Origin of the sequence: uncultured Helicobacter sp., assembly GCF_937906905.1 — a bacterium.
Lineage (GTDB): Bacteria > Campylobacterota > Campylobacteria > Campylobacterales > Helicobacteraceae > Helicobacter_B.
Window position 1 is genome coordinate 1 of record NZ_CALERY010000012.1, and the last position, 57207, is coordinate 57207.

Here is a 57207-nt window from a genome sequence, read left to right on the forward strand (position 1 = left end):
GGCTTACCCACTTGCTTATAGCAAAGCTTTTATTCTCAAAATTTACAATACATTTGCTAGGCAGGTTATTGATATTATCAAAATCATATCGCTCTAAATCCTCTCCCCAAGATTTTGTGCAAGATTTTATATAAGAAAAATTCTTTATCTTTGCGTGTAGCATATAAGTCCCTTATGCGTTTAGATTCACTCCCCAAACACCCTTTTGAAAATAGAATCCACATTTTTTGTGTAGTAGCTAAACTCAAAACATTCTCTAATTGCCGCTTCACCGATAAGTCCCACAAGCTCACTATCTGCTAAAAGATATTGCAAATATAAGCTCTCACCCTTATCGTTTAATGCACTCTTTCCATTTTGCAAATCACCCCAAACTTTCATCGCATTTCTTTGCACGATTTTATAGGCATCTTCGCGAGATACGCCTTTTTTAGGCAGTTCTAGCAAGATTCGCTGTGAAAACACAAGCCCACCTGTAAGGTTTAGATTTTTCATCATATTTTTAGGATACACCACTAGCTTTTCAAGCAGCCCCTTTAAACGCATTAGCATAAAATCTGTGGTGATAAAGCTATCGGGCAAAATAAATCGCTCCACGCTACTATGGCTAATATCTCTTTCGTGCCACAAAGCGACATTTTCCATTGCAGGCATTGCATAAGAGCGGATAATCCTGCAAAGCCCTGTGATGTTTTCACTTAAAATAGGATTTCTTTTGTGTGGCATAGCAGAGCTTCCCTTCTGCCCAGATTCAAAATACTCTTCTGCTTCATAGACTTCTGTGCGTTGCAGGTGTCGCACTTCTACGGCAATTTTCTCACAGCTACTAGCAAGCAGGGCAAAATCGCTCATAAGCCTAGCGTATCTATCCCTTTGTATCACTTGATTACTCACAGGGGCGGGTTTAAGTCCAAGCTCTTTGCACACTAGCGTTTCAAGCTCCATAGGCGTATGGGCGAGATTTCCCATCGCCCCACTTAGCTGCCCCACAGAGATGACTTCTAAAGTGGATTCTAACGCCTTTAAATGTCGCCCTAGCTCATCATACCAAATCGCTAAAACGAGTCCAAAGGTGATAGGCTCTCCGTGGATTCCGTGGCTTCGCCCCACCATTAGCGTGTCTTTATGCTGATATGCACGCACCTTTATCGCTTCTCTCACTTGTCTTATATCATCTAAAATAATCTTTAAGCTATCTCGCATTTGCAACGCTACTGCGGTATCTATGCAATCGCTAGAAGTGATCCCATAATGCACCCAGCGGCTCTCTTCACCCAAGCTCTCCGCCACAGAAGTGGTAAAAGCGATTAAGTCGTGCTTAGTAACCGCTTCAATCTCATCAATCCTAGCGATGTCAAATTTCGCGTTTTTGCATATCTTTTCACAATCACTATCGGGGATTAGCCCTAGCTTATTCCACCCTCTAACTAACGCCTTTTCTACTTCTAGCCAAGCAGAATACTTTGCATTCATATCCCATAGCTTTTTCATCTGCTCTCTTGCGTATCGCTCTACCATAAATGCTCCTTTTTGATTAGATTCTAATACCCTGCATTTTTTAGTTGTTTATATGCTTCGCAGCCATCTTGATAGCCCAAATCACAGGCTTTGCCATAAAGCTCAAGAGCTTTTGCTCCATTTTGCTTCACACCCTGTCCATTTTGGTAGAGAAACCCCAAATTACTACAAGCCACCATACTCCCACCATCACAGGCTTTGGTAAACAACTTAAAAGCTTGAGTATAGTTTTCTATGAGATAGTAATAGCTTGCACAACTAAGCAAATTATCTATATCACAACCCTTTTTATACCAAAGTGTCGCTTGCTTTACATCATTTTTTTTATAATAATAATCGCCAGCAGCATCACAAGCCAAGCCCACCTGCCTTTCACAAGCAGACTTAAGCCACTCTATATCCCCTTTTTCAAAAAGTGCCCTACACGCCTTTTCATCATCATTTTTACACTGCTCCCTTAGGGCTAAGAGCTTCTTATCCACACTTTGTCGCTCCATTTCACTAGAGACATTAGAATCTGTAACCTTAGAGATAATCTCCTCGTGATCCCACAGCACCTTGCCACTTTTTATATCACTCAAAGTGAGTAAAAATATATAATCAACCCTCACAACTTCGCCTATCTTTTTGCTCCTTTGGGCGATTTTGCCGCTAAGTGATAGCTCTGGGGCTTGGAGCGTGTCCTGCTCGTGGGTGGTGTATTGGTTGTAGTTTGGGTCTTTTGTGAGCTTCCTAGAGTCTTTGATAAATCTATCAGCTTTCGCGCCACTGCCAGCGATGGCATTTGTGAGCGTAAATTTACCGCTTTTTCTTAAAGCCCTAGCAAGCTTCCTAGCCATAAGCTCGACATCTATATCTTCGCTTGTCTCATTGGCAATATCCGCGATTGCAAGCAGTCTTTTGCCCTGAAGCGTGCGGACATACTGCGAGTCAAGGAGTGAAGCGGCATTGCTCTCTATCACTTTATCTATATCGTGTATATCAATCCCAAAGGAGACATACGCGCTAGAGTCTTGCACATAGCTCGCACTTTTCACCCCAGCCAAGCCACACACCACGCACACACAAAGCCCTAGCCCAATCCCTAGAATCCACTTTTTCATCTTAGCCCTTAGCTCCCTTTAACAAGCCCAAATTAGAGCACGCATTATAATCAACCTAAGCTTAATAAGCTGCGTGGTATGTGACTAGCCACCCTGGGGGCTAGTCACTTCTTTGCTGGTTTTGGGATACTAGATTCTGGTAAGCAGAATCTTTGTGGCTTTTAGAGGGCGAGTAGATTTTCTATAGCTGTTTGTATGGGTAGTATGCTATCTGGCTCGACAAGTCGCTCGAGCACCTCTTGACCATTTTTGTAGAAAATGAGAGTCGGGATTCTGCGCACGCCTAGTTCATCTTTGAGTGCTTGATTCTCATCAAAATCCAGCAGGATAAATTTCACTTGCGGATACTGCGCTTGTAGCTTTTGTAGGATTGGCTCGATCCGTCGGCAGTCTGGACACCATGGCGCACTCATCTCTACGAGACATAGGCTAGATTCTAGGAGTTTGGGGAGGGTTTGCTGATTGGCAGTTTGCATAGGCTCTCCTTGTATGTGATTGTATAAAAGTGTTCAAATATAGCGCCCAAAGGTAAATTTATACGCAATGTTGTTTTAGTAAATGCAGATACTCTAGTGCAAAGTCGATAAAGCTTATTGCACGATAGTTCCCACGCGCATGCTTGGTGGGCGGGAGTGTTGTATCGATACTGATGAAGAGGATTTCATCAAATGTGCGCGTAAGCTTAGCGAGCTTGCTCTCAATGAGCATAGGCGTAGGAAATGCTAGCGCGAAAATCGCCACTCCACCTATCGTGTCGTTTCTTGCGCGATTTTGTGCATTGCTTGTTATAGCATTTGCCACATCTCCTGCTACGCCACTCATAGCCTCACACATACTAGATTCTAGCGCAGAGTCTAGTGCGCAATCCACAATAAAATCACAGCTTTCATCATAATATGCACGGATACCTGCATGCACTAGCTCGCAGAAAATCATATTCTCAAAGATACTTTGAAAATTTGGCGCACTTGAGAGTGCATAGGGCAGGGCAAAATTATAAAAATACAGCTTGGATTCTCGTTGTGTGGCGTGGGGGAGAGTGAAAATAACTTGCTCATCTTGGAGAGTTTGGATAAGTGCGTAAATCTTGTCTTTGGAGATTTTTTGTTGCTGCTTGAGTAGGCAGTAGGCATTATGTGTGCTAAATGGCTTGCCTTGATAGCGTAGTAGGAAAGTAAAAATATCTGTGTTTTCTCTAGCATAAAGCATGATGATTTCTTGGATTCTCTGGGGGCGTTTGGATTCTGGGATATAGGGCAGTTCAGGGAGATTGCCTTCTTTGAGAAAGCTAGCAAATATAGATTCTAGTTTGTTGCTTTTGCTGCATGAGACATATTCCTCGAAATTCAGCGGTCGCACGCAGTGGGTCGTGAAGCTTGTGCGGATAGATTCTGGGATATGCCTAGGACTTGGAGCGACTATGATAATGTCTTGGTGGGTTGGGATTGTGAGCTCTGGGCGGTAGTTATCGATAATGAGCGCATCAAAGCGTTTTTCCAGCACCTGCTTCAATAGCTCTGCTTGTGCTTCCTCCACCTCCAGCCGCAAATCCGCGCAATCAACTAGGATTGCTCGCTTGTAGTGGCGCACAAGATCGAGTGCGAGCGATGTTTTGCCACATTTAGGTGCGCCATGGAGTAGGATTTTGCGTGCTTTTGGGGTGTTTGCCCGCGGAAAGATTACAAGCCCCCTTACTCTCTCTTCATACGCCCGAGCAAAATCTAGCATAATAATGTGAGCTTGATTTTATGGGTTAGCAGAATCTATGGATTCTGTGAGATTGCTAATGATGGCGCGTAGTCGCTCAAACTGCGCATGTAGCCCTGGGTCTGTGGCGTGATTGACAAAGCTGCCTGAAGCTCGCTCGATGAAGCGCGAGGGCGCTCGTGGTGTGAGAATTGTCTGGAGATCTTGTGCTGGATTTTTCGTCATGGGGGCTTGTGTCAATCGAGCTTGCATGGCGGATTTTGGGATATAGGCGATGATTTGTGTGTGTGCCAGAAATTTCTCCATACTCTGTGCGCCAATACTCTCTAGAAATGGCGCAAACTCGCTGGCATAGTGTCTTAAACAATACATAATGTCTTTTTTTTTATAATGATTGAAGTTATACACATGGCTTGGGTGATTGAAGCCAAAGAGTAGCTTGGGTGATCGGTAGCAGATATGCACGATTCCTGTGCGCATATCTGCTGGTAGAGCGAGTTTAAGGCGCGAGAGATTCTGCCTAGCTCGCAGTTCTCCAGCAAGGGGACGATTATCAGCAAGAAAGGAATCAATAACTTGGCGCATATTCTTCATGGACTGATTGTAGCATACTTTTTGTGTGTTTGCCTGCAAGGCTGCGGATTCCAGGGGAATCCATATTATGGCGATCCTAGCACAGCAAGAAGCTTTAATGATCTTATGATGCTAGAGAGCAAGATTGAGTAAAATCTTTTTGGAGATTCTGGGGATTGGGGCTTTTTCTCGCGGGTTGTTGTTTGGTAGGCTTGCATAGAATCTAGAGAAATCTAATTGTGGCTAATCGCTTGGCTTGTGGGTATCCCTAGTCGCTGATTTTAGCAAACTCATCGCGCAGACGCGCCGCCTCTTCAAACTCCAGATTTTTCGCTGCTTCTAGCATTTTTGCTTTGAGCTCTTTTTTGATTGCGGCACGCTCGGATTTGGGGAGTTTTTGGATTTTGTTTGCTTTGTCATAGAGATTGCTTAGTCCGCTACTTTCGATCTTTAGCTCCTGCTCGACATTGCGTGCGACACTTCTTGGCGTGATATTACGCGCCTTGTTAAACGCTTCTTGTTTGGCGCGGCGATAGTCTGTGATGTCAAACGCCCTTTGCATAGAGTTTGTAACTTTTTTCGCATATAAAATCACCTTGCCATTGACATTCCTAGCCGCTCTCCCCATTGTTTGAATAAGGCTTGTCTCACTGCGTAAGAATCCTTCCTTATCTGCATCCATTATCGCTATTAGGCTCACTTCTGGCAAGTCTAGCCCCTCGCGCAAAAGGTTAATGCCAATCAGCACATCAAATTCCCCTAATCGCAGTGAGCGGATAAGATGATTTCGCTCAATGGCGTCAATATCACTATGCATATAGCGCACCTTTATCCCAAGCTCCCCATAATATTTGCTTAACTCTTCTGCCATTTTTTTCGTCAGCGTGGTGATAAGCACTCGTTCATTATTTTCCATCCTTAGCTTTATCTCATCGTATAAATCAAGCACTTGATTATCACTATCTCGCACTTCATAGAGTGGGTCTAAAAGCCCTGTGGGGCGGATAATCTGCTCGGCAATATGGCTTTGACTAAGCTCTAGCTCTAGCTTTGCAGGCGTAGCAGAGACAAAGAGAAAATGCGGTGCTTTGTTAATAAACTCATCAAAGCGCAAGGGGCGATTATCTAGCGCGCTAGGCAGGCGGAAGCCGTATTCCACAAGCACTTCCTTGCGGCTTCTATCCCCTGCATACATTCCCCCAAATTGCGGCAAACTCACATGCGATTCATCAACGATTAGCAAATATGGCTTGCCCTTTTGCGCAAAATAATCTAGCAAGGAGTAAGGCGTCTCCCCCGGGGCTTTGCCTGTAAGATGTCTAGCATAGTTTTCAATGCCCTTGCAAATGCCTGATTCTCTAATCATCTCTAAATCAAACTCCGTGCGCCCCTTTAGTCGCTGGTATTCTACCTGCTTGTCTTGAGCGGCAAACTCTGCTAGGCGGACTTCTAGCTCGGATTCGATATTACTTAGTGCAGTTTTGAGTCGCTCTTGGCTTACGATAAATTGGTTTGCTGCATACAGCACAAAGGATTCTAGCTTGATAATAAAGCTTCGCTCTAGCGCATTAAACACACTAATACACTCAATCTCATCGCCAAAAAACTCTATGCGGATAAACTCATTTTCATTATACGCTGGGAAAATATCTATCACCTCGCCTCGCACAGCAAAATTTCCCCGCTCTAAGGTTGTGTCATTGCGCGTATAGCCCATATCGACAAGCTTAGTTAGTAGTGCCTTTTGACTATATTCCTGCCCCACTTCTAGCTTTTCTATCATTGTTAAATACTCTTGCGGATTGCCTAGCCCATAGTTTGCCGATACTGAAGCTATCACAATCACATCATCATAGGCTAGCAGTGAAGTCGTGGCTGAAAGCCGCAGCCGCTCTAATTCATCGTTAATGCTAGAATCCTTTTCTATAAACAAATCGCGGCGTGGGATATAGGCTTCTGGCTGGTAGTAGTCAAAGTGGCTGATGAAATACTCCACCTTATTGTTTGGGAAAAAGCCCTTAAACTCGCTATATAGCTGGGCGGCTAGGGTTTTGTTGTGCGTCATTATGAGTGTTGGCATTTGCGCTTTAGCGATGATATTTGCCATCGTGTAGGTTTTGCCACTGCCTGTAACGCCCACAAGTGTGGAGTATTTCGCACCTTGTGCGATAGAGTCTGTGATTTTTTCAATCGCTTGGGGCTGATCGCCTGCTGGAGAGTAGGGGGAATGTAGGAGAAATTGCGCCATTTGCGGTAGCCTTTGTGGAAAATTTGGCTACAATTATAGCCAATGTGGCTTGCGACACATACTTCCTAAGGAATATCAATGACATCAATCACTCAACTTGAAGAAAAGATCACAACCCTACTTAGCGCGTATGAAAGCCTAGCAAGTGAGCTAGAATCCGCACGCAAGGAGCTAGCGACCCTACGCGCAGAGTCTAGTCAAAAAGACTTGCAAATCTCAGCACTTTATGAAGAGATAGGCAGTCGCGACCGCGCCGTAGAATCTCTCTATAACAAAATCTCCACCACGCTTGATGGCAAGCAGGAATCTAGCGGGGGCAATAATGAGTGAGCAGCTAGAGGTGCGGATTTCTGGGAGAGATTTTGGCATATCGCTTAAGGGCTACAATCCAGAGGCTAACCGCGAGATCCGCGCCCAGCTTGCTGGTGAGACGGATTTGCTAGTGCTCCTACGCGCCTATCTCGATGTCGTCCATCAAAAATGCGAGCTAGAATCCAGGATTGCCCAGCTACATGAGAAGCTAGAATCAATACATGCTGCAAAGGTCGTAGATTTTGTCAAGCCCCCACAAGATTCCACAGAGACGAGTGAATCCCAAAGGTTCATCACAAATCCTGCGGATTCTGTGCTAGATTCTCGAGGGTCTAGCACCCTAGATTCTGCTGCTACAAATCCAGCTTCACTAGAGCTCACTATCCCAGAATCTACTGCGCCCATAAGTGCCCCCGTGCATGATTTGTTTAGCGCATTTGACACAGGGCAAGAATCCCCCAAGCAAGAATCCCCCGCACTCTAAGCCACTATGAGCGCCGCATTTTACTACCAGATAGCGCCCGTGGGTGTGCGCTCGCCCATGCTAACTTACGCTAGCCCAAAGCCCCTGCGCGCTGGCACACTACTTACCATAGAGCTGCGCAACAAATCTTGCCAAGGCGTTGTCATCGCGCCAAGTGAAAAGCCAAAATTTGCCTGCAAAGAGATTGTAGAAATTTTGGGTGAGTTTGGCGATGTGCAGCGATTTCTCGCGCATTTCATGGCGCAGTATTATCATGCGAGCCTGCAGGAAAGCTATAAGCTATTTGTCGCATTTAAGAGTGATGAGCATGCGCTGCTGCGCCCGCTAGCCACACCCCAGAATCTAGCTTTGCATGTTGGATTCCATGCTGCCCCATTGCGCTCTCCGCTCTCAAGCAATCGTAAGCGCGAGATTCTCGCCTCCCTCCAAGCCTTAAGCTCCGCACAGCAAGCAGCCTATGAGTTTATAGAATCTAAGCGCGCAGAATCTAATCTAAGCCTGCTTTTTGGCGATACTGGCAGTGGGAAAACAGAAATCTACTTCCATCTCATCGCTCAAGCACTTTTACGGGACAAAAGTGCGTTATTTCTCATGCCAGAAATCTCGCTTACTCCGCAGATTCTCGCGCGTTTGCAAAATGTATTTGGGGATTGTGTGGCACTATGGCATAGCAAAATTAGCCAAGCCAAAAAGCGCAAAATCCTACATGATCTCCATACACAGCGCGTGAAAATCATCGCAGGGGCGCGTAGCGCGCTATTTCTCCCGCTGGCAAATATAGGCACAATCATCGTCGATGAAGAGCATGATGATGCGTATAAATCCCAAAGCACCCCACACTATAATGCCCGTGATATGGCGATTTTGCTTAGTAAATACGCTAGAATTCAAGTTGTGCTAGGCTCTGCCACCCCAAGCCTTACAAGCTACAAACGCGCACTTGATGGTAAGTATCTCTTCCGCTTACGAGGCGGATTCTACCGCGCCAAGAAGCATTATCGCCTAGAATCCAGCGCGACAGCCTTAAGCGATCAGGTGCTTGGCGAGATAGGGCGGGTGCTGGAGCAGGGCAAGCAAGCGATTGTGTTTGTCCCCACTCGCGCGAATTTTAAGGCGCTACTCTGCCTAGAATGCGGCTATGGCTTTGTGTGTCCATTTTGTAGTGTGAATATGAGTGTGCATATTGGGGATAATGCCTTACGCTGCCACTATTGCGGGTATGCACAGATTCTAGCGACTACCTGCCCAGAGTGTGCGAGCCAGAATCTATCTAGCAAGCGTATCGGCACTGCACAAATCGCGCGCGAGCTGCAGGAGGCATTTTTATCCGCACGCATAGGGATATTTGACAAAGATCACACCAGCACGCAAAACAAGCTCACTGCCTTGCTGGGTGATTTTAAGCATGGACGGCTTGATGTGCTTGTAGGCACACAAATGCTTAGCAAAGGGCATGATTATCACAATGTCGCATTAGTATGTGTGCTTGGGATTGATCATGTGCTACAAGGTGGAGATTTCCGCAGCTTTGAAAAGGGGGTGGCATTATTGCACCAAATCGCTGGGAGAACGGGGCGCAAAGAGCATGGCAGGGTGTTTATCCAAAGTTTGCAAAGTGAGTGGATCGCAGGGTTTTTGGAAGATTATGAAGTGTTTTTGCGCTGGGAGCTGGCACATCGATCGCATCTCTATCCGCCGCACACACGCTTAGCGATGATCCACTGCGATCATGTAGATAAGTCTAAAGCCCAAGAGCATATGCACGCCTTGCTGCGTGTGCTAAAGCCACTTGAGCGCGTAGAATCCCGCGCGGTGCTTGGGTTTGGAGCAAATGCCATTGAACGCATTGCAAATAAATGGCGATATCATATTCTGCTGTGGGCAAAGAAGCACATAGACCTTGTGCGAATGATTGAGAGTGCGGAGCAAGCAGTGGGTGGAAAAATTGATGTGGATATGGATTGTATAGATACATTATAATCGATAGACTAGGGGGCAGGGGCGGATCTCTGGCTAGGATAGAGTGGGGCAAACTAGATTCTGGTAAGCAGAATCTAGTTTGATATGAAGCTTAGAATTTATAGGCATAAGAGAGCTGGATTGTGTGATTAGCGAAGCTTGAAGCGCTCCCCTTTAGTATTTTATTTATCGCTACGCGATCTTGGAGTTTATCTGTATAGCCACGATAGATATAAGAGAGCAGAATCTGGTGGTGGGATTTATAGAAATAGTGCAAACCCACTCCACTAGTCCAAGTGAATTTCGTATAGTTAGGGTAGGCAACATCTTCAGTTTGGTGCAACATTGGGTCGCCATATGGGGCGACAATCGTATTAAAAAAGCTCACCCCCTCTACTCCAAAGCCAATATTTGCCCCAAATGTATGCTCTCCGCCATAGATGAAATCATAAAGATAGCGAGCGTCTAGCCCATAAGTTAGAGCGTGGGAGATGAGCGAGAAAGTAGTAGGGCTAACAGCACCATTAAAGATCGCAGAAGCTGTCATGTCTTTAGCACTAAAATTTTCATACCCCAAATAGGCTTTAAAGCGAAATCCTGCATTCTGCGCGTAATACCACTGATAGCCAATATCTAGGGAGATAGGAAATGTGAAGCCATCTTTTTTGGGTTGTTGAGTGATAATGGCATTGGAATTAACTAGATCAAGCCTTGAAGTAGCAGGAGATAGCCCCACACTCACCCCCACAAAGCAGCCTGTATTGCTATGTGCTCCAGCGCAAAAGCCTTTAGATTCTGCGGAGTTAGATTCTATGCTTGTGCTAGATTCTGGGCTAGATTCTGCAGAATCTACTTCCGCATGCAATGCACTAAATGCAATCAGGCTGGTGATTGAGATGACTTGGATAAGCTTTTTCATTGTTGCTCCTGTTTGAAAATAGAGCGCGCATTGTAAATCAAAAAAAAAAAAAAAAACAAGTCAAGGGAGCAGAGCTGATTCTGGCTCGCATCTGCTTGAAAATGACCACAAAGATAAAAGCAAAATTTAAGGCTAGAGCAGGGAAAAATAAGCTAGAATAATCCCAATTTCTACAATAAGGAGAGAAAATGCAGAGCAATGCGGTCTTAGAATATGACTATTCTATAGCAAAATTGTTTTTATACTCCACATTGGCATTTGGGTTTATTGGAATGCTAATTGGTGTAGTTCTTGCGTTTCAGCTGGCGTTCTCAGATCTTAACTACATCGCTAGTGAGTATGGGATTTTTGGGCGATTGCGTCCGCTGCATACAAATGGGATTATTTATGGTTTCACACTCAGTGGGATTTGGGCAGCTTGGTATTACTTGGGGCAAAGAGTGCTTAAAATCACCTATCATCAGCATCCGTTTTTGAAGTTTGTAGGCTTGGCGCATTTTTGGATTTATATTGTGCTTATGCTTTTGGCAGTGGTTACGCTGTTTGCCGGGCTTACGCAGTCTAAAGAATACGCCGAGCTTATTTGGCCTCTTGACTTGCTAGTCGTTGTCGTGTGGGTGCTCTGGGGTGTGAGTATGTTTGGCTCTATGGGGGTTCGTAGAGAAAATGTGATTTATATTTCTTTATGGTATTTCATTGCTACTTTCACGGCGATTGCTGTGCTTTTTATATTTAACAACCTTGCTATCCCGACCTATCTTGTCGCTGGCACAGGAAGCATCTGGCACTCTATCTCACTCTATGCAGGTGGTAACGACGCGCTGATCCAGTGGTGGTGGGGACACAATGCGGTAGCATTTGTTTTCACATCTGGAATTATCGGGGTGATTTACTACTTCTTGCCAAAAGAATCTGGACAGAGTATTTTCTCCTATAAGCTGACACTTTTCTCTTTCTGGAGTTTGATGTTTATCTATATCTGGGCTGGCGGACACCATGTTATTTACTCCACTGTTCCTGATTGGGTGCAAACGCTTGGCTCTGTATTTTCTGTGATTTTGATTCTGCCTTCTTGGGGGACGGCGATCAATATGCTACTTACAATGCGTGGGCAGTGGCATCAGCTTAAAGAATCTCCGCTTATCAAGTTTCTTATGCTTGCAGCGACATTCTATATGCTCTCCACTCTTGAGGGTCCAATCCAATCTATCAAATCCGTCAATGCCCTAGCGCACTTCACTGACTGGATTGTAGGACATGTGCATGATGGTGTGCTTGGCTGGGTAGGATTTACAATCATCGCTGCTTCTTATCATATGCTCCCTAGAATGTATAAGCGAGAAATCTACTCACGCAAGATCATGGATATACAATTTTGGATTATGACAATAGGTATCGTGTTCTACTTCTCTAGTATGTGGATCGCAGGTATCACACAGGGAATGATGTGGCGCGATGTGGATCAAAACGGCTACCTTGCGTATCAGTTTATCGACACAGTAAGTGTGCTATTCCCATACTATTTGATAAGAGCGATTGGCGGAACAATGTATCTTGTAGGCTTTATTATGTTTATCTACAATGTTGCGATGACAATTACAGCAGCAAGACAGCTAGAGAGTGAGCCTAAATCAGCCTCACCTATGGCTGCGTAAGGAGAGATCATGTTTAGTTGGTTAGAAAAAAATCCTTTCTTTTTTACGGTGGCTTTTTTAGTGGTATTTGCTATCGCTGGGCTGGTGGAGATTCTGCCAGACTTCTCGAAGTCTTCTCGCCCGCTTGATGGGCTTAAGCCTTACTCCCTACTAGAAACAGCAGGGCGTCAAGTATATATCAAAGAGGGCTGCTATAACTGCCACTCGCAGCTTATTCGCCCATTTGAAGCAGAAGTCGATCGCTATGGCATGGCAAGTATCAATGGTGAGTATGCGTATGATAGACCATTTCTATGGGGCTCTAAGCGCACGGGACCAGATCTCCACAGAATCGGGGATAGTCGCACGACTGATTGGCATGAAAAGCACATGCTTGACCCAAAAAGCGTAGTCCCAGCTTCTATAATGCCAGCTTATGAACATCTCTATAATAAAAATGTCGATTTCAATACGGCGTATGCTGAGGCATATACGCAGATGAAAGTGTTTGCTGTGCCATATAATACTGAGGGTGGTGTTGCTATTGGGGCAGATATTGAGGAAGCAAAAAAAATCTACCTGCAAGAAGCTCAAGCAATCGTTGATGATATGAAATCTCAAGAAATCAAAGAGGCTCTAGAAAAAGGCGAGGTGAAAGAGATTGTCGCGTTGATCGCCTACCTAAATAGTCTAGGGCAACAAAGAAGAGCGAAGTAGGCTATATGACAGCAGAAAATATAGAGTATCTGCGAGTTGGCGTTTATTTTGTCGTAACGATTTTGCTCATCATCTTTCTATATTCCTATGCAGTGTCTATGTGGCGCAGGCAGAAAAATGGGATATATGACTATGAAAAGTGTGGCAATTTGGCTGTGAATGATGATTTAAACGATGAGCTTGTAGAGCCTAGAATAAAATCAAAGGAGCAGAAATGAATTGGTTGAGTGATAGTGTCAATCTTATTGGGTTGCTTGGGGCACTGGTAATTTTGGTGATTACTATTTATGTTATCGGCTTTTATGTCAAAAAAATGAAGCATGCTTCAAATGATGGAGAGCTAGCCGAGCATGACTGGGACGGGATCAAAGAGTTTAAAAATGATATTCCTATGGGTTGGCTCGTGATTTTTATCTTGGTGATTCTATGGGGATTTTGGTATATGTTTTTTGGCTATCCTCTCAAAAGCTTCTCACAAATCGGGCAGTATAATGAAGAAGTCAAAGCAAGCCATGCGAAGTTTGAAGAGCGCTGGAAAACACTTTCCCAAGAAGATAAAATCTCCATGGGTGAGGGGATTTTTCTTGTGCAGTGCTCGCAGTGCCATGGATTAAATGCAGAGGGGATTGATGGTCAAGCCCAGAATCTCCGTGCATGGGGGAAAGAAGAGGGTATTATCCATACCATAGATACAGGAAGCAAGGGGCTTAACTATATCGCTGGAGAAATGCCTCCGGGATTGCTTGCTAGCGATGATGAAAAGCGACAAGTTGCAGCCTATATCATGAAGACTTTTGCTCCTGGCAAATCGACAAAATACTCCCAGGCTGATGTAGAAGCAGGCAAAGTTGTGTATCAAAATGTCTGTGCTACTTGCCATGCTAATGATGGAAGTGGCAATGCTAATGGTATAGAAGGTTTTGCTTCAGATCTTCGCACCTACGGGGACCATGTGCTTGTCGAGCAAGTGCTAAAAAATGGCAAAAAGGGCTTCATAGGTAAAATGCCTTCGTTTGGCTATGCGAATTTCAGCGAGAAACAAGTTGAGGCATTAGCAGCGTATATTAACTCTCTAAAAGTTCAAGATTAAGGAGCGGAGCATGAATGGCTTGTTTGGTGTTAATGGTCTTTTGGGATTTTTGGTAGCAGTTGTTCTTGTTGTGGGACTTGCGATAGGCTTTGGGACTTTGGCTGTGAGTGTCCAGAGCAATAATGCGCAAAACTACTACAAAATCGAAAACTACAAAGAAATCAAAGCACAGAGCGTAGAAAATAAAGATTTCTTCCAAGATGTGCGATAAGGAGTTGATATGTTTACTGGTGCAGAAAAAATTCTAGGTGCTTTGATTGTCGTGCTCGCAGTGGTGTCTATAGTGATTGCTTTTATTCCTGATGGGCTTTTGCATCTTGTTTAACAATTATTCAATGCCAAGACTCATTTTTTGGGCTTTGGCATTTTTTTTGAGCTTTAGTTTTTCTTATGCGCAAAATCCTGTTTCTACCCAGAATCTAACTTCTGGCTTTGTCATAGGCAATACAAATCAAACCATAGTTCCTAAAACCAACGAATTTATCCAAACACTTTCGGCAGAAATTTTTCATAAAACTGGCGTAAAAGTTTATATTGATGTTATTGATACCATTACGCTTCCCTCCGCTTATCCCACAAAACAGGCTCGCAAGGAATACCAAGAACAGCTTGCGCAAAGCTTGCAGTCCCCCTATGTCGTAGTGTTTTTGTTTGTGCAGGAGAGAAAGTTTGACTTCCTAAGCAGCGAGGATTTGCATGAGTTTCTTGATAGCAAAAAGCTAGATTCTATCTATTTTGATTATATGGCGCCGTTGCTGCCAGAGAAAGAGCAAGAGCTCACACCGCAGAGATATTCTAGTATTATCCTCAATGGATATGCTGAGATTGCCGATGTGATTGCAGAGCATTATGAAGTAAAGCTTGAGAATAATATTGAGACAAACGGACAGGGCGTGCGCACTTTTGTTCGGTTTGTTATGTATGGTATGATACTTGTCTTGCTCGGGCTCTTTATCGTAGCGCATTTTTTCAGCAGAAAACCAACCAAATAAGGACACACATGGCGACCAACACCCAGGAATCCTCTACCCAGCACCATTCAAATGCTCCCAAAAATCCGCGTAACCTCTGGCCATATGGGATTTTGGCAGTTATTTTTATTGGTATTATTTTGATCTGTGTATCTGTGTATATCTCTGTAAAACACCCAGTAAATGATAATAAACCATTTTTCCAAAAGCATAGCGACACAGAGGAGCATATCAACGATCTTTTGGCAGATACTATGTTGCTTGGCGAGTATTATGATTTCTATATCCAAGCCAATGCCAAGCCCACGAGGGATAGCGTGTTTAGACCGTATTCTCCCTATTTTCGCCCTCCACATCGAGACAAAGATGAGCAAAATCCATCGACAATTCTTTTCACTAAAGAGATAAATACACTTTATCTCTTGGCTGATGTGATTGAAGCGGGCGTTGAAGAGGGCAAATCACTCAAAGATCTTTCTATCCAGGCTTTTATCCAAAAGATTGGCGGTGTGAAACCCCAAGAAATCCATATCTATGACCCAAGCACAAAATCTTTCATCAAAAGCACTCCAAAAGATAAAGAAAGCCATATTCCCATAGGTGAGCTGACATTCGATGCTAAAAGACAGCTTTTCGTAAGCCCTTCATTTGAGGTGGAGATTGAGGGGCGCTGGATTGTCTCGCTGCAAATCACTGCCAAGCAGGGCGAGCAGGATATCTATGCTGTGCTAGAGCAAGAGTTTTTCAGTATGCCAAAGCCAAGACCAAACTAGCAGACAAAAGGATCAAGTCTGGTGAAATCAATAAACAGCCCAAAGACACAAAGGCATAGGTGCAGCCAGAGCAATGGTTTTATCATGCTTGAAGTGGTATTTGCTCTAGCTATCGTTGGTGTGGCGTTTGGGATTCTGGCGCATTTTTACCTGACGAGATCTCATACTGGTGATTTTCCTGTCGCGGAGCTTGATACTTTGCAAGAGCGTGCATTGCAGGATTTAGAATCCAAGCTTAACGCAAAAGTGCATACTATTGTTGGCACAGATGGAGCATTTTGCGAGGGGCAGCTTTTTAGCACGACACAATCCCAAAGCACTTTAAAATTTTTTGTGCCAACCCACTGCGATAAGCCTTAGCTGGGCGGCTAGATTCTGCGCATGCCACATAGCCTCTCTCATCTCCCAGATTCCCAGAGCCTAGCCTGTCGCAGTGGTTTTGTTTTGCTTGAGTTTGTCTTTAGCATTGTTATTATTTCAACTATTGCCATTGCACTTATGAAGCTAACCCTCTCGCTCCACAAGCAGCATAATGCCAAAAGCAGCCAGACCTTAGCCCAGATTTCGCTAGCAAATGCTGCTGATATCGTGCGGAATTACCTCGAGGTAGAATCTAGCTTCCAGTTTGTGGATTTTTCGTTACAGCTCCCTACTCATAGTATCGTGCTCCAGCACTCTACGCTACTGCTTGATGGAGTAATGCTTGCTGAGAATATCACAAACTTCCAAGTGCGCTTGCTTCCTGCTCAAATGACTTCTGCGCAGGCATTTAGCGTGGATTTGTGCGCGAGCTTTGCCAGTGCTAAAACTCCAATATGCGTCAATCGTGTTGGCTGGCTGCGTTCATAATGCCACTAGAATCTAAAGCCCTAGATTCTAGGGTAGATTGTGTGAAAGCGGATTCTGGGATTTTGGACTTTACACGCCCTGTTAGCATACAATCCTCGCCTCCTGGCACCAGAGCCGCCTATGCGCTTTTGTATGCGATGATGTTTTTGCTACTTATTACATTTTTTATCATGCAGTTTCGCGCAAACACAGCCATAACGCTTGATAGGATTGTTAATGCACATATTAGATTCCAATCCCAGCTTTACTTGCACTCCCTTGAGCAAGCAGCCAGAATCTGCCGCGATGACCCAAGGCTTTTGGCGCTAGATTTTACGCTGGATTCTGGCTATGTTGGAGGGTTTGAAATTGTGGGGAAGCAGGCATTTCTCTATATCGAGGCATTAAATCGTCGCACGGGACAAATCTTGCGTAGCACAAAAGAAATCACACTGCCATAACAAGCGCTAATGATTTTAAAGTGAAATAACGATGCCTAGCGGAATCTGTCTATAAAATTTGAAAGCTTTTCAATCAGGGAAGAAAGACGAGTGGTGCGGAAGAGAGGACTTGAACCTCCATGCCTTGCGGCGCCAGATCCTAAGTCTGGTGCGTCTGCCAGTTTCGCCACTTCCGCGCTAGAATTTTGAGAAATCACAAACTATTTGGAAGCGCAAATTATAATCTGTAAAAATTAAAACCAGCTGAAATAAGCCGTGCCAATAGATTCTGGATAGAGTCTATTCCGTGATTTATTAGGCTTTATTTGACAAGGTGGCTAACCAATCAAAACTTCTCGCCCCACAAATTTCGCGGAAACTCAAATGCCACATAAGCGCAAGCTTGAGTCAAAGCGCGGATTTTATCTTTTTCTTATGCGTGAGATTCTATAATCCCCGAAAATTTGAAAGGATCATCTATGGAGAAGAAAAAGCGCGTTTTGGTGAAGTTTTCTGGGGAGGCACTTGCTGGGGAAAATGGCTTTGGTATAGAGCCAAAGATTCTTAGCTACATCGCAGAGGAAATCGCTTCGCTACTAGAAGCGGATATAGAAGTGGGCATTGTCATTGGCGGGGGGAATATTATCCGCGGAGTAAGTGCGGCGCAAGGTGGGGTGATCCGCCGCACAAGTGGGGATTATATGGGTATGCTAGCCACAGTGATCAATGCTGTGGCTATGCAAGAAGCCCTAGAGCATAGCGGCGTTGATGTGCGAGTGCAAAGCGCGATTGAGATTAAAGAAATTTGCGAGAGCTATATTTACCGCCGCGCTATTCGGCATTTAGAAAAGGGGCGCGTGGTGATTTTTGCCGCAGGGACTGGGAATCCATTTTTCACCACAGATACGACAGCTACACTTCGCGCGGTAGAGATTGGTGCGGACTATGTGATTAAGGCTACAAAAGTCGATGGCGTGTATGACAAAGACCCTAAGAAATACGCCGATGCCAAGCGGCTTGATACTATTTCTTATGACGCGGCATTGGCGGAGAATATCAAAGTGATGGACGACACAGCAATCGCCCTAGCTAAAGATAATCGCCTGCCAATCATTGTGTGCAATATGTTTAAAGCAGGAAATCTCCTAGATATTGTGCGCGATGGCAAAGGTGTATTCTCGGTGGTGCGTTAGGTTTTAGGAATTTTTTAGCTATCATCTGCCATAATGCGCGCTCATTTGCCTATACGAGTAGGGGAGAGATCCGAAAGATAGCAGATAGTAATACCTAAGGAGAACAAATGAAAGCATTGCTTGTATTGTGTTTTGGTTTTGTGGCGTTTGCGTTTGCTGGAGAGAGTGTATTTAGTGGTAGCGATCTGTCTTTGCTGCTTGCTCTATCTGTGGCTGGCGGTGTTATTGGATTAGGGATTGCCGCTCTTGGTGGAGCTATCGGTATGGGAAATGCTGCTGCTGCGACTATCTCTGGGACTGCACGAAATCCAGGAATCGGCGGAAAGCTCCTTGGGACAATGTTTATCGCACTAGCACTTATCGAAGCGCAAGTTATTTATACACTTGTTTTTGCGATTATCGCTATTTATGGGAATCCATTCCTGCCAGAATCTAAAATCATTGTAGAAGCTTTCAAAGCGCTTCTTGGTTAGCTAGATTCTCTTCTCCCGCCTTGTGCGGGATATGCGCTGGTGGTGGAATTGGTAGACACACCATCTTGAGGGGGTGGCGGGGCGACCCGTGCGAGTTCAAGTCTCGCTCAGCGCACCATATATGCCGAAGTGGTGAAACTGGTAGACGCGCTAGACTCAAAATCTAGTAAGGGCAACCTTGTGTCGGTTCAAGTCCGACCTTCGGCACCACACACATCACTTTCTATATTTATTCAAACTCTCGATGAAGAATTACCATGCAGCTAGCTTGTATGCCGTTTTTAGCACAGGGGAAGTATTTGCTTGGATTCTCTGGTGGGGCGGATTCTCTAGCACTTTTCTTTCTTCTACTGGAATCTCATGTAGAGTTTGACATTGCTATTGTTGATTATGGTGTGCGCCCAGAGAGTGTTGAGGAAATTGTCTCCGCACACACATTGGCTAAATCCCATCACAAGCGCTGCTTCAGCGTGAAATCCCCGACTTTTGCAAGCAATTTTGAAGCAAATGCGCGCGACTTTCGTTATAAGTTTTTCAGCTCGCTCATTGCTACGCATGGCTATGATGGCTTGATTTTAGCTCATCATTTAAACGACAGAATCGAGTGGCTACTACTACGGCTTGGCAAAGGAAGCGGGCTTGCAGGCTTGCTTGGGTTTGATGAGATTGGCTGGTATTACCCCACTCATGCTGCTCCGTATCCTATCATTCGTCCATTGCTTTGGGCGCGCAAAGAGGAGATTCTAGCTTATTGCGATCAAAATAGCTTGCAATTTTTCACCGATAGTAGCAATAATGACACCGCTTACGAGCGCAATTTTATCCGTCATCATCTCGCTAATGTATTTATCAAGCACTATCACAAAGGCTTGCAAGAGAGTCTCAAACTCCTTGCTGCTGAACGCGATGAGCTCTATCAAGGAGGATTTAGGATTGTAGCAGCACACCTAGAGCCTACACAACCATCTAGCCCCCCATACTCCACCACACCCTTAAAGCACATCAAGTCGCCAAAGCAGCCCGGCTCTAGCACGCTTCCGCCACCCAAAGAATCCATAGATTCTGGTGCAAGACTTATTTGTGTGAGTGCTTTTAGCAAGCTCCAAGCCCTCCATCACATAGCCACTGCGCTAAAGACCTGTGGCTATGTCTTATCACGCAAGCAGCGCGAAGAGATTTTGCGTGCGCATTTCTCTTGCGAGTTTCGCACTAGCGTTCGTGCATTTTATATCGAGCCGTGTCCCGCTGCCTTGTGTGTCGAATTATCCGTCGCAGATTCTGCCGCACTAGAATCCAGTGTGGCAGAATCCAGCACCCCTAGCCTGCGGATTCTCATCATCGCACAGAATCTACTTCCTACTGAAGTCCCTGGGCTAACCCTCCCGCCTAGCCAGCCTATGCCCAAACATATTAAAGAGCTTTGTCGCAAGCATGCTGTCCCCCCGCGCCTACGCCCAATTCTCTATGGTATAAGCATGCGTGAGTGTGCTGGCACAGATCGTAGTCTGGCTTGCGCTATGGAGGAGATTCTTGCACGCGTAGAGCAGGAGTTTATCGCGCTAGAATCCAGCGCACGAGGTAATCCTGTGTGATAGGGCTTAGAATCTAACTTGTTAGAATCCGTGGGCATAAAATACCCGCGTTTGTATTGTGCATGATTCATAAAATCCTTGTAAAGAAATTTACTGCATAGGCTTAAAAGCCCTTTGATTGTAGTGATAAAAAATACAAGAATAATAAAAGTTCTCCATAAAACCATGATAAAAAATCAAAGCAGCGTTTGTGGCTTTCGGGCGTGCTTTGCTTTATTGTGAATGATTTTTGAGCAAAAATGGCGTGTCTTGATAGACGAGATTTAGCCAATTACTAAAGATCACACTCGCACTTGATCGCCATTGAAACATAATCTCCCCATTTGGCGCGTAATACCCCACAGGCTTAGGCGTGCTAAGTCCGCTTGCTTGATCGCGCTTATATTCTTTGTCGAGCGTGTCTCTGGCATATTCTGGATGCCCTAGGATAAAGACATCTTTGCTATCTTTAAGCATTGTAGCCCCACTTTGCTCCCCTGCTAGAAGCACAGATAGCCCCTGCGCCTGTGTAATCGCGCCATCAAAGCGATTATGCGCAATCTCGCTAAAGTAATTTGTAGAATCTCTCTAGGTGGGATTGGGGGGTGTTTTGCCGATGTAGCTCTGCGTGGCTAGCAGTGTGATACGCACCTGCAAGGTGCTAAATGCGGGGATGGTTTTGGGGATAATGATTGGCATAGGGGTCTCCTTAGTTTTAGTTTTGGGTTGGTGGATTCGGCTTTGCGCGATAAATTGGGGATTTCATCGCCGCTCGATAGACCTCCAAGTTTTATCTCCTTGCGCGGCTCGCAATGACAAGAAAAGCTGCTTTCTTTCAAAAAGATTCTAAGCATTGCGGTGGGGCTGTGGTTGCTTTACGCGATTTTTAGGGTAGAGCTAGACTAGAGGTCTGTGGTTGCCCTAAAAATCGCGTAATCAATCGCATTGCCTACCCAAAGCTGAATCTTAATTTTACTTTAACGCCTGCGCTAGGTCGGCTATTAGATCCGCGCTATCTTCAAGCCCCACCGACACACGCACACACGCAGGTGAAATCCCAGCCGATAGCAGCTCGCTTTGGGAGAGCTGGAAATGTGTGGTAGAAGCGGGGTGGATCACAAGTGATTTGGCATCGCCGATATTTGCGCTGATACAAAAGAGCTTTAGCCTATCGCACAATGCCTTAGCCTTCTCATAGCTCTCTAGCTCAAAGCTAAAAAGCCCACTCGCATAGCCACTTGTGAAATACTGCTTAAATCGCTCATAGTAGGGGCTAGATTCTAGGCTTTTGGTGCTAGCAGTGGCGCGCTAGAATCTATGGGCTTTTTATGCTACAATCTCGGGCTTTGCTTAAGGGGCTAGATTCTAGCTTACTAGCTTAACTCTGGCTTGCTGGCTTAGGTGGAATCTAAAAGAATTAGCTCAAGGATTAGGGAATGTTTGAAGCGACAACCATGCTTGCATACAAGGGCGTATATCAAGGTAAGAGCGTGGCAGTCATCGGCGGAGATGGGCAGGTGAGCTTTGGCAACTGCGTGATGAAGGGCAATGCCAAAAAAATCCGCACGCTTTATAATGGGCAGATTTTAAGCGGGTTTGCTGGAAGCACTGCTGATGCGTTTAGCTTATTTGAGTCGTTTGAGCGGATTTTAGAGGGGAGAAAGGGGGATTTAATGCGATCAGTGCTGGAGTTTGCCAAGCAGTGGCGTAGTGATAAGTATCTGCGCAAGCTTGAAGCGATGATGATTGTGCTAAATACAGAGCATATTTTTATCCTAAGTGGGACAGGCGATGTGCTAGAGCCAGAAGATGGCAAGATCGCCGCCATTGGCAGTGGGGGGAGCTACGCGCTAAGCGCGGCTAGGGCGTTGGACAGGCATTCTAGCATAGCACCAAGGGAGCTTGTGGAGCACTCATTACAAATCGCTGGGGAGCTATGTATCTATACCAATACCAATATCTCAATCTTGGAGCTTGATAATGGATAAGCAGCAAAGTAGAGCAAGTATGAGCCCAGCGGAGATTGTGGAGTTTCTTAATGACTATATCATCGGGCAAGATGATGCCAAGCGTGCCATAGCATTAGCCTTGCGCAATCGCTACCGCAGAATGCAGCTGCCCAAAGAAGTGCAAGAAGAAATCACGCCCAAAAATATCTTAATGATAGGCTCCACAGGCGTGGGCAAAACAGAAATCGCACGCAGAATGGCGAGAATTATGGGGCTGCCCTTTATCAAGGTCGAAGCGAGCAAATATACAGAAGTAGGCTTTGTGGGGCGCGATGTGGAGTCGATGATACGCGATCTAGTCAATGCCTCTATCGCGCTTACGCAGCAAGAATCCCAGCAAAAAAGCCAAGAAGCCATAGAAACATATATCACAGATAAAATCTCGCGCCTACTTCTGCCCCCACTGCCAAAGGGCGTGAGCGATGAGAAAAAGAGAGACTATGAGCAAAGCCTAGAGAAAATGCGCCAAAGGGTGCAAAATGGCGAAGTAGATCATTTGCAAATCGATGTAGAGATAGAAAAAAGAGCAGAATCGCTAGATAATGGTATGCCCCCAGATATTGCTAGGGTGCAGGAGTCTATCATCAAAGTCTTGCAGCGCGAAGAAAAGGTCAAAAAGTCTCTAAGTGTCAAGGAAGCCAAGCTAGCCCTGCTCCAAGAAGCGCGTGAGAGTGTGCTTGATATGGAGGCGATCCAAGCAGAGGGAGTGCGCAGGGCAGAAGAGAGTGGGGTGGTGTTTATCGATGAGATTGATAAAATCGCCACAAGCACCAAAGACTCTCGCCTAGATCCTAGCAAAGAGGGCGTGCAGCGCGATTTGCTGCCAATTATCGAGGGCAGCACAATTAGCACAAAATACGGCACAATCCGCACTGATTATATACTCTTTGTCGCAGCAGGGGCGTTTCACCTAAGCAAGCCAAGTGATCTTATCCCTGAACTCCAAGGGCGATTCCCTATCCGTGTGGAGCTAGATAATTTAAGCGAAGAGGCGATGTATGCGATCCTTACGCAAACGCGCAATTCTCTCATCACGCAATACATTCACCTACTTAGCGTAGAGGGCGTGGAGCTGGTGTTTGAAGAAGAAGCCTTGCGTGCGTTAGCGCATTTTGCCTATGTGGCAAATCAAAAGACAGAGGACATCGGCGCAAGGCGGCTGCATACGATTATAGAGCGCGTGCTAGAAGACATAAGCTTTAGCGCGCAGGAGTATGCTGGGGGCAGAGCCACGATTACCAAAGAGCTTGTAGAGCAAAAGCTAGGCGATGTAGTGAGCAATGCCGATATGTCGCGCTATATTTTATGAAGTGCTGCTCTATGGATTGGGCTTTGGGTAGGCAATGCGGCAGTGTTGCAAAAATTGTGAAAGGCACGACCGCTAAGGTCGCTAACCTTTCATCGTCATTGCGAGCTTTGGCACAAGACAAAGCGTGGCAATCCACTCAAACACAGCCACAAACCCTAGAATCCTCGTTTGAAAATAATGCTAACAAAACGCAAAAAGTGGATTCTAGGGATAACGCCCTTTCATTATCATCGCGAGATTTCCGCAAGGAAGTCGTGGCGATCCATAATCAAAAAGTGGATTCTAGTGTATGTGAAAATCGCGCCAATTTCATCTACGATTCAGCTCTATCTATCGCAAAAAGCTTGCTCTGCCTTATCCGCAAAAAGAAAAAGGTTTATCCCCCTCCCGTCCCCCTTAACCCAAAAAGAAAAAGCGACCGCTTTTTCTTTTTGCAATCAAGGGGGAAGCCTCGCACTCCCGATTCTAGCACTCGCGCGGTGGCGGGACACTACTGCCCGCCTTACTTCCGCACTCGCGCACCACGAATCGGGCGAGAAGCGGCTGCGCCTTGCGGCGTGATTGAAAAGATACATTCTGCTAGCGCAGAAACTATGGATTCTAAAGAAACATCGGCTAACGCCGAGCGGTATCCCTTGTTTTCTAAAGAAACCTGCTTCGGCTTCGCCTTGCACCGCTGTCGCTTGTTTTCTAAAGAAGCTACGCTTTGCCACGCAACCGCTACCGCGCTTGCTCGCAATGACGGAGAAAACAACGCCTACACAAGCACCGCTCGCAATGACGACAAACACGGCATTAGCAAAAACGAGGATTCTAGTGTAGGAGCTACACAGGAGCTAGAATCTAGGGTTACGCGAGCTGGGTTTGTCAGCGTGGTGGGGCGACCTAATGCTGGGAAATCTAGCTTGCTAAATTTGCTAGCAGGCGAGCATTTAGCTCTGATCTCACACAAGGCAAATGCTACGCGTAATACTATGCGCTTTATTATCCCCTACACCACAAGAGATAAGACTGCTTGCCAGCTTGTTTTTGTCGATACGCCCGGACTCCATAAGCGCGAAAAGCTTCTTAATCAATTTATGCTAGAAGCTGCGCTAAAGACTATGCGAGATTGCGATGTGTGCGTGTTTATGGCATCAGCCTTTGATGATACAAAGCAGTATGAAGAGTTTTTAGAGCTATTCTATGAGCAAGACTTGCACCGCAAGCATATTCTTGTCATCAACAAAATCGATATGCTCCCACCTGCAAAGCTCCTAGAAGTGCTTGGAAAATATGCGAAGTTTAGCGATAAATTTAGCGCACTCATTCCCATAAGTGTAAAAAAATCGCGCAATATTACAGAGCTACTAGAATCCATATCTGCGCTACTGCCACACTCTCCTGCGCTTTTTGATGAAGAAGATATAACAACCCACACAATGCGTGAAATCGCTAGAGAAATGGTGCGTCAAAGTATCTTTGAAAATCTAAGCGATGAGATCCCTTATGAGAGCGATGTGCTTGTAACGCAATTCACACGCAAGCCTAAGCGTAGCGGTGGGGAGATCACATACATTAGTGCGAAAATCTATGTCCTAAAGCCCTCGCAAAAAAAAATCATCATCGGTCAAGGTGGGGCAACGCTTCGCAGAATTGGTGCTAAAGCGCGCATGAGTATCGAGCGGATTTTGGGCGAGCAGGTGTTTTTGGATTTGCAGGTGGTTGTCGATAGAGAGTGGGCAAAAAACGCAAATAATCTTAAGACTTTTGGGTATAATTTGCAGCTCTAAATCCAGCTCAAATCCTGCGAAAATCCGCACTACATCGCGGGAGCGCAAGGGAAATAGATTCTAAGATAAGGGAAATGTATGAGAATCTGGCGTTTTGTAATTGCGGCATTTAGTTGCTGCATGCTGCATGGGTTTGATGCAGAGACTGCGAAAATTATCCAGACATACCGCACCACAGGCTTACAAAACACCGCCAAGCTACTTGATACATATCTTCAAGACAAAGCGTTTTGGCTGCAGATTCTGCAAGAGCGCGACACGGAGTATGGCTATTTCGAGAGGTATAAGTATCTTTTTATTTCGGATAAGAGCTTGCCTAATCTCATGCTCTACACTATCTCCCCAAATGGCAAGCTTGAATTAGTCAAAGAAGTCTCCGCGCTCGTAGGTAAAGGCAAGGGCAACAAGCGACTCTCTGGCGATCTTACTACGCCAATTGGTGTGTATGATTTTACAGATAAGCTCACCAAACTACCGCCCTACTATGGTCCGCTTGCTTACACGACTGACTATCCTAATAACTACGATAGATCGCTCAAAAAAACAGGGTATGGAATCTGGATCCATGGACTCCCGCTTGATGGCAATCGTGAGGAGCTCAATACTAAGGGTTGTATTGCCATTGATAATAATGTCTTAAGTGATTTTGGCAAGCTGGTGGATTATAGACAAGCACTCCTTATCTCCTATGAGCAAAAAATCCACAAACCAAGCAAAGATGAGCTTGCCCAGATTCTCGCGCAGCTCTATGGCTGGCGCGCAGCGTGGCTGGCAAATGATTTAGAGAGATATTTGGGGTTTTACTCGCGTGAGTTTGCACGCCCTAATGGCATGAAATATAACGCATTTGCATCTTATAAGCGTCAGGTTTTTGCTAAAAACGAAGAAAAAGTCATAAATTTTAGTGATATTAGTGTCGTGCCTTACCCTAACGAAGAGCATAGGCAGATGTTTCGTATAAGCTTCACGCAGGACTATCGTGCATATAAAAATGGCAAGTCCAGCTATACATCAAGTAGCTATAAGATTCTCTATGTCATTTATGAAAATGGCGATATGCGTATAGTAAGTGAGCAATAAGGATTGAGTGGGGGCGTGTGGGGTGCAAACCATGAAAACTAAAATGAGAGTTGGCGCTGGCACTAAGGCGTTTATCTCGGCTTGCGTAATGCTTGGCGCGGTTTGTGTGCTTGGCGCTGCGCCCACGATCCCCACGATCAATCTCTCTCTAAGCGCGCCTGATACGCCCCAGCAGCTTGTAACTTCGCTTAATGTCGTTGTTGTTTTAACGCTACTGATTCTAGCACCTTCGCTTGTGCTTGTGATGACAAGCTTTATGCGGCTTATTATTGTGTTTTCATTCCTGCGCACAGCGCTTGGCACGCAGCAATCTCCGCCCACACAGATTCTAGTGTCTTTGGCGTTGGTTTTGACATTTTTTATTATGGAGCCCATTGGGAAAGAAGCGTGGCAAGCAGGGGTCAAGCCGTATGTCGCAGAGCAAATTGGCTATGAAGAGGCATTTGAACGATCGGTTGCACCATTTAAGAAATTCATGCTTAAAAACACGCGCGAGAAAGATTTGGCATTGTTCTATCGCATTAGAAACTTGCCTAATCCCCAAACCACCGCCGATGTGCCGCTTACTATTGCGATTCCGGCGTTTATGATTAGCGAGCTAAAAACTGCATTTATGATAGGCTTTTTGCTCTATCTGCCGTTTTTGGTGATTGATATGGTGGTGAGCTCGATTCTTATGGCGATGGGTATGATGATGGTCCCACCTGTGATGATTTCACTGCCCTTTAAGATTTTAGTGTTTATCTTGGTAGATGGATTTAATTTGCTCATCGGCTCGCTTGTGCAGGGCTTCAAGTAGTGTGCAAGTAGGGCATACATGAATATACTGCAAGGATTTTACGCAGAGCACCAGGGCATTATCCATAGCGTGCTGATACTTTTTGTTGTCTTTCTTACCACCATTTTTACGAGGTTTGCGCCATTTGTGGTATTTGCCAGACGCTCGATTCCGCGCTTTATCATCACGCTTGGTTCTTTGCTGCCCCCAGCTCTTATTGGCATGCTGGTGGTATATTGCTTCGCAAGCACGGATTTCACGCACTCACCCTTTGGGCTAAATGAACTAGTAGGATTTTTTATCACTAGCGCGATTTATCTTATCAGTAGGGTGGGGGTGCTAGCAGTGATTGGCGGAACACTTGGCTATGCTTGGCTTGTGCAGACAGGGATCATAGAGTCGCTTTTGCTGGGTTAGATTCTGGCGTGCATTTGTAAGGATTCTTAAGAGCTTGCTTATAAGGTTTCTAGCGCCAGAATCTAAACAAAGTCTGCTATAATAGCCCCCACAAAGCCAGATTCTGCAATATCACTCAAGGACACATCTCCATGTCAGCACAAATAGATTCTTCTAATCCGGTTATCTCAAATACACTTGCTTCAAGCGCGCTTTCTCCCACACTCCCACCCCGCCACAAAACAAAGCAGATTCTAGTAGGTAATGTCGCCATCGGCGGCGATGCGCCTATATCTGTGCAGAGTATGACATTTACCAAGACTAAGGACATACAAGCTACAAAAGAGCAGCTTGACAGGCTCGCTCTAGCAGGAGCGGACATCGTGCGTGTGGCAGTAAGCGATCTCAAAGACGCCCACGCGCTTAAAGACTTGCGCGCTATCTCCCCCCTCCCACTCGTAGCTGATATACACTTCCGCTATGAATACGCGCTTATCGCCGCAGAGTCGGTGGATTGTATCCGCATAAATCCGGGCAACATCGGCTCAAAGGATAAGATCAAAGCCGTAGCAGAGGCGTGCAATGCGCGCAATCTCCCTATCCGCATAGGTGTTAATGGCGGCAGTTTGGAGAAGCAGTTTGATGAGAAGTATGGCGCGACCCCAAAGGGAATGGTAGAATCCGCTTTATACAATATCAAGCTTTTAGAGGATTTTGGCTTCACAAACCTCAAAGTCTCGCTCAAAGCCAGCGATGTGGAGCGCACAATGGCAGCATATAGAATGCTACGCCCACTTGTGGCATACCCCTTTCATCTAGGCGTTACAGAAGCAGGGACGATGTTTCACTCCACGATTAAGTCCTCTATGGCACTTGGGGGGCTGCTTATGGAGGGCATTGGCGATACTATGCGCTGCTCAATCACCGGCGAGCTAGAGCAAGAAATCGCCCTTGCGCGCGCGATTTTGCGATATAGTGGGCGGCAGAAGCAAGGTATCACTATCATCTCCTGCCCTACTTGTGGGCGCATACAGGCGGATTTGGTCAGTATGGTCAAAGAAGTGGAGAAGCGACTAAGCCATATCACAACGCCGCTGCAAGTGAGCGTTATGGGCTGTGCGGTCAATGCGCTAGGAGAAGCAAAGCACGCAGATATTGCCATAGCCTTTGGGCATAAGTCTGGAATGATCATTAAAGAGGGCGAAGTCCTACGCAAGCTCCCAGAATCTAAGCTTTTAGAATCCTTTGTCGCAGAAGTGGAGCAAATGGCGCAAGAGCGCAGTGCAGAATCCTAGGACCAAATCTCATGCGCTTTGTAAATGAGCTAAAGCAAAACAACAACTACAAAGAAATCGCCAAAGCTACGCTCCTATGCGCTGTGTTTTTTCTCTGGAGCGTGTTTAATCGTATTTTTCTTGTCCTGCCACCTATGATTGGGCTATTGTTTATTTTGTTTATGGATATGTATCAGAAAAAAAACACCACAAGTGTTATCGGGATTTTGGTGTGTCTTGTCATCTTTGAGGTGCAAAACCAGCTGCCAGTAGGGGTTCTTGGGATTGTATTCCTTGTCGTGCGCTATATCATCACAGAGAAATTTAATCTCATCTTTGGGCATAATGTGCTTTTTGTCTTCTGGTATGTGGGCGTGTTGTATGCGGCATATTTCCTTGTGCTCTATGTGTTTGATATGTTTGGCTCGGGGCTTGGCTTTAAGCTGCATGGGATTTTTGTCGTGTATTTTTTGTGTGAGTCGTTTGTGGGGCTGTTTTATGAGAAGCTCAAATACTAGAATCCGCCCGAATTCTCAATATAGATCTAAAACACCAGCATGAAAAATATCAATATCCCCTACAAAATCACAATCTTGGTGTTTGTGCTAGTGTGGATCGTGCTGATATTGCGGATTTTTGTCATCACAATCCAGCGCCATGATCACTATGACAAAATCGCCAAGCGCAATATCTCCAAGCAAGAAGTGCTCGTTCCAGCACGCGGACTCATATTTGATAGGAATGGCGAGCCTTTAGCAGTAAATGAGCTGTTTTTTAGCGTGTATTTAGAGCCAGCACTCAATGCCACCGACCTTAATAATGCCATTAGCAAAATTGTTACATATCTCCCAAATCAAAACTTTGATGACCTTATGCAAACCTATACCAAGCAAGACTCCTCCTACAACCACGACCCTATCAAGGTTATCGATTATGTCCAAAATCACGATATCCAGCCAGCCTACGCTACGCTTATACAAGATGACAATATCCAGGTGCGCCCGACATTTCGTAGATTCTACCCTAATGACTCTCTGGCTGCGCATATCATCGGCTATGTGGGCGTGGCGGATAAAAATGATGTGTTTTATGACCCTGTGAGCAAATACACTGCAATTATCGGCAAAGAGGGGATTGAGCGCCATTATAATGCGATTCTGCAAGGTCAGCTAGGCTACCGAAAAAGTATCGTCAATGCCTACAATCAGCGTGTCGCCGAAGCAGAGGAATTTTCCCCACAAACGCAAAACAACATCACGCTAACAATCGATGCTAGGCTTCAGCGCGCAGTCGATGAAGAATACTTCGAGCAAAATGGTGCGGTGGTGGTGCTTGATGTGCATAGCGGGGAGATTTTAGCAGCTGGCAGCTACCCGGAGTATAATCTCAATGACTTTGTGGGCGGGATTAGCGTGCCTAAATGGACTGCGCTGACTGATAGCCCCCACACTCCGCTTATCAATCGTTTCATCAATGGTCAATACCCGCCAGGCTCTGTTATCAAAATGGGCGTGGCAATGGCGATTTTGGAGTATGGCAATGTCAATGAATTTACCAAAATCGACACGCCATATTCTGTGAAAATCGGCGAATGGCAGTTCCGCGACTGGAAAGTGGGCGGACATGGCAGCTCGGATATGTTTAAAGCTCTGCGAGAATCTGTAGATGTGTATTTCTACAAACTCTCCCAAGTAGTAGGGATTGAAAACATGACCGATGTGCTAGAGACTATGGGCTTTGGTATGAAAACCGGCGTGGATTTTCCTGGGGAGTCGGCAGGGATTTTGCCTACACCAGATTGGAAAGCACGGCGCTATGGGCGCACTTGGTATGTGGGCGACACGGTGCAAGCATCTATTGGGCAGGGGTATTTTCTCGCCACGCCTATGCAAATCGCGCGCTACACTGCATTACTAGCTTCTGGCAAGCTTCCCACGCCACATTTTCTTAAAAAACAAAACGATGATGACAATATTGTCGAGCCAGAAGATGTGCTAAATGCTTTTCAAAAATCCAAACTCCCTGCTATCCAAAAGGGCATGATTGAAGCGTGCAACGCACAAGGTGGCACTGGCACGCGCCGCGTGTATGGCGCCAAAGTCAAAATCGCGTGCAAAACAGGCACCGCGCAAGTAACCTCTATCCCCCAAGAGGTCAAAAAGCGGATCAAAGAAAGCGAGCTAGCCTACTTTCACCGCTCACATGGCTGGATGACAGGGTTTGTCCCAGCGCATAATCCCCAATATGCTATTACGATTCTTATAGAGCATGGGCAGAGCGGCGGGAATGCTGGACCTATCATGGTGCGCTTGGCAAATGAGCTTTATAAGCTTGGCTATATCAAGTAGCTTGGGAAATATCGGGCATAGATTCTGGGCTGTTGGGGATATAGCAAGGCTTTTGCCTTTTATTTAAGGCGTTTTTTTTTTTTTTTGATTAGAATCTCGCAAAAATTTAAGGGATTGTGATGAAAAAGTATGTGCTAGCCTTTTGTGTAGCTTTTATGCCATTTGGGCTACAAGCTAGTGATCAGATCAGTAACTTGAGAAAATCCTGGAAGATTATCAATCTTGATGAAGCTTATGCAGAAAATCCAACTATAGATGGCAGTGGAATAAATCTTGGCATTATAGATTCTGTCTTTAATGACGCGCTTAGAAGCCTGTATGGCAAAGATAATATACTCATTAACAATAGTTTTGACGAAAATAGGACCGATAAAAATGGCACAAGGCACGGCACGCATGTAGCTGGCATTGCCATTGGCAAAAAGCTAGGCGACAACGACCCACACGGCATTGCCTATAATGGCAGGTATTATGGGCTTGGCAAAAATAATCCGGGCTACACTTACACCGGCAATTTATATGAAGATATAAAAGATTGGGATGTCAAAATTATTAACAATAGCTGGGAGTCTCCATACTATTTTCCGCTTATCAATATTACTACAAATGATTATCAGCCTATCCAAAAAGACACAAGCAGTATCAATGCAGATTATTATTTCAATACACTTTTAGGACATAAGCTCAATAATGGAAAGCAACACGACACACTACACCTTATCCGCCTATCTAAGGAAAAAGACATTCTTAATATTTGGGGTGCTGGGAATGATGGGAGGATTAGCCCAAGTGCTGCGGCTGTGGCGGCAAGCTATGATGAGGAGCTGCGTGCGTGGCTTGTGGTGGGAGCATTGCATGCTGATGGTTTTGACATTAAACAAGAAAATGGCAAAAAGACATTGCATATAAAAACTTGCGAAAATGCTAACAATAACGCTTCATATGATTGCCATGCTCTGGCTCCTTATAGCAATGCTTTTAAGGGTGCGGCACTCTATGCGATCACAGCTCCTGGGAGTCGAATAGACTCTGCAAATGCGTATTTTGATAAGAAAGATACTTTAGAAGGAGAGGTTATTGCGGGTATGTGTAGCGGTGGAAAACAAGAAGAGTTTTGCGGTATGAGTGGGACATCACAAGCCACGCCTATGGTAAGTGGTGCGGCAATGCTCGTGCAGCAGAAATTTGGCTTCCTAGGTGGAGCGCAGATCGCCGATGTGCTACTCACCACAGCAAATAATGACTTCGAGCCCCCAAAGCTTATATTAAAATACTTTGGCACAGGCGTGCTAGCTAATATTATCTATGTAGGCGGAGAGATACCAAAAACTAAAGATGGCAAGATAGATGAAGCCCAAGTGAAGAGGGACCTACAAGCCATAGGCTATAAAGATGAGGCTTTTCTCAATAAAATTTTAAAGAATGTTATTAAAGTAGATGGCAGTCCTGAAGGCATTATCAAGCTTAGCAAAGAAGAAGTCTTTGGGCAAGGGATTTTAGATGTGCAAAAAGCCCTTAAGGGTTTAGCACGACTTGATGTCAATCGTATGAATAAAAATAGTGTAGAAAATTTTGAAAGCGAAAATCAAGCTTTTTATACCATTGATACAAAGGGCCTAAGCGGCGAGTTTAGCAACAATATAGACCAGCGATTATGGGAAGATAAATGGCATATAGATGGTGCGTGGAACTCGCCTAAAGAAGAGCTAAAAGACATCAAAAAAGCAGGGCTTATCAAGGTAGGAGCTGGGAAGCTAACCTTAAGCGGGACAAACACCTATGAAGGTGCGACACGCGTTTTGCAAGGTGTGCTAGAGCTAAGTAAAAGCGGCAAGCTTGTCCATAGCAATGCCTATGCGGAGGGCAGTGGGACTTTTCTACTCAATGGTGGAAATGTGGCAAATAATGCCTATGCACAAAAAGGCGGAATCTTGCTTATGCAAAATAATGGCGTGATAGAGAAAAACGCTTATGCCAAAGATTCTGGAATCGTGCATATTGAAAATAGCGCGACAATTAAAGGCACGACTTATGCGGATAATGGCGGAGTAATCCAGCTAGGCTCTGTGATAAATGGCACAAACACAAGCGGCGCGACACTTGCCACCTCTGGTGTGAAGCTCACAAATGGCGGAGTCTTAGCCGGCTCTGGCACCATACAAGCAGGAAGTGAGATACAGACAAGCACAAGCAAGGTGGAGAATCTAGGCGGTGTAGTAATGGCAGGCTTTGGAGCTGCGCCCATTACTAGCCTTACACAAAACACCCTTACAATCAAAGGCTCTTATACGCAAGACTCTCACGCAAAGCTGCAAATCGCCTTTAGTGGCAATCTCAACTCCAAGCTAGAAGCGACAAGCTACACCATACAAGGCGGCACGCTAGAGTTTGTTCCCATATATAGTGGAGAGGGAAGCTTGCTCACTGCTGGGAAAACGATACAGCTAAATCTCGGCTCGCTCAAAGATCACACCGATAAATTTGACACCATTTTGCCACAGAGCAATAATGTCCTAAATTTTACCTACAATCACGCCGAGCAAACCCTTAGCACCGCGCTTAGAGCGGACGCCTTTAAGCCAAGTGGGGATTCTACTATGGGCGAGACATTGAAAGATATTTTTCAAGATCCTAGCCTATCAAAAGACTACCAAGACTACTTTGGGGCTATCACAAACGCCGCTAGCCCATTGTATCAAGCAAGCCTTGATAGCCTTGCGGAAAACGCCCCACTCCAAGCTATGCAAGACACACTTACACTCCAAGAAAGTCTCTCTATCAATAGCCTTGCGTTTTTGGCGGACTCTGCGATTGCAAGCCCTGCGCCTTTGGCACTCCGCAAGCTCCCAAGACTTGCGGCTGTGGCTGGCACAAATATGCTGCAAACAAAGCTGCTTGCTGATATTACTAGCACTCTTGCAGGTAAGAAAAATGAAGTAGCCCTTAGCACCAATTACACACATTTTAAGCATAGCTCCTACTACTCTAATGCTGTCTCCACCACTATCCAAGCAAAGCGCGCGATGAGTAGCTCTCTCATAATCGGCGGCTTTTTAGACTTCACTAATAACCAAGCCAAGCACACCTACACGCAAGCTAGCGCGAACTCTTTCTCGCTAGGTGGTAGTGCGATGTGGGATTTGAAGCATATAAGCTTGATAAGCGCGCTTAGTGCTGGGCTTGGCGCAAACGCCACCACGCGCTCTATCATCGCTTCTCAATCCAGCTTGCAAAGCTCTTTTATGCAGTATCTGCTCAATGCGCAAGTTGGGGTTGCTAAGGATTTTGCCTACAAGGCTGTGGTGTTTAAGCCTATGGCACTGCTCAACTACTCTCTAGTCGCGCAAGGCAGCTACGCCGAGCAAGGCGGTATCTTTGCCAAGTCGTATGCAAGCGCGACTTACAATACCCTAGGCTCTAGCCTAGGCTTGCATATCGGCTATGCTAAGTCGCTAGAATCCATTAGCTTTAGTGTCAATGGATTTGGATTCTACACCTTGCGCCTTTTGACAAACTTGCAGAGTCAAAGCGCATTTAGCGATTTTTCGCATTTGTGGTTTAGCCAAAATCATCAGCTAAGTATGCACGGATTTTATGGTGGGCTTAATGCGCAGATAAACTATAAGCGGTATTTTGCGCGGCTAGGACTTGCATCACAAGTAGGCGCAGACTACTACTCTATCAATGCCAATGCAAGCGTGGGGCTATATTTCTAGCGGCTTTAGAAAAACTCTTTGATAAGCAGCTGGGTAGAGATAGCAAAGCACAGCACAATCACCGCTGGGTGGATAATCTTAGCTCCGTGCTTGATAGCAAGTCTCGCCCCAAGACTCGCGCCAATCATCTGCCCCACACACATCATAATCCCTAGAATCCACAATATCTGCCCCCCAAGCAAGAAAAACGCCGTAGAAGAGAGATTGATACTAAAGACAATCCAGCGCGAGTGTGCTAAAGCTTTGCTAAGTCCATAGCCAGCCACTGCTACAAGAATCGCTAGGATAAATGAGCCAATCCCCACGCCCATAAATCCGCCATAGACACTAGCCAGCGCGCAAGAGGCGTAGAGGCTAGGCTTGCTGATAGAGTGGGCGCGGTCTTGCTCGCTGATTTTTGGCGAGAGTAAGAAGTAGATCCCAAGCCCTATCATCACAAAGGGCAGGGCTTTAGCCAAAAGCTCTAGCGCGATAAACTGCACACTAAAAGCCCCAAGGCTCGCAAACACCACCGCGATGACGATAAGCACGCGACTCTGCCCAAAATCCACCAAACCGCTGTGATAATAATGCGCCGCACTTGTAAAAGAGCCTACACAGGCTTGGAGCTTGTTTGTCGCTAGGGCTTGCAGGGGGCTTATGCCACTAAGCAGAAGCAGGGGCATTGTAACCATACCAGCTCCACCAGAGAGCGAGCCTACTAGCCCGCCGATGATAGAGGCGATAAAGAGCGTGATATACCAGCCAGCCCCAAGATCCACGCGCTAGCCTAAATACGAGAGATACTCTTGCGTGGGGAGAGAGTCTAGCTTGGCACTAAAGATTGCATAAGGCTCTAAAACCTTGCAGCCACAATAGCTAAAGGTGCTAGTAAGCGGCGATAAAATCGTCTCTAGGCTATATCCGTGGTGTCCATCATAGCTATCTTTGCTGCCACCTAAAGTGGTGATGACTTGAAAGCTTTTGCCGTGTAGAAGCTTTGGATTCTCCCCGTATAAAATATGTGTCAAAACGCGGTCTTGCCACTCTTTCATAAGCGCCGGTGTGCTAAACCAAAAGAGCGGAAATTGGAAAATGATCTTTTGCGCTTTTGTGAGCAGCTCCACTTCCTTGGCGACATCGATTGTGCCGCTTGGATAGGCTACATTGAGATTGTGGATTGTGAGATTGGGGTGAGACTTTGCGGATTCTAGTAATGCCTTATTGACCTTAGAATCTTCCCAAAATGTGTGTGAAAAAAGCAGTAGCGTTTGCATAGAAGCTCCTTGTAGCTAAATATACATCTAGCGCACTTGTGGCATTTGTGCTAGATTCTAGTAGAATCTAGCTATGCTATTTTTTCAGTGCGATGGCTTCTTTGACTAAATCATCGCCGGTATTAAACGCCTTAGCATTCATTGAGTAACCGCGCTGATACAAGATAAGATTTGTGAGCGCATTACCCACATCGACATTGCTTGTCTCTAGGTATTTATGCTTGATTTGCCCAAATTTGAGATTCCCATCATCGCTCCAGCCTAGGATTGGGTTGCCGCTTAGGACTCTGTTTTGCCCGCCTAGCGCATTTGTCCCTAGGCTATAAACATTATCGCCCATTTTTTTAAGCCCCTGATCATTGACAAACGCCACCACGCCTAGCCGCCCCATAGGCTCGCTCACGCCATTGCTAAATGCTAGAAAAATAATGCCATTTTCATCGATTCTAATATCTTTGAGCGAGCCTTCTGCCTTGCCATCTTGGCTTGCTTCAAGCATTTTAGAATCCTCATAAGGCAGATTCCTTGAAGTGTATTTATTGCTGCCTGTGATAGAGTAGGCGATTTTGGAGTCTTTGAAGTCAAGCTCCATAGGTGCGGACTCTGGCTTGCCGTCTTTGTCAAATGTCAGCTCTTGCGTTATAGGCTCTTTGCTTATCATAAACTCGCCGCTAAAGTCATAAACTGCGCTTTGCACAAGCCAGCGTTGCGGGATTGGTGGCGTGCTAGTAGGGTCGCCTGCATCAAGCAGATAGTATTCACTCTTTAGCAAAAATTTCCCCCCATCTTCATCATAAATATCAAGTGAAGTAGTGTAGGTGGCGATTTTTAGATCTTTGGACTGAAGCTGCTCATCTTGGGCAAGCGGGACAGCAGCGGTGCTAATGCCTATGCGATTAGAGAGTGCGCCGCCAATGGTTACTTCAAGTCTTTGACTTTGGGGGTTTTTGACATTAAAAGCGAGATTCCCACGCGCCCCAAGTGTTGGAGTAAGCTCTAGCCCGCTTTTTTTAAAGAGCTCCATAAGCTCGCCTATGGTGCGAAATTCATTGGCACTAGCCCCGCCGCTGCCATAAGTGAAGCGCAGGCTCTCCTCACTCTCACTGCCTTCTTCGCCCTTTTTAATCGTGATGATAATATCCCTAAATGCGCGCGGGTCGAAGGGCTGCCCATCATCATCAGCAAACGATGCGACATCTTGGCTTTTTACACGCGATTCATCAATCACGCCATTTGGCACAAGCAGCTCCTGCGCGCTTTTGAAGTTGGACTTGGCGTTGAGATTGACAGCCACATCGACTTTGGTCGTTACCACCGGGTGGAATTTGAGCTCTTGGGGGATTTGCAGGGGCTGCATTTGCCCGCTTGGCAGAGAGGAGAGATCTTGCTCGCTAGGAGATGAAGTAAAAATCCCATTATCGATTTTCCCTAAATTTACGCCATAGACATACTGCCCACTAGAAGTTACCAAATACCCATCAGAGTCGCGGTTAAATCCGCCATTGCGCGTGAAGTAGATGGGCTGGGGCATTTCATAGCCATCTTCTTTAACCGCAAAGCTGCCATCTTGCTTCTCGCCCACGACAAACCAGCCCTTGCCCATATACGCCACATCAAACTGCCCATCACTTGGGTGGTAGTTGCCATTTTTAGTAGAAATAGCATTGCTAGCCCCTGTGGCTCCATAGGAGCGGTCGTTGTTGGTGATGGTGTTGGAGTTGAGCGCGTCCATTTGCGCACTAAAGAGATTTTTAAACTCAGGCACATTTTCTTTGAAGCCATTGGTATTGACATTGGCGATATTATTAGCGATAGAATCTAGCCCAAATTGGTGGGTTTTCATACCGCTATATGAGTTTAAAATCGTGTCATTCATAGCCATATTTGCTCCTTTGCCCTAGTTTCTCCACGCTACTTCACGCACCCTATCGCACTAGCTCTTTATCTTTGTCATAAAACTCAAGCGCAGCACTAAGGGGCAAGATCAGCTCGCCCATACGGATAAGCGGCTTGCCTTTATCAAATAGCACGCTTTGGATCTCGCCTCGCCCTACGCGCGTGGTTAGGTAGTGGTTGGTCTTTGGGTCAAGGTTGTATTCTGCTTCCACAGAGTAGCTGCCAGAGTCCATCTGCTCGCCCCTGTCATTAAGCCCATCCCAAGCAAAGTCTAAATACCCTTGCTGCCCGTTTTTATCATCAAGTGAAATGCTACGCACAAGCTGCTTGCTTTCATCAAAGATTTGCACCACTGCCTTGCCCTTGCTTGTATCAATGGGGCGGTCAAAAAAGAGTGAGAAATGCACCTTGCTCTCCCCTGTGTAATTCACACCGCTCACATCAGTTTCAGCGATTTTGCCCACCATCGCCACACTTTGGAATGCCGAGCTTTGCGCCATCTGCCCTGCTGCTTCAATGCTGCTATCCACACCTTCGCCAAGCTTGTCCATAGTCTCTTTAAGCGTGGATTGGAAGTTTTTAAACTCTTCATTGCTCTCTTGCATAACTTTCATAGAATCCACCATTTCTTTCATCGCCTTTTTGTTTTCTTCTTGCATTTCTACTTGGGTTAGCTGGGCGGTTTGGGTGATGATTTTCTCCGTCTCCATAGGTGCGGTTGGGTCTTGGTTTTTGAGCTGCTCTAAAAAGAGCTTCATAAAGGCATCTTTATCTAGCCCATTGGCGATTTTGGGGGACTTTTCTTGCGTTTTTTTGATTTGCTCTGCCTGCTTTGCTCCTGTAACTTCTGCCAAATCAAGTGCCATACTCTCTCCTTAATTTAGATTCTACGCATAGAGTGGCAGCGTGATATTCATCTGCGCTGGGGCTTGGGCGATCTCATCAAGCCCGATCTCGCCTGTAAGATCACTGCCACCTCGATCATTATCGCGCCCATTGTCTTCTCTATTGCCACCGCTAAAGCTTCCGCCACCAGAATCTGTGAAGCTCAAATCCACACCTTCAAAGCCTTGCGCGATGAGATTCTGGCGCAGTTCGAATTGATTTTGCGCAAAAAGATTAAGCGCTTGGGGGTTTGACACCACGCTGATTTGGAGATTTTTCCCACGCTGTGTGATTGTAAGCTCGATACTACCAAGCTCTTTAGGAGAGAGCTCCATAGAGAGACGATTCATCGGGGGTTTGAATTTCTTAATCTCCTGGTCAAATTGTGAGACAAAGGACGCGATAGCCTCTTTCACCATAGGCTTGCTTTCACCCTTTAGCGCGCTTGACCCTAGTCCTGCGCCAGCTGCAGCGAGTTTAGATTCTGGTTTGGCTTCGGGTTTTGCGGCGCTCTCGCTTGTCTTTGGTGTGGTAGTTTTTTCTAGTATTTGCTCCGTGTGCTCTTGTGGTGCAAATCCCTGCTCATCAAACGAGAATTCAGCAAGATCCAGATCTTGACTTGTTTTGGCAAGCTCTGGATCTTGGGCTAGTCTTGTGGTATTAGCCGTGGTATTAGCTGACTCACCTTTGGCTTTTGCGTTTTCTTTGATTGACTCTTTTAGATTCTCATGCGATTTGCCTTGAGAATCTCTGCGTGCATTGCCTTGGCTTTTTGCCTCTTGCACAAGTGCGGCTACGCCTGCTTGGGTAGCGATTGTCGCGCTTGCCCCTGCTGCTGTGTTGAGTGCTTGTTTGGCAAGCGTGGGTTTGGGCATGGGGCTTGTCAAGGCGTCTTTGATAGGATTTGAAGCAAAAAGCTCTGCCTTTATCTGCTCTAAGTCTAGCTCCTTGCCTGCGATAATGTCCTTTTGTATCTGCTCAAAGACTTTTTCTTGTCGCTCGTTTTTAATCCTAGATTCTGTGATGTTTTTAGGCAGAATCTTGCCACGATTGATGATGGCGATTTTCTCTGTTTTACTCTCAATGGCGTATTCTATGCGATTAGCCTTGCTGCTTCTGCGCGCTGCGGCATCAAGGGCATTTGCCGCGCTAAGCATAGAAAAAAATGGGCGCAAGCTCACCTCATCTTGCTTGTCAAAAAACTGCTTGATCCCTTCACTCACTGGGGCTTGGCGCATACCGGTGCGCGCTTGCAGGGAGTTTTTAAACTCCTCTTCTCCAGAGATTTGCCCAGAGTTTTCCCCGCCTTGATGAAATTCTGCTTTGCTAGGGTTTAGCCCGAGATCTTGTGCCTTTTGCACCACATCGCCAAGTGTTTTTGCCCCTGCCGCACTTGCTGCTGCTCCAGTGAGTTTAGATTCTCCTTTTGTGTTTGCGCCTAAGTCTTGCGCACCAGATTTAGCAAGGGGTGTGGCTTTTGCTCCTGCTATACCTGGCGTGTTTGGCTGGCTGCCCTGTGCAATCTCGCCCGCAAGTGCTTGCGCAATTGCACTAGCACCAAGCCCGCTCATCGCTCCTGGCATGCCAGCTTGCGTATCTCCAAGCTCACGATCGCTAGAGTTTCCGGCATTTCCGCCAAGTGCTTTGCTAGCATTTGTCCCAGCGCCTTGTGTGCTTTTAGGCTCTGTATTTGGCATGTTTGCAGGGATTTTAGATTCTGGTGCGCCTGCTTTCGCGCTCGGGATTGATGATTGTGGTGTAGCGGGTGTGGCGCTTGAGGTGTTTTGTGCGCTTGGAGTATTTTGCGCAGACTCAAGCTTATTTTGCGTGATTTTGGAGAGAAAAGTTTCCTGTGGCTCTTGCTTTGCCATGTCATTGAGCGTTTTTTTCTTAGGTGCATTTGTGGCTTCGCTACTTGGCGCTGCATTTGGGCTTTGTGGGTTTTGCGCCTCTCGCGCACTCTCTTGCAGCAAGCTCGCGAGCTCATCTTTTGGCTTTGGTGCTATGGTGGAGAGCCCAGAATCTAGCCCAGCGCCTGTGAGTGCGCTATTGGTTTTGCTTGTAGCTTGCGGTGTAGTCTTGGAAGCTCCTGGCATAGCACTTTGTGTGCCGGTTTTAAGCGCTGGCGAGTTTTGAGATGCGCTTGGATTTGAATGACCTCCTGCTTGGGCTTGAGCTTTGAGCGATTTTTCTAGCACGCTTTTAAAATCTGGAGTGGATTCTGGCACACTAGATTTAGCAGTAGGATTTGCCACAGACTTGGGAGAATCCACGATAAATGGGGCTTTCTTCACGGCTTCGAGATTGCTTACTTGCTCCAACACGCATAATCCTTGTTAAGAAATTTGCAAAATCAAAGCAAAAATAATTCCATTTATAAGCAATCTAGCACTTTGTGGCAGTATATTGGCTGCGGTGATTTGTGGATTGTAACCCTAAGCTTTTAGAATATTTTGGAAGTTTGTAGAATCTAGCGCACGCCAAATAGCACTTAGAGCGGGAGGGTATATGTGCGCTTATTGCGGTAGATGACACACTCTTCATAGCCTGCGCTTCGTGCAATTTCTATGCAGTGCTCATAGCCAGCGCCAACTTGCTGGATATTATGCGCATCTGAACCAAATGTGATAGGAATCCCGCATTTCCTTGCTTTATATAAAATCGCTGGGCTTGGATAGATTTCGCCTACTTGCTTACGCAAGCCCGCAGCGTTTATCTCTATACTCATATTGGATTCTGCAATTACCCCAAGCGCATAATCAAGCTTGCTCTCTAGGCTTTCTGGCATGTGGTAGCCAAAAACCTTGAGCAAATCCAAATGCCCCACGATTTGAAAATGCCCGCTTCGCGCCATTGCTGCTATCGCTTCAAGATACTGCGCCCAGCACTGCACCATATCGCGTTTGGCATATTCGCCGATGAATTCTGGGTTATCAAAGCCCCAGGAGTCTAAAAAATGCACCGAGCCAATCAGGTAATCAATCTCCGCGTCCAAAACGCTAGACTCTAGCAGCTCTTCTCTGCCATGGATAAAATCCACCTCCAGCCCACAGAGAATCTCCATACCCCCTGCAGCTTTAGTAGCAGCTTGCAGTGCTTTGATGTGTGCAAGATAGCCAGGCAGATCTGCCAAGCCCATACGATAGCGCTCATCAAAACGCATGGGCGCATGGCATGCAAACCCATATATATCTATGCCAAGATCCCTTGCGCGTGCGACAAACTCTTCAGGCTCGCCTTGTGCGTGATTGCATAGCGGGGTGTGATTGTGTAAATCTACGCGCATATTTATGCTCGAGAAACCTTAGCGCTCGCTTGTGTGCTAGTATCTTTGGATTTAGTATTGTGGGATTCTTCGCGAGATTTGCAAAAATGCTCTTGCAAAAACTCCTCGAGGTTAAAGCGCGCACGCGTATGCTCGGTAAAAATATGCACCATAATCTCACCAAGATCTGCGATAATCCAGTCTTCGCTCTCTTCATCGACATGGTAGAACACCTCGCCCATGGGCTTGCAAGTGGATTTTAGATGATCAAGCAGTGCATGAGAATGCTTGCCAGCAAGCGCAGTGGCGATAACTACACTATCAGTGATATACTCACTGCTCTCCACATCAAAGATTGTGATGTCTTGGGCTTTTTTTTCATCGAGGGCTTGAACTATGGTTTGCGTGCGTTTGGAAAGTGCGGGAGTCATGTGTGTCCTTTGGATAAAATGCTGGCGTATTTTAGTATATTTTTCTTACAAGCTTGGCGATACTTTGGGGCAGAGCATGGGCGATTTGCGTAAATTCTCCGCGCGCGATTGCAGCGCGGATTTGACTCGATGAGATCGCATAGGGGCGAAGCGCAATAGGCGCATGGCAAGTGAAGCCCAGCGCATGGATATGCTCAAGAGTGTGTGCAAATGCTATGCTAGATTCTGCGTGGGAGAGTGCTTTGGATTCTGCTAGCTTAGAATCTATGGCATGCGCACTAGATTCTCGAAGTATTGGCAAAATCTCCACAAGTCTTGCGAGCTTTGTAGCTTCTCTCCAGCGTGGCAGTGAAGCAAGTGAATCGCTACCAAGTGCTAGCAGGGGCTTGGTGGCAGCGTCTGTGTGAGAATCCCGAGAATCCATTGTAGATTCTCGTGCGAAATACTCCACCCACTCTATGGCATAAATAGCTTGATTATTTTTTTGCGCGCGCATTTCGTAATCGCTTACCTCCACTCGAGATAAATGTGCGCAGAGCATTTGTAGCCATGCGATACGCGTTTGGATTGGTGCGATTGGCATGGGTTTGAAAGGATTGCGAAAAGCGGGGATAATAATGAGGCGCTGGGCTATGGCATGTAGAGCAGTGATAATCTCTACATGCCCGATATGTGGAGGGTCGAAACTCCCGCCAAAAAGCACGAGGGAGTGTGTGTTTTGTCTGGCGGATTGGGCTTTTTCTCTTTTTGGCGTTGGCTTTTTGCGATAAATTGTCGATTCTGCGGCGGTAGAAAGAGTGTCCCTAGAATCCTCGTTTTGATGATCGGCGGATTTTGCTCGTTTAGCCTGTTTTTCTTCACGGATTCTAGGCATTGCGGTGGGGCTTTCGTAGTTTTTTGGGGATTTGGGGGTAGAGCAAGACTGATGGTCTGCGGCTGCCTCCAAATCTCCAAAATCTGCGGAATGTTCACCCAAGACCGAATCCATTATAGCTTCACTCCTCCATATCAAAAGTGCTAGCACGCGTAAGCTTACTAAACTTCACCCCCTTAAGCCCTGCCATATCAAGAGAAAATTGCTGTATCTGCCTGCCTAGCCCACGCAAAATAATCGTCTCAAGGCAGTTGTGCGCATCGATATGAATATGCGTGGTGCAGAGGATCTCTAGCCCATTGTGGCTGGCGTTATGCCCTAAATCAATGATTTTTTGGTTGAGCTCTCTTTGGTGGTGGTCATAGACGATGACTAGCACGGCTGTTTGGGTGCTTGTGTCATCTTGCCACTGCTCTTGGGCGAGCTTCTGGCGCACAAGGTCTCGCACAAGCTCAGAGCGCGAGGTATAGCCCTGCTTGATAAAGCGCGTATCCATAGCTTCTAGCAAGCTTGGCTCTAAAGAGATAGAAAATCGCACGACTTTGTGATTGCTCATACTACTCCTTATTGTAGAGCCACTTTTGCGCGCGCTGCTTTAGCCCGCTTACATCACTTGAGGCAAAAAACTCTATTGCCGTTTTCTTATATGCATTGGGCGTAAGCGAAAAATGCTCCACCAAATACTCTACAATCGCATCGCCAGAGTGGATAAGCGTGCTTTGGTGCTGAAAATACGCGCTAATTTCTTTAGCGATAAGCGGGAAATGCGTGCAGCCTAAAATAATCGTATCAGGAGCTTTGCCGCCAAACTCGCTTGCTTGCAAAAATGGGCGCAAATAGTGATCTAAGCAGGCTTGCAAGATAGCTTTGCCACTTGGCGTGCGGTAGCTACCTTCCTCTACGATTGGCACAAACAGCCCTGTCGCCACCGCGCAAAGACGCGAGAATCCAGCTTTTTGCAGCAGCGTTTGATAGCGTGCTGAAGTGATAGTCGCTTGTGTGCCTAGGATTAGCGTGCTAGAGTCTAGGGCTGGATTGGCGTTAATCCTAGCTAGCACGCCTGGCTCTATCACGCCGATAATGGGAAAGCTCGCGCAAGATCGCATAGATTCTAGCGCATACGCACTCACGGTATTACACGCCACAAGCAGCATATCTACCTTTTGCGCACGGAAAAACTCCAAGCACTCTAGGGCAAAGGTTACAATGGTCTTCTCATCTTTGACGCCATAAGGCACGCGCGCCGTATCGCCAAAATACACCGCACTCTCAAACAAAGTGGATTCTAGCACGCTTTTTGCGACACTAAGCCCCCCCACGCCACTATCAAATATCCCCACTCGTTTATATGATTTCACAGCCCTGCCTACTCTTTTTCATTCATTTTGTTTAAAAACTCTTCATTATCCTTGGTTTGCTGCATTTTGGCATAGATAAAGGATAGGGCTTCTATATCGTCCATTTGCTGCATCACATTGCGTAGCATCCACACTTTTGTGAGCTTATCTCTGCCAAGTAGCAAGTCATCTTTGCGCGTGCCGCTTTTAAGAATATCAAAGGCAGGGTAGATTCTACGATCAGCGATATTGCGCGCTAGCACGATTTCGGCATTGCCCGTGCCTTTAAACTCTTCAAATATCACTTCATCCATTCTCGAGCCTGTGTCAATAAGCGCAGTGGCGATGATGGTAAGGCTACCGCCTTGCTCGATATTTCTCGCTGCGCCAAAAAATCGCTTAGGCTTATGCAGCGCGTTTGCATCTACACCCCCACTTAGCACCTTGCCGCTAGCTGGCGTTACGGCATTATACGCTCGTGCAAGCCGCGTGATAGAATCGAGCAAAATCACCACATCTTTGCCGCTCTCCACTTCGCGTTTAGCTCTCTCTAGCACAAGCTCTGCCACGCGGATATGGCTGCTTGAGGGCATATCAAAGGTCGAGCTATACACGCTGCCTTTCACACTGCGCTGCATATCTGTTACTTCTTCTGGTCGCTCATCAACTAGCAGCACCATAAGCTCTACTTCTGGGTGATTGGCACTAATGCCGTGCGCTAGCTCTTTCATAAGCTCGGTTTTACCCGTGCGAGGAGGGGCTACGATTAAGGCTCTCTGCCCCTTGCCAATGGGGCTAAAGAGATCGAGCATCCTCCCTGTAACCTTTGTGGGCTGGTATTCTAGGCGGAGCTGCTGTGTGGGGAAAAGTGGGGTGAGATTATCAAAAAGGGGGCGGTTTTTCATCTCTTCTAGGGATTTGTAATTGACTGCTTCAATTTTTAGTAGCGCGTAGTAACGCTCCTGCTCCCTAGGCAGACGCACCTGCCCTGTTACAATATCGCCATTGCGCAGGGCGAAGCGATAGATTTGCGTTTGACTGACATAGGTGTTGTTTTTACTATCAGTGAATGTCTCATCAATAGCGCGTAAAAAGCCATAGCCTTCTTGGGTAATCTCTAAAATCCCGGTGAAGAGTATGTAGCCACCTTGAGAGACTTGGGTCTTTAGGATTTCAAACATCAAATCTTGTCGCTTAAACTCTTGGGGGTTGTCGATTGATAGGCTTTGGGCGATAGCGATGAGCTCGGCTATGGGTTTGATATTGAGCTCTTCTAGCTTATAAGCTTCCACAGGGATATGCTGCTGCCGTTTATGAGAGTGATCTGCCATTAAAAATCCTTAAATATAGATACGCGCATGTGAAAAGCGTGAGAGATGATAAAACGCACGAACACAAATGCTAGAATCTAGGGGAATGAAATGTGGAAATGCGATTGTAGCGAAAATCGCAAAAAAATCAAACAAAAAACGCCCCGCTGGCGCAAGTAGCGCCAGTCATTGTGTCAATAATGGTGGGTAAGTGGATTGCTATTTTTTATGTAGGCTATTGATATAGAATCGAATCGAGCCTGTGCCTTCTTTTTGCGCCCATTCAAACGCGCTAGAGACAAACGCCCAGTTGATATGACTGAAGAATTTCTCTAAATACGCTGGACGAGCGTTTTTATGGTCGATATAGTAGGCGTGCTCCCATACATCACTTACAAGCAAGGGCACTTTATCTTCTGTGATAGGTGTAGCAGCATTGCTTGTTTGGACAATTTCTAGCTTGCTAGATTTTGGGTCAAACACCAGCCAGCACCAGCCAGAGCCAAAGAGTGTGGTAGCAGATTGGATAAACTTTTCTTTAAAGCCCTCCACACTGCCAAATTCTTTCTCTATCGCAGCTTTTAGCTCCGCACTCATCTCGCTTGACTTTGGCGCGATGCAGTCCCAGTAGAAGTCGTGGTTATACACTTGGGCTGCATTGTTAAACACGCCGCCGCTAGACTTTTTGATAATGTCATAAAGCTCGGCATTTTCAAACTCATTGCCTTTTGTTAGGTTGTTGAGATTATTGACATAAGTTTGATGATGCTTGCCATAGTGGAAGTCAAAAGTCAGCGGGCTTAGGAAGTCTCCAAAAGCGTCTTTTTCATAAGGTAATTTGCGTAGTTCAAACATAGATTCTCCTTGAATTGATTAGTAAGCGATGAGGCTATCCAACACTCGCAAGCGCTATTATAATACAAATCACAAGAGAAATAAATTATAGAGATTACAAAATGCGATGAGGTAGATTCTATGGTTTTCTTGTTTATGGGTTTGTGCTTGATTGCGGTGTGGGAGTGGCTTGGTGGAGAGCCATAGGCAGTTTATCCGCCTATGGATTTGGGGCTATTGTTTAATAGAGATTGGCTGCCCTTTAGCGGTAATACAAGATTTACCAATGATAATAAGCGACCAAAATGATGAGCTAATGTCGATATTTGTCAGTGCATCTGCGCCCGCATTTCCCTTGCCTTTTGCTGATTGCTCAAGTGCTTTTGCCACAGCCCCACTTACGCGGTTTTGCGTGTTGCCAAGCGGGAATCCAAACAAGTGCCACACGCAATCTTTACCTTTGACATAATCGCCTTTTTCTACATTTTGCATTGGGAGATTCCCTGTAGAAGCGACAGAAAAGCGCGCTAGATTCTGCGAGCAGCCAGTGAAAAACAACCCTGCAGCTATAAGACCAAATACAAGAGACTTTTTCATAAAAACTCCTTAAAAAATATGTGCCACGATAATGATTTATACGCGAGCGAAGCAGGATTATACAAATCAAAAAAAAAAAAAACAGCTTAAACTTTTGGAGAAATTATGCAGATTTGTAAGGGTTCGAGCTTGGTGGAAATCTCAAGCGAGATTTGTTAGGAGAGAAAGCCTACTTGCTTTGTTAGATTCTTGCAAAAGCTAAGTTCCGTGGAGTGTTTGTAGAAGTATCTTGCTGCATATCACGATTTTCACGCGTGGTTGCGCGGGGATTTTGTAGGGGCATTATAGTCCAAGTTTCATAGAGTGCTTTCAAGTGCGCAAAGGCTGGCATTTACAGGCGTAGATTCTGGCTAGTGGTATATGGATTTTCTGCTTCCATAATCGCGCTTGCCACCGCCACGCCTGCTAGCCCAAGCTTCTTTAGTGGTGTGAGTGCAGGGAGATTATCTTGCGTGATCCCACCAATCGCCACTACGGGCAAGTGCATGCCTTGTAGGCGCATTTGCATGAGAATCTCGCGCACACCATCGATACCGATAAGCACACTATCTTGTTTTGTTTGCGTGGGAAACACAGCGCCCACGCCTAGATAATCCGCCCCAGCCATGCTAGGCAGAAGTGCAGGATCACGCAGGGAGCAGCCGATGAGTTTTTGCTCGCCTAAAATCTCGCGCACTTTTTGTAGTGGGAGGTCGTTTGTGCCAATATGCACGCCACTTGCACCACATGCTAGCGCAATATCTACGCGGTCGTTGATGATAAGTGCGGCGTGGAATCTATCTGCGAGTGTTTTGAGTTTGCATGCCAGCGCGTAATACTCCCTGGAATCTAGCTGTTTCTCGCGCAGCTGCACCACACGCACTCCGCCTTGAAGTGCTAGCTCCACAATCTGTAGAAATTCTTCATCGCTCCGCTGTCCTCGAGAGGCTACGAGATAGAGACTTAAATCACATGCGCAAGACACGCCTCTAAGCCTGCTGGCACTAGATTCTACTGCTTTCATACGACTTTGAACTCTTTAGGGTGATCAAGCGCGTAAAGGAACTTCTCCTTATCAATGCGCTTATCCCAGATACTCACCATGACACATGCGATGACATTGCCGCAGAGATTACCCACGGCGCGCATTTCGCTTAGGAATTTATCAATCCCCAAAATCACCGCCACACTTGCTGCGGGAATAAGCTGTGTGCCATCTGGAGAGGTGAGTGTCGCCAGTGTGCCTGCTAGCACGATAAATCCACTTCCTGTAACACCCACTGCACCTTTGGAGGAAATCATGAGAATAAGGATAAGCGTCATGGTCTGCACGAAGCTTATTTGTATGTCAAAGGCTTGGGAGAGAAAAATCACTGCCAGGCTTAGGTAGATATTTGTCGCATCGAGATTGAAGCTATAGCCTGTGGGCATAATGAGACCTACGCTGGCTTTTTGCACGCCTGCGCGCTCGAGCTTGCGCATGAGCGGGGCAAGCGCTGTCTCGCTGCTAGAGGTGGCAAATACAACCAGCACTTCGGCATAGATGAAGCGCATGAGCTTAAAGATATTGATCCCACCGATATAGCAGATGACCCCAAGCACTACGAAAATAAATGTCAAAATCGCCAGCGCCATGGTCAAAAGCAGCATAATCATGCCGCCAATGGAGCTAAAGCCAAAATGCGCGATGAGATAAGCCATCGCCCCAAAGGTGGCTAGTGGGCTATACCAAATAAGAATTGTTAGCACACGGAAAAATGTCTCTTGCATGCTTTCAAAATATTTCACGCCTTTTTGTTTAAACTCTTTTGGCGCGAATGACAGCACTACTGCGATAAACAGCGCCATAACAAGCACTTGGAGTGTTTTGCCCTCGACAAAAGGCGAGATAGGATCGTGTGGAATCGCGCTTAGCAGGATATGGTAGAGCTCCTGCCCCACACTTCGCGCCTGCGCACTACCTTGTGCGATATAGTCCTGCACGCTTGAGATATCAAGACTCGCAATATCCAGATGCATGCCAGCTCCAGGTTTTAGCCACTTGCCAAACAGCACGCCAATTACAAGCGCAAAGGTGCTCACCACTTCAAAGTATATGAGTGTCTTTAACCCTAGCGCGCCAAGGGTTTTAAGATCTTCAAGCCGAATAATCCCAGTAATGATGGTCAAGAAGATGATGGGACCCATGAGTAGTTTGAGACCCTTGATAAATGGATCAAGCGTGTAGGTTTTGGACTCTATGGAGAAATGGTAAAAAAAGCGCACAATCATGCCAGAATCTGGCTCATACAAGTTTCCAATACTTCCGCAGATAATCCCAAGCACCAGCCCAAGCAGCACCCAAAATACGAGACTTTTAAGGAATTTATGATGAATAGGGGAATGGCGATGTTTTTTCACAAGCGACTCCAACAAGGAGATTGCAGAATCTTAAAGCATTAGAATACCCCAGAATCTAGCTAGATTCTGGGGCGTAAATACAAAGTGGAGAGCAGATACCTGCCAAAAATTTATGCAAGTTTGCCTTTGATGTCAGCGACCCACGCTTTGATTCGATCAGCTGTTTTGTCATCTTGATTATCTTCATCAAGCGCAAGTCCTACGAATTTGCCATCGACTACGGATTGAGAATCAGAGAAATCATAGCCATCTGTGGAAGTTTGACCTACGATTGTCGCGCTGTCTTTAGCTTTGTTGTAGATATGGGAGATACCATCGCAGAATGTATCAGCATAGGTGTCTTGATCACCAAGCCCGACAAGCCCAACAACTTTGCCTGCAAAATCTGCGCTGCTTAGTGAGTCTAGGAAGTCTTCCCAGTCTGTTTGGAGATCGCCACTGCCATAGGTAGGGGTTACAAGCACGAGATTTTTAAACGAAGCGAGCTGATCTTTGCTAGCGCTTGCGACATCGATGAGCTCTGCATTGCCTAGTTCGCTTGCGATTTGCTCTGCTGCATTTTTTGAGTTACCGCCATCACTTCCAAAGAAAATTCCAACTTTTTCCATTTGTGTCCTTTATTAGAAATTGAAGCCTAAATATGCCAAATTTGTTTAAATAAGGCAATAAATCTTTCCTAAAGTTCGCCCATCTTGCCGGACTTAAGGTAGCCCCAAATCGAGCAGGCAAAATCATAGTCCTACGAGAATCACACCCAAAGCGCACTTCATAACTATATCGCAGCAAGATTTTGAAATACCTTGCGTTTATCGCGCAGGATTAAATCCCTAGGCATGTTGTAGTCGCTCTAGCTCTGCTTGAATATGGTTGATAAACACACCACTATATGGCGCATTGCTATCAAGCTTTTTGGCAAAATTTTCCAATATCCCAGCGTATTGGTCTTTGTGTAGCTCACCCTTTAGCAAGGCGTATTTGAGATAGAGCCAGTAAGTGTTTAACACATCGCTCTGGCAGTAGGTATTGATCGCCTGCAAATCGTGCTGCTCATAGAAAAGCGTATGCACTAAGTCCCCACTCACATCGTATTTTCCTACAATCCCTAGCATTTTGCATACGCTATCAAGCTTGAGTGCGCGCACCGCGCCAAAATGCCCCAGAGAATCCAGCAAATCTGTATGCCAATACTCGCTATATCGCGCGCGGTAGTTCTCCCATTTGCTCTTGCTGCGATCTTGGCTATTTGTCTCAAAATAGCTAAATGCGCTGCAGTTGTAACGCATGGCTTTTAGCATGATTGTTGGCAGGTCAAACCCCCTGCCATTGAAGCTCACGAGTCGTGGCTCTTTGGTATTTAAAAATTCCAAAAACTCCTCCACCAAGCAGCGCTCAAGCCTATTGATTTGCGCTAATTGTGCCACTTGAGAATCTAGCGCGAGATTTTGCTCTATGTCATCGCCCACACTTTTGCCAAAGCTGCCCACTTTGACGAAATTCCCATAATCATCACATATCACGCTTGCAATCGCAATGATTTTATGCCAATAGATAGGGAGGAAATTTGATCCTGTTTTCTCTAGCTGCACTTGAAACGCGTGCTCACAGATTTCAGTAGCATTTTTATCTTGCAAGCCGTATTCTGCGGCGATTAGCTCGATATCAGGTATCGTTTCTATATCAAATACGCAAATCATCTATGCCTCCTTATGTATTATTCTGCTGTGTTTTGTTGTCTCCATCGCTTCTGTCGCCATAGGAAAATACAGGCACAGAGATGTTATACCAAATCGCCCAGATTCTAATGATAAAACCACACGCTACTGCAATTATACTCGCGACTTCCGCCTCTAGCCCAGCTATACACAGCCAGTAATACAGAAGTGAAGTGAGAATCGCCACGCCTGCATAGAGCTCTTTGCGAAATACTAGTGGCACGATCCCGCAGAAAATATCGCGCAGCACCCCTCCAAACACTGCTGTAATCACCCCAGAGCTTACCACCAGCACGACACCTAGCCCCTGCGCGCGCGCCACTTCTGCGCCAATGACTGCAAATGCCACAAGCCCTAGTGCGTCCAATACCAAAAATAGCTTCTCTAATCGTGCAATCACGCTTGGGATAAGTGTAGTAAGTAGGGCAGCAGCACAGACGACGATGATGTATTCTGGGTGGGCAACCCAAGTTAGAGGGTAGTGGTCAAAGAGAATATCGCGTATCGAGCCTCCGCCTATGGCTGCGGCGAGCGCGATAAATAGCACACCTATGAGATCCATTCTATATCGCCCAGCTACCAGTGCCCCGCTCATGCCTTCAGCTGTGATGCCAATGATATATAGCACGAGCAAAAACATCTCTACACTCCTTGATTTGGCAGCTAGGCTTGAGATTGGTTTTGGTGATGAGATATAGGCTTTAGATTCTGTGCTATGAGATTTTGGGTAACTTTTGCCTAGAATCTAGATCTAAAACATCAAACGCAAACCACCATTGACTTGTGTCATCGTGGGCACGCCCATAGAATCCATATGTGTATTTAGCACATTGATGACGCCAATGACATTATGCGTGAAGCCAATCTCCATGGCGAGATTGAGCTCGTTTTGGTTGGCTTTGGTGCGAGTGGTTCCAGATACATAGTCATAAAAGCTCGCACCATAGGTGAGCAGAAAATTAAATCGCTCGACTTTTGTGGCGATTTGCGCATAGATGAGATTGACATTTGGCTGGGTTTTTAGCACTTTACCACCCCAGACAAAAAATGGATCAATCGTATTGCCCATCATTGCTAAGCTTCCCCAGCCAGATTCTTTGCCCGTGTGGATATAGCCTACTGCGACATCAAACACATTTGGTAATCCAAATGAAGCTTGGGCATAGAGTGCGTTGGCATCTTTGTGGGAATTGATAATCCCGCTTGTGGCTAGGGTGTTGTTATGCTCGATACTATAGGCATAGCCGACATTGCCCTTTAGCTCAAAATCCAAGAATGACACCTTGCTATCGATTCTGCCACCTACGGCGGTGAAAATGGGCGGAGCGAAGTAGGTGTAGAGTTTTGCGCTTAGTGTGTCATTTAAGATGTAGTATTTTAGCCCTGTGTAATACACACCGACTTTTGTAGGGCGGTAGAATCGTGTCATCTGGTAATAATCGATTCGTCCATAGTCATTGACCCAAAATGCTTCAAGCAATAGCTTTTCAAATGAGCGATTTCGCACCCAGACCCCGTCTGTGAGCATATTGACCCAGTCGTTTGCGATGGCGATTCGTCCAGCTTTCACGCTGGTATCGCCATCGAAATACTCGATAAAAGATTCTGCGATAGCTGCTTGATTTTGGTTAAAAAAGTCTGCTCGCGTATCGCCTCTGCCGCCTGTGGGGGCGAAAAACCCAGTATGCGCATCGTAGAATGACGCCACCGCGCGAAACCCAAGCGAAGCACGGAAGTTTTTATAAAATCCAGAAGTATAGCTTAGCCCAACATTACCCACGAGATAGCCTAGATTACCCATATATGCGTAGTGTGCGAGCCCTATCCCCTCATCGCCTACGCTCATCGCACCCCCTCTTTGTAGCCCGACATAGTTCCCATACAAGATTACATCGCCTTTGCTTACGCCATTTTTGAGTGCTTCATCAATGCTTTCAAAGCCAAGTGCTACTTGCGCACATAGTGCTACGCCACACACCACAGAAAAAATACTTTTCATCATGCTCCCTTTTTCATGCTTTAGATTCTAGCCATAGGTTATCTAGCAAGCGGATTCCGCCTACACGCGCGGCGAGCAGGACGATCGCGCATACCCCATTGCCAACCTCCTCTATAAGCTCTAGTCTCTCATTGACAATCTCCAGATGCTCCACTTCTATGTTTTTTAGCGCTTGTAGCCCGATAGCTTGTAGCTCTTTGCTTTTTGTAGTGCCATTATGCAGGGCGTTGCGGATAGATTCTAAGGCGCGTGGGAGAGCTAGCGCGGCTGTCCTGTCCTCTGGCTGGAGATAGCGATTACGCGAGCTAAGTGCAAGCCCGTCATCATCGCGCACAATCTCACAGCCATGGATTGTGATAGGGATACACAGATCGCGCACCATTTGACTTATGATGAGTAGCTGCTGGGCGTCTTTGCGCCCGAAATAGGCATTGTGCGCGCGCGTTAGCATAAAGAGCTTCATCACAATCTGCAATACCCCGGCAAAATGGCTAGGGCGTGCGAAACCCTCCAGCACATAGCCCATGGATTTAGGCGGTAAGAGACTGACTTCATCAAGCGCGCTTGTAGCACCAGAATCTAGTATTGTAGATTTGTTGGGGTTAGATTCCGGGGAGCTTGGCAGGCTTTGGTTAGATTTTTCATACATCTCCTGTGCTTCTGGTGCAAACACCGCGCTCACGCCAAGCGCAGCACACATCGCATAATCTTGCTCAAATGTGCGTGGATAGCGCGAGAAATCTTCCCCCGGAGCAAATTGCGTGGGATTGACAAAAATTGAGACGATTGTGTGGGAGTTTTGTGTGAGACTTTTTTGTATGAGCGATTTGTGCCCGGCGTGCAGAGCGCCCATGGTAGGCACAAGCCCTACGCTAGGTCTTGCCCTAGAATCTAGCGTAGAGCAAGACTTGTGCAAAAGCCTATCAAACTCACAATCGATTTGGGCGCGAAAGGCTCGCAGCTCATCTTTTGTGCGAAGGATTGGCGGCTGGCTTGTCATAATGGATTCTCGTTTTTGGCTAGGTGCTTGCTGGCATGATTGATTTGTGCGAGTGCAGATTCTATGGCAGCTGCTGGGTTGTGGGAGTGGTAAATCGGGCGACCGATGACAAGAAAATCAGCTTGTGCTTGCACGGCTTGCGTGATTGTGGCGATGCGCTTTTGATCATCTGGCTTTGCGCTCACACTAGAATCCCCAGAATCTTGGGGGCTAGATTCTGGAGCTGGGCGAATGCCTGGAGTTAGGGTTAGGAGATTGGGGTGGGCGGATTTGATTGTGCTAGATTCTAATGGAGAGCAAACTATGCCGCTAACACCAGAGTCTGCTGCGAGATTGCTAAGCGCACGCACGCCAGAATCTACTCCGCAACCATACACACGCGCGAAACTTTCATCATCAAAGCTTGTAAGCGCGCTTACTGCCATGACAAGCATGTGCTGATTGTGCCTATCAAGCCGCTCCATGACTGCGCGCATACCATACACCCCAGCACTCGCATGGAGTGTGATCATATCCACGCCAAGCGCGGCGCATTCTTGGGCTGCATCTGCCATGGTGTTTGGGATATCATAGAGCTTAAGATCTAAAAAGATTCTAGCGCCACTCTCGCGTCTAATCTGCTCTAGCCCTAGCTTGCCATCACGGATAAATGCGCGTAGCCCTACTTTGAGCCAGATATTGCTACTATGGCTTATATGTGCCTCTGCACGCATTTTCTCGCCTACGACTCTGGCGATTTGGAGATTTTGCTCAAGACTTGGGAGATCTAGGGCGATGACAAGCTGCGGGGTTTTAGGCTTCATTGCGTGTTTTTCTCTTATACCAGATGATATATATCGTAGCAATCAATGCCACAGCGCCAAGCGTAGCTAGCACAATGTAATGTAGCGATTTTCGAATATCAAATTCACTAGCTTTGTCGATTAAGACATTGGCAATCCCGCTCGCGCTCAAATCATCGCCAAACATTTGCCCTACATAGTAGCCAAATATCGCCAGAATCGTAATCCATATCAGCGCACCAAGTGTGGTGTAGATACTGAATTTCCAGAGATTCATTCTAGCAAGTCCAGCGGGCAGAGAGATATACTGGCGCACACCAGGGATAAGTCGCCCTAGAAATGTGCTAATCTCGCCATGTCGAGAGAAATAGCGCTCCATTTTCTGCATGCTCTGCTCACTGAAAAACACATACTTCCCAAATCGCACGATAAATGCGCGCCCAAAATAGAGTGCGAGCACATAGTTAAACACTGCGCCAGCTAAACTTCCTGCTGCGCCACAAAATAGCGCTAGCCCCATATTCATCGAGCCTTTATAGGCAAGATAGCCCGCTGGTATCATAACCACCTCGGAGGGGAAAGGGAAAAAGCTGGATTCTAGGAACATCATTAAAAATATCCCCACATATCCCAGCGCACCGACGGTATCGACGATAAAATGGATAATTTCATTCATGAGATAATGCCTTTGGTATTTACGAGATTTGAGAAGGGTTGGTTTGGGCTAGGAAGCCTGTGATCGCTTGTGCGTGTAGCACTGGCTCAAACTCGATAATGCTATGGCTAGCGATTTGGCGCAGAGCAAACGGATCGTTTTTGGCAAATTCCTGTGCAGCTGCGAGCGAGGCAAAACGCCCGATAATCATACCGCCTACGCGCGGGGTTTTAGGACCAGAAGCGAGCAAAAATCCTGTCTCATAGCCCTTGGCAAGGTAGGCTCTATGCTCGGCTAAATGCGCCTCAATCACAGCCAGATCTGCTGTATATGTAACATCAATAAGAAAAAGATGAGAATCCATAAGCCACACTCCCTAGAATCGATACAAAACCATAATAGTAGCAAAATTTCGCAAACCCTCCGCCAAAAGCACTAAAAGTGGCAGAATCTTGGGCTTGTTGCAATAAACATAGATAGAATGGCTTCTGCAAATACATGCATGAAAGACAAAACTCCCTACAGCTCCGTTTTTAACACTGCACCATTTGCGGCATTGCTTACAAGCAGTGAGTAGCGTTTAAGCCACTTGCTTGTTATCTCTTTTTTGATTGGCTTCCATTTTGCCCCTCTCAATTCTAGAGTCTTAGAATCCACTTTCAGCTCCAAGCTCCCACGCGAGACAGAAATCTCTATAATATCGCCATCTTCAATTAGTGCGATAGGTCCCCCTTCAGCAGCCTCTGGGCTTATATGCCCGATACAAGCCCCCCTTGTCGCCCCGCTAAATCGCCCATCGG

Annotated in this window: 58 protein-coding genes, 3 tRNA genes and 2 pseudogenes; 29 read left to right on the forward strand and 34 right to left on the reverse strand. The window is 46.2% G+C overall.

Annotated elements, in window-relative coordinates; genetic code table 11:
- Nucleotides 1-186 precede the first annotated feature (186 nt).
- From purB to Q0171_RS03360, 5 genes are all read right to left on the reverse strand, one after another.
- Nucleotides 187-1518, reverse strand: a complete 1332-nt coding sequence (gene purB / locus Q0171_RS03340) for an adenylosuccinate lyase (RefSeq protein ID WP_299326768.1) — start codon at nt 1516-1518, stop codon at nt 187-189.
- Between the two features lie 23 nt (nt 1519-1541).
- Complete coding sequence (locus Q0171_RS03345; RefSeq protein ID WP_299326770.1) at nt 1542-2621, reverse strand: hypothetical protein; 1080 nt, start codon at nt 2619-2621, stop codon at nt 1542-1544.
- Nucleotides 2622-2782: 161 nt separating this feature from the next.
- The gene (locus Q0171_RS03350) at nt 2783-3097 is read right to left on the reverse strand and encodes a thioredoxin family protein (RefSeq protein WP_299326772.1); all 315 of its coding nucleotides are present in this window, start codon (nt 3095-3097) and stop codon (nt 2783-2785) included.
- Between the two features lie 58 nt (nt 3098-3155).
- Nucleotides 3156-4349 carry a hypothetical protein gene (locus Q0171_RS03355; protein ID WP_299326774.1) on the reverse strand — a complete coding sequence of 398 codons (1194 nt, stop codon included), beginning with the start codon at nt 4347-4349 and terminating at the stop codon, nt 3156-3158.
- Between the two features lie 18 nt (nt 4350-4367).
- Nucleotides 4368-4913, reverse strand: coding sequence for a hypothetical protein (locus tag Q0171_RS03360; RefSeq protein WP_299326776.1), 546 nt, complete (start codon nt 4911-4913; stop codon nt 4368-4370).
- Here Q0171_RS03360 and Q0171_RS03365 point away from each other — a divergent pair.
- Nucleotides 4905-5054, forward strand: a complete 150-nt coding sequence (locus tag Q0171_RS03365) for a hypothetical protein (RefSeq protein WP_299326779.1) — start codon at nt 4905-4907, stop codon at nt 5052-5054. The two genes, Q0171_RS03360 and Q0171_RS03365, sit on opposite strands and share 9 nt — an antisense overlap.
- Nucleotides 5055-5169: 115 nt before the next feature.
- Here the strand turns inward: Q0171_RS03365 and uvrB are convergent, their stop codons facing one another.
- Entirely contained in the window at nt 5170-7149 is a 1980-nt protein-coding gene (gene uvrB, locus Q0171_RS03370) for an excinuclease ABC subunit UvrB (RefSeq protein ID WP_299326781.1), read from the reverse strand.
- A 78-nt stretch (nt 7150-7227) separates the two neighbouring features.
- Between uvrB and Q0171_RS03375 the strand changes: the two genes are divergently transcribed.
- The 3 genes from Q0171_RS03375 to Q0171_RS03385 are packed head-to-tail and all read left to right on the forward strand — an operon-like array spanning nt 7228 to nt 9925.
- A complete protein-coding gene (locus Q0171_RS03375; protein ID WP_150336626.1) occupies nt 7228-7479 on the forward strand; it encodes a hypothetical protein in 252 nt (83 codons plus the stop codon).
- Nucleotides 7472-7945 (forward strand): hypothetical protein, encoded by a 474-nt coding sequence (locus Q0171_RS03380; protein WP_299326785.1) that lies wholly within the window; start codon nt 7472-7474, stop codon nt 7943-7945. Before Q0171_RS03375 ends, Q0171_RS03380 begins: the two co-directional genes overlap by 8 nt.
- Before the next feature lie 6 nt (nt 7946-7951).
- The gene (locus tag Q0171_RS03385; protein ID WP_299326787.1) at nt 7952-9925 is read left to right on the forward strand and encodes a primosomal protein N'; all 1974 of its coding nucleotides are present in this window, start codon (nt 7952-7954) and stop codon (nt 9923-9925) included.
- Nucleotides 9926-10016: 91 nt separating this feature from the next.
- Here Q0171_RS03385 and Q0171_RS03390 read toward each other — a convergent pair whose 3' ends face one another.
- Nucleotides 10017-10823 (reverse strand): outer membrane beta-barrel protein, encoded by an 807-nt coding sequence (locus Q0171_RS03390; protein ID WP_299326789.1) that lies wholly within the window; start codon nt 10821-10823, stop codon nt 10017-10019.
- A 188-nt stretch (nt 10824-11011) separates the two neighbouring features.
- Between Q0171_RS03390 and ccoN the strand changes: the two genes are divergently transcribed.
- The 10 genes from ccoN to Q0171_RS03440 all read left to right on the forward strand — a co-directional run bounded on the left by ccoN (nt 11012) and on the right by Q0171_RS03440 (nt 17297).
- Nucleotides 11012-12478: a cytochrome-c oxidase, cbb3-type subunit I gene (gene ccoN / locus Q0171_RS03395; RefSeq protein WP_299326791.1), complete on the forward strand. Its 1467-nt coding sequence runs from the start codon at nt 11012-11014 to the stop codon at nt 12476-12478.
- A gap of 9 nt (nt 12479-12487) precedes the next feature.
- Complete coding sequence (gene ccoO, locus Q0171_RS03400) at nt 12488-13174, forward strand: cytochrome-c oxidase, cbb3-type subunit II (RefSeq protein WP_299326793.1); 687 nt, start codon at nt 12488-12490, stop codon at nt 13172-13174.
- 5 nt (nt 13175-13179) lie between these two features.
- Nucleotides 13180-13392, forward strand: coding sequence for a cytochrome c oxidase, cbb3-type, CcoQ subunit (locus Q0171_RS03405; protein WP_299326795.1), 213 nt, complete (start codon nt 13180-13182; stop codon nt 13390-13392).
- Nucleotides 13389-14264, forward strand: a complete 876-nt coding sequence (locus Q0171_RS03410) for a c-type cytochrome (RefSeq protein WP_299326797.1) — start codon at nt 13389-13391, stop codon at nt 14262-14264. Before Q0171_RS03405 ends, Q0171_RS03410 begins: the two co-directional genes overlap by 4 nt.
- Before the next feature lie 10 nt (nt 14265-14274).
- On the forward strand, nt 14275-14475 hold the full coding sequence (locus Q0171_RS03415) for a DUF4006 family protein (protein ID WP_299326799.1): 201 nt from the start codon (nt 14275-14277) through the stop codon (nt 14473-14475).
- A 160-nt stretch (nt 14476-14635) separates the two neighbouring features.
- The gene (locus tag Q0171_RS03420) at nt 14636-15256 is read left to right on the forward strand and encodes a hypothetical protein (RefSeq protein WP_299326801.1); all 621 of its coding nucleotides are present in this window, start codon (nt 14636-14638) and stop codon (nt 15254-15256) included.
- A gap of 8 nt (nt 15257-15264) precedes the next feature.
- A complete protein-coding gene (locus Q0171_RS03425) occupies nt 15265-16008 on the forward strand; it encodes a hypothetical protein (protein WP_299326803.1) in 744 nt (247 codons plus the stop codon).
- A 21-nt stretch (nt 16009-16029) separates the two neighbouring features.
- Entirely contained in the window at nt 16030-16368 is a 339-nt protein-coding gene (locus Q0171_RS03430; protein ID WP_299326805.1) for a hypothetical protein, read from the forward strand.
- 21 nt (nt 16369-16389) lie between these two features.
- Nucleotides 16390-16857 (forward strand): hypothetical protein, encoded by a 468-nt coding sequence (locus Q0171_RS03435; RefSeq protein ID WP_299326807.1) that lies wholly within the window; start codon nt 16390-16392, stop codon nt 16855-16857.
- Nucleotides 16824-17297: a hypothetical protein gene (locus Q0171_RS03440; protein ID WP_299326808.1), complete on the forward strand. Its 474-nt coding sequence runs from the start codon at nt 16824-16826 to the stop codon at nt 17295-17297. The genes Q0171_RS03435 and Q0171_RS03440 overlap by 34 nt, the downstream gene beginning before the upstream one ends.
- Nucleotides 17298-17388: 91 nt before the next feature.
- Here the strand turns inward: Q0171_RS03440 and Q0171_RS03445 are convergent.
- Nucleotides 17389-17473: transfer RNA gene (locus Q0171_RS03445), tRNA-Leu, on the reverse strand.
- Nucleotides 17474-17755: 282 nt separating this feature from the next.
- Here Q0171_RS03445 and pyrH point away from each other — a divergent pair.
- The 5 genes from pyrH (at nt 17756) to tilS (ending at nt 20534) form a co-directional block, all read left to right on the forward strand.
- Nucleotides 17756-18469: a UMP kinase gene (gene pyrH / locus Q0171_RS03450; RefSeq protein ID WP_299326810.1), complete on the forward strand. Its 714-nt coding sequence runs from the start codon at nt 17756-17758 to the stop codon at nt 18467-18469.
- Nucleotides 18470-18576: 107 nt separating this feature from the next.
- On the forward strand, nt 18577-18942 hold the full coding sequence (locus tag Q0171_RS03455; RefSeq protein ID WP_299326812.1) for a F0F1 ATP synthase subunit C: 366 nt from the start codon (nt 18577-18579) through the stop codon (nt 18940-18942).
- A 33-nt stretch (nt 18943-18975) separates the two neighbouring features.
- A tRNA-Leu gene (locus Q0171_RS03460) sits at nt 18976-19060 on the forward strand.
- A gap of 5 nt (nt 19061-19065) precedes the next feature.
- A tRNA-Leu gene (locus Q0171_RS03465) sits at nt 19066-19152 on the forward strand.
- Nucleotides 19153-19199: 47 nt separating this feature from the next.
- A complete protein-coding gene (tilS, locus tag Q0171_RS03470) occupies nt 19200-20534 on the forward strand; it encodes a tRNA lysidine(34) synthetase TilS (RefSeq protein WP_299326814.1) in 1335 nt (444 codons plus the stop codon).
- A gap of 213 nt (nt 20535-20747) precedes the next feature.
- Here the strand turns inward: tilS and Q0171_RS03475 are convergent, their stop codons facing one another.
- Together Q0171_RS03475 and Q0171_RS03480 are read right to left on the reverse strand one after the other, a co-directional pair.
- Nucleotides 20748-21074 carry a homoserine O-succinyltransferase gene (locus Q0171_RS03475; RefSeq protein ID WP_317279195.1) on the reverse strand — a complete coding sequence of 109 codons (327 nt, stop codon included), beginning with the start codon at nt 21072-21074 and terminating at the stop codon, nt 20748-20750.
- 411 nt (nt 21075-21485) lie between these two features.
- Nucleotides 21486-21788: pseudogene (locus Q0171_RS03480) on the reverse strand (PLP-dependent transferase); the annotation flags it as partial.
- 161 nt (nt 21789-21949) lie between these two features.
- Here Q0171_RS03480 and hslV point away from each other — a divergent pair.
- From hslV to Q0171_RS03530, 10 genes are all read left to right on the forward strand, one after another.
- A complete protein-coding gene (gene hslV, locus Q0171_RS03485) occupies nt 21950-22501 on the forward strand; it encodes an ATP-dependent protease subunit HslV (RefSeq protein ID WP_299326816.1) in 552 nt (183 codons plus the stop codon).
- A 19-nt stretch (nt 22502-22520) separates the two neighbouring features.
- Nucleotides 22521-23831 carry an HslU--HslV peptidase ATPase subunit gene (gene hslU, locus Q0171_RS03490; protein WP_299326877.1) on the forward strand — a complete coding sequence of 437 codons (1311 nt, stop codon included), beginning with the start codon at nt 22521-22523 and terminating at the stop codon, nt 23829-23831.
- Nucleotides 23832-23854: 23 nt separating this feature from the next.
- Nucleotides 23855-25603 (forward strand): GTPase Era, encoded by a 1749-nt coding sequence (gene era / locus Q0171_RS03495; RefSeq protein WP_299326818.1) that lies wholly within the window; start codon nt 23855-23857, stop codon nt 25601-25603.
- A gap of 78 nt (nt 25604-25681) precedes the next feature.
- On the forward strand, nt 25682-26683 hold the full coding sequence (locus Q0171_RS03500; RefSeq protein WP_299326820.1) for a L,D-transpeptidase family protein: 1002 nt from the start codon (nt 25682-25684) through the stop codon (nt 26681-26683).
- Nucleotides 26684-26771: 88 nt separating this feature from the next.
- Nucleotides 26772-27482 carry a flagellar type III secretion system pore protein FliP gene (gene fliP, locus Q0171_RS03505; protein ID WP_299326879.1) on the forward strand — a complete coding sequence of 237 codons (711 nt, stop codon included), beginning with the start codon at nt 26772-26774 and terminating at the stop codon, nt 27480-27482.
- A gap of 18 nt (nt 27483-27500) precedes the next feature.
- Nucleotides 27501-27878 carry an AzlD domain-containing protein gene (locus Q0171_RS03510; RefSeq protein WP_299326822.1) on the forward strand — a complete coding sequence of 126 codons (378 nt, stop codon included), beginning with the start codon at nt 27501-27503 and terminating at the stop codon, nt 27876-27878.
- Nucleotides 27879-28009: 131 nt separating this feature from the next.
- Nucleotides 28010-29152 (forward strand): flavodoxin-dependent (E)-4-hydroxy-3-methylbut-2-enyl-diphosphate synthase, encoded by a 1143-nt coding sequence (gene ispG / locus Q0171_RS03515; protein ID WP_299326824.1) that lies wholly within the window; start codon nt 28010-28012, stop codon nt 29150-29152.
- Nucleotides 29153-29163: 11 nt separating this feature from the next.
- Nucleotides 29164-29649, forward strand: coding sequence for a hypothetical protein (locus Q0171_RS03520; protein ID WP_299326826.1), 486 nt, complete (start codon nt 29164-29166; stop codon nt 29647-29649).
- A gap of 39 nt (nt 29650-29688) precedes the next feature.
- A complete protein-coding gene (gene mrdA, locus Q0171_RS03525) occupies nt 29689-31479 on the forward strand; it encodes a penicillin-binding protein 2 (RefSeq protein WP_299326828.1) in 1791 nt (596 codons plus the stop codon).
- A 119-nt stretch (nt 31480-31598) separates the two neighbouring features.
- Nucleotides 31599-35195 (forward strand): S8 family serine peptidase, encoded by a 3597-nt coding sequence (locus Q0171_RS03530; protein ID WP_299326830.1) that lies wholly within the window; start codon nt 31599-31601, stop codon nt 35193-35195.
- Nucleotides 35196-35200: 5 nt separating this feature from the next.
- On the opposite strand, the gene Q0171_RS03535 is transcribed toward Q0171_RS03530, so the two are convergent.
- From Q0171_RS03535 to Q0171_RS03650, 24 genes and pseudogenes are all read right to left on the reverse strand, one after another.
- Nucleotides 35201-35956, reverse strand: a complete 756-nt coding sequence (locus Q0171_RS03535; RefSeq protein ID WP_299326832.1) for a TSUP family transporter — start codon at nt 35954-35956, stop codon at nt 35201-35203.
- A gap of 3 nt (nt 35957-35959) precedes the next feature.
- Nucleotides 35960-36451, reverse strand: a complete 492-nt coding sequence (locus Q0171_RS03540) for an NAD(P)H-dependent oxidoreductase (RefSeq protein ID WP_299326834.1) — start codon at nt 36449-36451, stop codon at nt 35960-35962.
- Between the two features lie 76 nt (nt 36452-36527).
- The gene (locus tag Q0171_RS03545) at nt 36528-38333 is read right to left on the reverse strand and encodes a flagellar hook-basal body complex protein (RefSeq protein ID WP_299326836.1); all 1806 of its coding nucleotides are present in this window, start codon (nt 38331-38333) and stop codon (nt 36528-36530) included.
- Between the two features lie 55 nt (nt 38334-38388).
- A pseudogene (gene flgD, locus Q0171_RS03550) lies at nt 38389-39213 on the reverse strand (flagellar hook assembly protein FlgD); the annotation flags it as partial.
- Nucleotides 39214-39234: 21 nt separating this feature from the next.
- Nucleotides 39235-41556, reverse strand: coding sequence for a flagellar hook-length control protein FliK (locus tag Q0171_RS03555; RefSeq protein WP_299326838.1), 2322 nt, complete (start codon nt 41554-41556; stop codon nt 39235-39237).
- 167 nt (nt 41557-41723) lie between these two features.
- Nucleotides 41724-42518, reverse strand: coding sequence for a histidinol-phosphatase (locus tag Q0171_RS03560; protein ID WP_299326840.1), 795 nt, complete (start codon nt 42516-42518; stop codon nt 41724-41726).
- Between the two features lie 2 nt (nt 42519-42520).
- Nucleotides 42521-42928, reverse strand: a complete 408-nt coding sequence (gene rsfS, locus Q0171_RS03565) for a ribosome silencing factor (protein ID WP_299326842.1) — start codon at nt 42926-42928, stop codon at nt 42521-42523.
- A 31-nt stretch (nt 42929-42959) separates the two neighbouring features.
- Entirely contained in the window at nt 42960-43904 is a 945-nt protein-coding gene (locus Q0171_RS03570; RefSeq protein WP_299326844.1) for a nicotinate-nicotinamide nucleotide adenylyltransferase, read from the reverse strand.
- 19 nt (nt 43905-43923) lie between these two features.
- Nucleotides 43924-44358: a nickel-responsive transcriptional regulator NikR gene (nikR, locus tag Q0171_RS03575; protein ID WP_299326846.1), complete on the reverse strand. Its 435-nt coding sequence runs from the start codon at nt 44356-44358 to the stop codon at nt 43924-43926.
- A 1-nt stretch (nt 44359) separates the two neighbouring features.
- Complete coding sequence (murI, locus tag Q0171_RS03580; protein WP_299326848.1) at nt 44360-45160, reverse strand: glutamate racemase; 801 nt, start codon at nt 45158-45160, stop codon at nt 44360-44362.
- An 8-nt stretch (nt 45161-45168) separates the two neighbouring features.
- Nucleotides 45169-46470, reverse strand: a complete 1302-nt coding sequence (gene rho, locus Q0171_RS03585) for a transcription termination factor Rho (protein WP_299326850.1) — start codon at nt 46468-46470, stop codon at nt 45169-45171.
- A 198-nt stretch (nt 46471-46668) separates the two neighbouring features.
- The gene (sodB, locus tag Q0171_RS03590; RefSeq protein ID WP_299326852.1) at nt 46669-47304 is read right to left on the reverse strand and encodes a superoxide dismutase [Fe]; all 636 of its coding nucleotides are present in this window, start codon (nt 47302-47304) and stop codon (nt 46669-46671) included.
- Between the two features lie 213 nt (nt 47305-47517).
- Nucleotides 47518-47880, reverse strand: coding sequence for a hypothetical protein (locus Q0171_RS03595; RefSeq protein WP_299326854.1), 363 nt, complete (start codon nt 47878-47880; stop codon nt 47518-47520).
- Between the two features lie 331 nt (nt 47881-48211).
- On the reverse strand, nt 48212-48883 hold the full coding sequence (thiE, locus tag Q0171_RS03600; protein WP_299326856.1) for a thiamine phosphate synthase: 672 nt from the start codon (nt 48881-48883) through the stop codon (nt 48212-48214).
- Entirely contained in the window at nt 48880-50259 is a 1380-nt protein-coding gene (locus tag Q0171_RS03605) for a cation:dicarboxylase symporter family transporter (protein ID WP_299326858.1), read from the reverse strand. Before Q0171_RS03605 ends, thiE begins: the two co-directional genes overlap by 4 nt.
- A gap of 110 nt (nt 50260-50369) precedes the next feature.
- Nucleotides 50370-50867, reverse strand: a complete 498-nt coding sequence (locus tag Q0171_RS03610; protein ID WP_299326860.1) for a flavodoxin — start codon at nt 50865-50867, stop codon at nt 50370-50372.
- Nucleotides 50868-51086: 219 nt separating this feature from the next.
- Complete coding sequence (locus tag Q0171_RS03615) at nt 51087-51953, reverse strand: 3'-5' exonuclease (protein ID WP_299326862.1); 867 nt, start codon at nt 51951-51953, stop codon at nt 51087-51089.
- Between the two features lie 10 nt (nt 51954-51963).
- Complete coding sequence (locus Q0171_RS03620; protein ID WP_299326864.1) at nt 51964-52611, reverse strand: trimeric intracellular cation channel family protein; 648 nt, start codon at nt 52609-52611, stop codon at nt 51964-51966.
- A gap of 111 nt (nt 52612-52722) precedes the next feature.
- Complete coding sequence (locus tag Q0171_RS03625; RefSeq protein WP_299326866.1) at nt 52723-53970, reverse strand: Opr family porin; 1248 nt, start codon at nt 53968-53970, stop codon at nt 52723-52725.
- A 13-nt stretch (nt 53971-53983) separates the two neighbouring features.
- A complete protein-coding gene (gene panC / locus Q0171_RS03630) occupies nt 53984-54970 on the reverse strand; it encodes a pantoate--beta-alanine ligase (protein WP_299326868.1) in 987 nt (328 codons plus the stop codon).
- Nucleotides 54967-55773, reverse strand: coding sequence for an orotidine-5'-phosphate decarboxylase (gene pyrF, locus Q0171_RS03635; RefSeq protein ID WP_299326870.1), 807 nt, complete (start codon nt 55771-55773; stop codon nt 54967-54969). Before pyrF ends, panC begins: the two co-directional genes overlap by 4 nt.
- Nucleotides 55763-56428 carry a DedA family protein gene (locus Q0171_RS03640; RefSeq protein WP_299326873.1) on the reverse strand — a complete coding sequence of 222 codons (666 nt, stop codon included), beginning with the start codon at nt 56426-56428 and terminating at the stop codon, nt 55763-55765. Before Q0171_RS03640 ends, pyrF begins: the two co-directional genes overlap by 11 nt.
- Before the next feature lie 19 nt (nt 56429-56447).
- Entirely contained in the window at nt 56448-56771 is a 324-nt protein-coding gene (locus Q0171_RS03645; protein ID WP_299326874.1) for a YciI family protein, read from the reverse strand.
- A 155-nt stretch (nt 56772-56926) separates the two neighbouring features.
- On the reverse strand, nt 56927-57207 hold a 281-nt coding region (locus Q0171_RS03650), incomplete at its 5' end, for a dihydroxy-acid dehydratase (RefSeq protein ID WP_299326875.1).

Coding starts and splice junctions, on each gene's coding strand:
- purB (WP_299326768.1), bottom strand. CDS start 1,518: ATGGTAGAGCGATACGCAAGAGAGCAGATGAAAAAGCTATGGGATATG.
- Q0171_RS03345 (WP_299326770.1), bottom strand. CDS start 2,621: ATGAAAAAGTGGATTCTAGGGATTGGGCTAGGGCTTTGTGTGTGCGTG.
- Q0171_RS03350 (WP_299326772.1), bottom strand. CDS start 3,097: ATGCAAACTGCCAATCAGCAAACCCTCCCCAAACTCCTAGAATCTAGC.
- Q0171_RS03355 (WP_299326774.1), bottom strand. CDS start 4,349: ATGCTAGATTTTGCTCGGGCGTATGAAGAGAGAGTAAGGGGGCTTGTA.
- Q0171_RS03360 (WP_299326776.1), bottom strand. CDS start 4,913: ATGCGCCAAGTTATTGATTCCTTTCTTGCTGATAATCGTCCCCTTGCT.
- uvrB (WP_299326781.1), bottom strand. CDS start 7,149: ATGGCGCAATTTCTCCTACATTCCCCCTACTCTCCAGCAGGCGATCAG.
- Q0171_RS03375 (WP_150336626.1), top strand. CDS start 7,228: ATGACATCAATCACTCAACTTGAAGAAAAGATCACAACCCTACTTAGC.
- Q0171_RS03380 (WP_299326785.1), top strand. CDS start 7,472: ATGAGTGAGCAGCTAGAGGTGCGGATTTCTGGGAGAGATTTTGGCATA.
- Q0171_RS03385 (WP_299326787.1), top strand. CDS start 7,952: ATGAGCGCCGCATTTTACTACCAGATAGCGCCCGTGGGTGTGCGCTCG.
- Q0171_RS03390 (WP_299326789.1), bottom strand. CDS start 10,823: ATGAAAAAGCTTATCCAAGTCATCTCAATCACCAGCCTGATTGCATTT.
- ccoN (WP_299326791.1), top strand. CDS start 11,012: ATGCAGAGCAATGCGGTCTTAGAATATGACTATTCTATAGCAAAATTG.
- ccoO (WP_299326793.1), top strand. CDS start 12,488: ATGTTTAGTTGGTTAGAAAAAAATCCTTTCTTTTTTACGGTGGCTTTT.
- Q0171_RS03405 (WP_299326795.1), top strand. CDS start 13,180: ATGACAGCAGAAAATATAGAGTATCTGCGAGTTGGCGTTTATTTTGTC.
- Q0171_RS03410 (WP_299326797.1), top strand. CDS start 13,389: ATGAATTGGTTGAGTGATAGTGTCAATCTTATTGGGTTGCTTGGGGCA.
- Q0171_RS03415 (WP_299326799.1), top strand. CDS start 14,275: ATGAATGGCTTGTTTGGTGTTAATGGTCTTTTGGGATTTTTGGTAGCA.
- Q0171_RS03425 (WP_299326803.1), top strand. CDS start 15,265: ATGGCGACCAACACCCAGGAATCCTCTACCCAGCACCATTCAAATGCT.
- Q0171_RS03435 (WP_299326807.1), top strand. CDS start 16,390: ATGCCACATAGCCTCTCTCATCTCCCAGATTCCCAGAGCCTAGCCTGT.
- Q0171_RS03440 (WP_299326808.1), top strand. CDS start 16,824: ATGCGTCAATCGTGTTGGCTGGCTGCGTTCATAATGCCACTAGAATCT.
- pyrH (WP_299326810.1), top strand. CDS start 17,756: ATGGAGAAGAAAAAGCGCGTTTTGGTGAAGTTTTCTGGGGAGGCACTT.
- Q0171_RS03455 (WP_299326812.1), top strand. CDS start 18,577: ATGAAAGCATTGCTTGTATTGTGTTTTGGTTTTGTGGCGTTTGCGTTT.
- tilS (WP_299326814.1), top strand. CDS start 19,200: ATGCAGCTAGCTTGTATGCCGTTTTTAGCACAGGGGAAGTATTTGCTT.
- hslV (WP_299326816.1), top strand. CDS start 21,950: ATGTTTGAAGCGACAACCATGCTTGCATACAAGGGCGTATATCAAGGT.
- hslU (WP_299326877.1), top strand. CDS start 22,521: ATGAGCCCAGCGGAGATTGTGGAGTTTCTTAATGACTATATCATCGGG.
- Q0171_RS03500 (WP_299326820.1), top strand. CDS start 25,682: ATGAGAATCTGGCGTTTTGTAATTGCGGCATTTAGTTGCTGCATGCTG.
- fliP (WP_299326879.1), top strand. CDS start 26,772: ATGCTTGGCGCGGTTTGTGTGCTTGGCGCTGCGCCCACGATCCCCACG.
- Q0171_RS03510 (WP_299326822.1), top strand. CDS start 27,501: ATGAATATACTGCAAGGATTTTACGCAGAGCACCAGGGCATTATCCAT.
- ispG (WP_299326824.1), top strand. CDS start 28,010: ATGTCAGCACAAATAGATTCTTCTAATCCGGTTATCTCAAATACACTT.
- Q0171_RS03520 (WP_299326826.1), top strand. CDS start 29,164: ATGCGCTTTGTAAATGAGCTAAAGCAAAACAACAACTACAAAGAAATC.
- mrdA (WP_299326828.1), top strand. CDS start 29,689: ATGAAAAATATCAATATCCCCTACAAAATCACAATCTTGGTGTTTGTG.
- Q0171_RS03530 (WP_299326830.1), top strand. CDS start 31,599: ATGAAAAAGTATGTGCTAGCCTTTTGTGTAGCTTTTATGCCATTTGGG.
- Q0171_RS03540 (WP_299326834.1), bottom strand. CDS start 36,451: ATGCAAACGCTACTGCTTTTTTCACACACATTTTGGGAAGATTCTAAG.
- Q0171_RS03545 (WP_299326836.1), bottom strand. CDS start 38,333: ATGGCTATGAATGACACGATTTTAAACTCATATAGCGGTATGAAAACC.
- Q0171_RS03560 (WP_299326840.1), bottom strand. CDS start 42,518: ATGCGCGTAGATTTACACAATCACACCCCGCTATGCAATCACGCACAA.
- rsfS (WP_299326842.1), bottom strand. CDS start 42,928: ATGACTCCCGCACTTTCCAAACGCACGCAAACCATAGTTCAAGCCCTC.
- nikR (WP_299326846.1), bottom strand. CDS start 44,358: ATGAGCAATCACAAAGTCGTGCGATTTTCTATCTCTTTAGAGCCAAGC.
- rho (WP_299326850.1), bottom strand. CDS start 46,470: ATGGCAGATCACTCTCATAAACGGCAGCAGCATATCCCTGTGGAAGCT.
- sodB (WP_299326852.1), bottom strand. CDS start 47,304: ATGTTTGAACTACGCAAATTACCTTATGAAAAAGACGCTTTTGGAGAC.
- Q0171_RS03595 (WP_299326854.1), bottom strand. CDS start 47,880: ATGAAAAAGTCTCTTGTATTTGGTCTTATAGCTGCAGGGTTGTTTTTC.
- thiE (WP_299326856.1), bottom strand. CDS start 48,883: ATGAAAGCAGTAGAATCTAGTGCCAGCAGGCTTAGAGGCGTGTCTTGC.
- Q0171_RS03610 (WP_299326860.1), bottom strand. CDS start 50,867: ATGGAAAAAGTTGGAATTTTCTTTGGAAGTGATGGCGGTAACTCAAAA.
- Q0171_RS03615 (WP_299326862.1), bottom strand. CDS start 51,953: ATGATTTGCGTATTTGATATAGAAACGATACCTGATATCGAGCTAATC.
- Q0171_RS03620 (WP_299326864.1), bottom strand. CDS start 52,611: ATGTTTTTGCTCGTGCTATATATCATTGGCATCACAGCTGAAGGCATG.
- Q0171_RS03625 (WP_299326866.1), bottom strand. CDS start 53,970: ATGAAAAGTATTTTTTCTGTGGTGTGTGGCGTAGCACTATGTGCGCAA.
- panC (WP_299326868.1), bottom strand. CDS start 54,970: ATGACAAGCCAGCCGCCAATCCTTCGCACAAAAGATGAGCTGCGAGCC.
- pyrF (WP_299326870.1), bottom strand. CDS start 55,773: ATGAAGCCTAAAACCCCGCAGCTTGTCATCGCCCTAGATCTCCCAAGT.
- Q0171_RS03640 (WP_299326873.1), bottom strand. CDS start 56,428: ATGAATGAAATTATCCATTTTATCGTCGATACCGTCGGTGCGCTGGGA.
- Q0171_RS03645 (WP_299326874.1), bottom strand. CDS start 56,771: ATGGATTCTCATCTTTTTCTTATTGATGTTACATATACAGCAGATCTG.